This is a genomic window from Roseivivax lentus (assembly GCF_900156805.1).
In the GTDB taxonomy this organism is placed as follows: Bacteria; Pseudomonadota; Alphaproteobacteria; order Rhodobacterales; family Rhodobacteraceae; genus Roseivivax; species Roseivivax lentus.
In genome coordinates, this window is record NZ_FTOQ01000017.1 from 1 (window position 1) to 55,367 (window position 55,367).

Annotated in this window: 55 protein-coding genes and 1 tRNA gene (1 of these 56 running past the window's edge); 26 read left to right on the forward strand and 30 right to left on the reverse strand. The window is 65.3% G+C overall.

The features are described 5' to 3' along the window. Nucleotides 1-202: 202 nt before the first annotated feature. The 5 genes from BW990_RS17910 to BW990_RS17930 all read right to left on the reverse strand — a co-directional run bounded on the left by BW990_RS17910 (nucleotide 203) and on the right by BW990_RS17930 (nucleotide 5,544). Nucleotides 203-958: an ABC transporter ATP-binding protein gene (locus BW990_RS17910; protein WP_076450260.1), complete on the reverse strand. Its 756-nt coding sequence runs from the start codon at nucleotides 956-958 to the stop codon at nucleotides 203-205. An 84-nt stretch (nucleotides 959-1,042) separates the two neighbouring features. After that, complete coding sequence (locus tag BW990_RS17915) at nucleotides 1,043-1,798, reverse strand: ABC transporter ATP-binding protein (RefSeq protein WP_076450263.1); 756 nt, start codon at nucleotides 1,796-1,798, stop codon at nucleotides 1,043-1,045. Nucleotides 1,799-1,807: 9 nt separating this feature from the next. After that, on the reverse strand, nucleotides 1,808-3,010 hold the full coding sequence (locus tag BW990_RS17920; RefSeq protein ID WP_076450266.1) for a branched-chain amino acid ABC transporter permease: 1,203 nt from the start codon (nucleotides 3,008-3,010) through the stop codon (nucleotides 1,808-1,810). 4 nt (nucleotides 3,011-3,014) lie between these two features. Then, nucleotides 3,015-4,046 carry a branched-chain amino acid ABC transporter permease gene (locus BW990_RS17925; protein WP_076450268.1) on the reverse strand — a complete coding sequence of 344 codons (1,032 nt, stop codon included), beginning with the start codon at nucleotides 4,044-4,046 and terminating at the stop codon, nucleotides 3,015-3,017. Between the two features lie 133 nt (nucleotides 4,047-4,179). Then, complete coding sequence (locus BW990_RS17930) at nucleotides 4,180-5,544, reverse strand: substrate-binding protein (protein WP_076450271.1); 1,365 nt, start codon at nucleotides 5,542-5,544, stop codon at nucleotides 4,180-4,182. A 219-nt stretch (nucleotides 5,545-5,763) separates the two neighbouring features. Here BW990_RS17930 and BW990_RS17935 point away from each other — a divergent pair, with 219 nt between their 5' ends. From BW990_RS17935 to BW990_RS17955, 5 genes are all read left to right on the forward strand, one after another. Next, nucleotides 5,764-7,116: a helix-turn-helix domain-containing protein gene (locus BW990_RS17935; protein ID WP_076450273.1), complete on the forward strand. Its 1,353-nt coding sequence runs from the start codon at nucleotides 5,764-5,766 to the stop codon at nucleotides 7,114-7,116. A 90-nt stretch (nucleotides 7,117-7,206) separates the two neighbouring features. Next, a complete protein-coding gene (locus BW990_RS17940) occupies nucleotides 7,207-7,578 on the forward strand; it encodes a response regulator transcription factor (protein WP_076450275.1) in 372 nt (123 codons plus the stop codon). Further along, on the forward strand, nucleotides 7,575-7,856 hold the full coding sequence (locus tag BW990_RS17945; protein ID WP_076450278.1) for a hypothetical protein: 282 nt from the start codon (nucleotides 7,575-7,577) through the stop codon (nucleotides 7,854-7,856). Before BW990_RS17940 ends, BW990_RS17945 begins: the two co-directional genes overlap by 4 nt. After that, on the forward strand, nucleotides 7,853-10,579 hold the full coding sequence (locus BW990_RS17950; RefSeq protein WP_076450280.1) for a sensor histidine kinase: 2,727 nt from the start codon (nucleotides 7,853-7,855) through the stop codon (nucleotides 10,577-10,579). The genes BW990_RS17945 and BW990_RS17950 overlap by 4 nt, the downstream gene beginning before the upstream one ends. A 67-nt stretch (nucleotides 10,580-10,646) precedes the next feature. After that, nucleotides 10,647-11,819, forward strand: a complete 1,173-nt coding sequence (locus tag BW990_RS17955) for a FliM/FliN family flagellar motor switch protein (protein ID WP_076450281.1) — start codon at nucleotides 10,647-10,649, stop codon at nucleotides 11,817-11,819. A gap of 136 nt (nucleotides 11,820-11,955) precedes the next feature. Here BW990_RS17955 and BW990_RS17960 read toward each other — a convergent pair whose 3' ends face one another. The 3 genes from BW990_RS17960 to BW990_RS17970 are packed head-to-tail and all read right to left on the reverse strand — an operon-like array spanning nucleotide 11,956 to nucleotide 13,259. Continuing rightward, nucleotides 11,956-12,390, reverse strand: coding sequence for a protein tyrosine phosphatase family protein (locus BW990_RS17960; RefSeq protein WP_076450282.1), 435 nt, complete (start codon nucleotides 12,388-12,390; stop codon nucleotides 11,956-11,958). Nucleotides 12,391-12,399: 9 nt separating this feature from the next. Further along, nucleotides 12,400-12,834, reverse strand: a complete 435-nt coding sequence (locus BW990_RS17965) for a DUF6691 family protein (RefSeq protein WP_076450283.1) — start codon at nucleotides 12,832-12,834, stop codon at nucleotides 12,400-12,402. Further along, nucleotides 12,834-13,259: a YeeE/YedE family protein gene (locus tag BW990_RS17970; protein ID WP_076450284.1), complete on the reverse strand. Its 426-nt coding sequence runs from the start codon at nucleotides 13,257-13,259 to the stop codon at nucleotides 12,834-12,836. The genes BW990_RS17965 and BW990_RS17970 overlap by 1 nt, the downstream gene beginning before the upstream one ends. Before the next feature lie 230 nt (nucleotides 13,260-13,489). On the opposite strand from BW990_RS17970, the gene BW990_RS17975 reads away from it, so the two are divergent. Continuing rightward, nucleotides 13,490-15,493: an enoyl-CoA hydratase-related protein gene (locus BW990_RS17975; RefSeq protein WP_076450285.1), complete on the forward strand. Its 2,004-nt coding sequence runs from the start codon at nucleotides 13,490-13,492 to the stop codon at nucleotides 15,491-15,493. A 121-nt stretch (nucleotides 15,494-15,614) separates the two neighbouring features. After that, the gene (locus tag BW990_RS17980; protein WP_076450287.1) at nucleotides 15,615-17,516 is read left to right on the forward strand and encodes an acyl-CoA synthetase; all 1,902 of its coding nucleotides are present in this window, start codon (nucleotides 15,615-15,617) and stop codon (nucleotides 17,514-17,516) included. A 443-nt stretch (nucleotides 17,517-17,959) separates the two neighbouring features. Here the strand turns inward: BW990_RS17980 and BW990_RS17985 are convergent, their stop codons facing one another. From BW990_RS17985 to pcaD, 5 genes are read right to left on the reverse strand one after another with little or no spacing between them, the layout of a single operon-like run. Next, nucleotides 17,960-19,039, reverse strand: a complete 1,080-nt coding sequence (locus tag BW990_RS17985; protein WP_076450290.1) for an alcohol dehydrogenase catalytic domain-containing protein — start codon at nucleotides 19,037-19,039, stop codon at nucleotides 17,960-17,962. Then, entirely contained in the window at nucleotides 19,036-20,250 is a 1,215-nt protein-coding gene (locus tag BW990_RS17990; protein WP_076450292.1) for an MFS transporter, read from the reverse strand. Before BW990_RS17990 ends, BW990_RS17985 begins: the two co-directional genes overlap by 4 nt. Before the next feature lie 3 nt (nucleotides 20,251-20,253). Then, nucleotides 20,254-21,579, reverse strand: coding sequence for a lyase family protein (locus BW990_RS17995; protein ID WP_076450295.1), 1,326 nt, complete (start codon nucleotides 21,577-21,579; stop codon nucleotides 20,254-20,256). Further along, entirely contained in the window at nucleotides 21,576-22,286 is a 711-nt protein-coding gene (locus BW990_RS18000) for an alpha/beta fold hydrolase (RefSeq protein ID WP_076450298.1), read from the reverse strand. Before BW990_RS18000 ends, BW990_RS17995 begins: the two co-directional genes overlap by 4 nt. Nucleotides 22,287-22,299: 13 nt before the next feature. After that, nucleotides 22,300-23,091, reverse strand: coding sequence for a 3-oxoadipate enol-lactonase (pcaD, locus tag BW990_RS18005; protein ID WP_076450301.1), 792 nt, complete (start codon nucleotides 23,089-23,091; stop codon nucleotides 22,300-22,302). A 161-nt stretch (nucleotides 23,092-23,252) separates the two neighbouring features. Here pcaD and BW990_RS18010 point away from each other — a divergent pair, with 161 nt between their 5' ends. Then, the gene (locus BW990_RS18010) at nucleotides 23,253-24,434 is read left to right on the forward strand and encodes an alpha-hydroxy acid oxidase (protein WP_076450304.1); all 1,182 of its coding nucleotides are present in this window, start codon (nucleotides 23,253-23,255) and stop codon (nucleotides 24,432-24,434) included. On the opposite strand, the gene BW990_RS18015 is transcribed toward BW990_RS18010, so the two are convergent. Further along, nucleotides 24,397-25,578: an MFS transporter gene (locus BW990_RS18015; RefSeq protein ID WP_076450306.1), complete on the reverse strand. Its 1,182-nt coding sequence runs from the start codon at nucleotides 25,576-25,578 to the stop codon at nucleotides 24,397-24,399. The genes BW990_RS18010 and BW990_RS18015 overlap by 38 nt on opposite strands. Nucleotides 25,579-25,750: 172 nt before the next feature. Here BW990_RS18015 and BW990_RS18020 point away from each other — a divergent pair, with 172 nt between their 5' ends. The 3 genes from BW990_RS18020 (at nucleotide 25,751) to BW990_RS18030 (ending at nucleotide 27,622) form a co-directional block, all read left to right on the forward strand. Further along, complete coding sequence (locus BW990_RS18020; RefSeq protein ID WP_076450308.1) at nucleotides 25,751-26,419, forward strand: 50S ribosomal protein L25/general stress protein Ctc; 669 nt, start codon at nucleotides 25,751-25,753, stop codon at nucleotides 26,417-26,419. A 121-nt stretch (nucleotides 26,420-26,540) separates the two neighbouring features. Continuing rightward, nucleotides 26,541-27,233 carry an aminoacyl-tRNA hydrolase gene (pth, locus tag BW990_RS18025; RefSeq protein ID WP_076450311.1) on the forward strand — a complete coding sequence of 231 codons (693 nt, stop codon included), beginning with the start codon at nucleotides 26,541-26,543 and terminating at the stop codon, nucleotides 27,231-27,233. Between the two features lie 11 nt (nucleotides 27,234-27,244). Continuing rightward, entirely contained in the window at nucleotides 27,245-27,622 is a 378-nt protein-coding gene (locus BW990_RS18030; protein ID WP_076450314.1) for a DUF2237 family protein, read from the forward strand. A gap of 17 nt (nucleotides 27,623-27,639) precedes the next feature. Here the strand turns inward: BW990_RS18030 and BW990_RS18035 are convergent, their stop codons facing one another. From BW990_RS18035 to trpA, 6 genes are all read right to left on the reverse strand, one after another. After that, nucleotides 27,640-28,191 (reverse strand): helix-turn-helix transcriptional regulator, encoded by a 552-nt coding sequence (locus BW990_RS18035; RefSeq protein ID WP_076450317.1) that lies wholly within the window; start codon nucleotides 28,189-28,191, stop codon nucleotides 27,640-27,642. Nucleotides 28,192-28,215: 24 nt separating this feature from the next. Beyond that, nucleotides 28,216-28,677, reverse strand: a complete 462-nt coding sequence (locus tag BW990_RS21955) for a hypothetical protein (RefSeq protein ID WP_159441685.1) — start codon at nucleotides 28,675-28,677, stop codon at nucleotides 28,216-28,218. Between the two features lie 57 nt (nucleotides 28,678-28,734). Next, on the reverse strand, nucleotides 28,735-29,271 hold the full coding sequence (locus tag BW990_RS21960; RefSeq protein WP_076450323.1) for a hypothetical protein: 537 nt from the start codon (nucleotides 29,269-29,271) through the stop codon (nucleotides 28,735-28,737). 135 nt (nucleotides 29,272-29,406) lie between these two features. Next, the gene (gene trpB, locus BW990_RS18050) at nucleotides 29,407-30,627 is read right to left on the reverse strand and encodes a tryptophan synthase subunit beta (protein ID WP_076450326.1); all 1,221 of its coding nucleotides are present in this window, start codon (nucleotides 30,625-30,627) and stop codon (nucleotides 29,407-29,409) included. Nucleotides 30,628-30,713: 86 nt separating this feature from the next. Continuing rightward, the gene (locus tag BW990_RS18055; RefSeq protein ID WP_143526273.1) at nucleotides 30,714-32,027 is read right to left on the reverse strand and encodes an NAD(P)/FAD-dependent oxidoreductase; all 1,314 of its coding nucleotides are present in this window, start codon (nucleotides 32,025-32,027) and stop codon (nucleotides 30,714-30,716) included. 167 nt (nucleotides 32,028-32,194) lie between these two features. Then, nucleotides 32,195-32,986, reverse strand: coding sequence for a tryptophan synthase subunit alpha (gene trpA, locus BW990_RS18060; RefSeq protein ID WP_076450331.1), 792 nt, complete (start codon nucleotides 32,984-32,986; stop codon nucleotides 32,195-32,197). A 102-nt stretch (nucleotides 32,987-33,088) separates the two neighbouring features. Here trpA and BW990_RS18065 point away from each other — a divergent pair, with 102 nt between their 5' ends. The 4 genes from BW990_RS18065 (at nucleotide 33,089) to ychF (ending at nucleotide 37,583) form a co-directional block, all read left to right on the forward strand. Beyond that, nucleotides 33,089-33,991, forward strand: coding sequence for an NAD-dependent epimerase/dehydratase family protein (locus BW990_RS18065; protein WP_076450332.1), 903 nt, complete (start codon nucleotides 33,089-33,091; stop codon nucleotides 33,989-33,991). 82 nt (nucleotides 33,992-34,073) lie between these two features. After that, on the forward strand, nucleotides 34,074-35,006 hold the full coding sequence (gene ppk2 / locus BW990_RS18070) for a polyphosphate kinase 2 (protein WP_076450333.1): 933 nt from the start codon (nucleotides 34,074-34,076) through the stop codon (nucleotides 35,004-35,006). 48 nt (nucleotides 35,007-35,054) lie between these two features. Then, the gene (locus BW990_RS18075; RefSeq protein ID WP_076450334.1) at nucleotides 35,055-36,449 is read left to right on the forward strand and encodes an MATE family efflux transporter; all 1,395 of its coding nucleotides are present in this window, start codon (nucleotides 35,055-35,057) and stop codon (nucleotides 36,447-36,449) included. 36 nt (nucleotides 36,450-36,485) lie between these two features. Further along, nucleotides 36,486-37,583: a redox-regulated ATPase YchF gene (gene ychF, locus BW990_RS18080; protein ID WP_076450335.1), complete on the forward strand. Its 1,098-nt coding sequence runs from the start codon at nucleotides 36,486-36,488 to the stop codon at nucleotides 37,581-37,583. A 33-nt stretch (nucleotides 37,584-37,616) separates the two neighbouring features. Here the strand turns inward: ychF and BW990_RS18085 are convergent, their stop codons facing one another. Beyond that, the gene (locus tag BW990_RS18085; RefSeq protein ID WP_076450336.1) at nucleotides 37,617-37,892 is read right to left on the reverse strand and encodes a hypothetical protein; all 276 of its coding nucleotides are present in this window, start codon (nucleotides 37,890-37,892) and stop codon (nucleotides 37,617-37,619) included. 115 nt (nucleotides 37,893-38,007) lie between these two features. On the opposite strand from BW990_RS18085, the gene BW990_RS18090 reads away from it, so the two are divergent. From BW990_RS18090 to BW990_RS18100, 3 genes are all read left to right on the forward strand, one after another. Continuing rightward, on the forward strand, nucleotides 38,008-39,639 hold the full coding sequence (locus tag BW990_RS18090; protein WP_076450337.1) for a tetratricopeptide repeat protein: 1,632 nt from the start codon (nucleotides 38,008-38,010) through the stop codon (nucleotides 39,637-39,639). A gap of 183 nt (nucleotides 39,640-39,822) precedes the next feature. Continuing rightward, nucleotides 39,823-39,912: transfer RNA gene (locus tag BW990_RS18095), tRNA-Ser, on the forward strand. 461 nt (nucleotides 39,913-40,373) lie between these two features. After that, complete coding sequence (locus BW990_RS18100) at nucleotides 40,374-41,318, forward strand: metallophosphoesterase (RefSeq protein WP_076450339.1); 945 nt, start codon at nucleotides 40,374-40,376, stop codon at nucleotides 41,316-41,318. Nucleotides 41,319-41,330: 12 nt separating this feature from the next. Here the strand turns inward: BW990_RS18100 and BW990_RS18105 are convergent, their stop codons facing one another. From BW990_RS18105 to BW990_RS18140, 9 genes are all read right to left on the reverse strand, one after another. Continuing rightward, nucleotides 41,331-41,711 carry a hypothetical protein gene (locus BW990_RS18105; RefSeq protein WP_076450340.1) on the reverse strand — a complete coding sequence of 127 codons (381 nt, stop codon included), beginning with the start codon at nucleotides 41,709-41,711 and terminating at the stop codon, nucleotides 41,331-41,333. Continuing rightward, nucleotides 41,711-43,036 (reverse strand): recombinase family protein, encoded by a 1,326-nt coding sequence (locus tag BW990_RS18110; protein WP_076450342.1) that lies wholly within the window; start codon nucleotides 43,034-43,036, stop codon nucleotides 41,711-41,713. Before BW990_RS18110 ends, BW990_RS18105 begins: the two co-directional genes overlap by 1 nt. Beyond that, nucleotides 43,033-43,533 (reverse strand): DUF2924 domain-containing protein, encoded by a 501-nt coding sequence (locus tag BW990_RS18115; RefSeq protein ID WP_076450343.1) that lies wholly within the window; start codon nucleotides 43,531-43,533, stop codon nucleotides 43,033-43,035. The genes BW990_RS18110 and BW990_RS18115 overlap by 4 nt, the downstream gene beginning before the upstream one ends. Then, entirely contained in the window at nucleotides 43,530-43,751 is a 222-nt protein-coding gene (locus BW990_RS21620) for a hypothetical protein (protein ID WP_143526275.1), read from the reverse strand. Before BW990_RS21620 ends, BW990_RS18115 begins: the two co-directional genes overlap by 4 nt. A 374-nt stretch (nucleotides 43,752-44,125) precedes the next feature. Then, nucleotides 44,126-44,953 carry an HNH endonuclease gene (locus BW990_RS21625; protein ID WP_143526276.1) on the reverse strand — a complete coding sequence of 276 codons (828 nt, stop codon included), beginning with the start codon at nucleotides 44,951-44,953 and terminating at the stop codon, nucleotides 44,126-44,128. A 3-nt stretch (nucleotides 44,954-44,956) separates the two neighbouring features. Continuing rightward, entirely contained in the window at nucleotides 44,957-46,678 is a 1,722-nt protein-coding gene (locus tag BW990_RS21130; protein WP_083950705.1) for an AAA family ATPase, read from the reverse strand. A 183-nt stretch (nucleotides 46,679-46,861) separates the two neighbouring features. Then, nucleotides 46,862-47,587: a hypothetical protein gene (locus tag BW990_RS18130; protein WP_076450349.1), complete on the reverse strand. Its 726-nt coding sequence runs from the start codon at nucleotides 47,585-47,587 to the stop codon at nucleotides 46,862-46,864. Nucleotides 47,588-47,624: 37 nt separating this feature from the next. Beyond that, nucleotides 47,625-48,992, reverse strand: coding sequence for an AbiJ-related protein (locus BW990_RS21630; protein ID WP_143526277.1), 1,368 nt, complete (start codon nucleotides 48,990-48,992; stop codon nucleotides 47,625-47,627). Nucleotides 48,993-48,996: 4 nt separating this feature from the next. Further along, entirely contained in the window at nucleotides 48,997-49,674 is a 678-nt protein-coding gene (locus BW990_RS18140; protein WP_076450350.1) for a LexA family transcriptional regulator, read from the reverse strand. A gap of 108 nt (nucleotides 49,675-49,782) precedes the next feature. Between BW990_RS18140 and BW990_RS18145 the strand changes: the two genes are divergently transcribed. The 8 genes from BW990_RS18145 to BW990_RS18180 form a co-directional block, all read left to right on the forward strand. Next, nucleotides 49,783-50,466: a hypothetical protein gene (locus tag BW990_RS18145; protein WP_076450391.1), complete on the forward strand. Its 684-nt coding sequence runs from the start codon at nucleotides 49,783-49,785 to the stop codon at nucleotides 50,464-50,466. A gap of 215 nt (nucleotides 50,467-50,681) precedes the next feature. Beyond that, complete coding sequence (locus BW990_RS18150; protein WP_029058679.1) at nucleotides 50,682-50,891, forward strand: helix-turn-helix transcriptional regulator; 210 nt, start codon at nucleotides 50,682-50,684, stop codon at nucleotides 50,889-50,891. Beyond that, entirely contained in the window at nucleotides 50,888-51,247 is a 360-nt protein-coding gene (locus tag BW990_RS18155; protein WP_234990298.1) for a hypothetical protein, read from the forward strand. The genes BW990_RS18150 and BW990_RS18155 overlap by 4 nt, the downstream gene beginning before the upstream one ends. A gap of 44 nt (nucleotides 51,248-51,291) precedes the next feature. Further along, nucleotides 51,292-51,780: a hypothetical protein gene (locus BW990_RS18160; RefSeq protein ID WP_076450395.1), complete on the forward strand. Its 489-nt coding sequence runs from the start codon at nucleotides 51,292-51,294 to the stop codon at nucleotides 51,778-51,780. 29 nt (nucleotides 51,781-51,809) lie between these two features. Continuing rightward, the gene (locus tag BW990_RS18165) at nucleotides 51,810-52,634 is read left to right on the forward strand and encodes an ATP-binding protein (protein ID WP_234990299.1); all 825 of its coding nucleotides are present in this window, start codon (nucleotides 51,810-51,812) and stop codon (nucleotides 52,632-52,634) included. A gap of 39 nt (nucleotides 52,635-52,673) precedes the next feature. Then, on the forward strand, nucleotides 52,674-53,267 hold the full coding sequence (locus tag BW990_RS18170) for a hypothetical protein (protein ID WP_076450353.1): 594 nt from the start codon (nucleotides 52,674-52,676) through the stop codon (nucleotides 53,265-53,267). After that, nucleotides 53,255-54,949 (forward strand): DEAD/DEAH box helicase, encoded by a 1,695-nt coding sequence (locus BW990_RS18175; RefSeq protein WP_234990300.1) that lies wholly within the window; start codon nucleotides 53,255-53,257, stop codon nucleotides 54,947-54,949. The genes BW990_RS18170 and BW990_RS18175 overlap by 13 nt, the downstream gene beginning before the upstream one ends. 224 nt (nucleotides 54,950-55,173) lie before the next feature. Next, nucleotides 55,174-55,367: the 5' portion of a DUF6511 domain-containing protein gene (locus BW990_RS18180; protein WP_076450356.1), read on the forward strand. Its footprint extends 7 nt past the window's final position; only the first 194 of its 201 coding nucleotides appear in the window; it begins with the start codon at nucleotides 55,174-55,176; its stop codon lies beyond the right edge, outside the window.

Below are 55,367 nucleotides of genomic sequence, written 5' to 3' on the forward strand. Positions count from 1 at the left end.
ATTTCGCCGCATCCACATGGGCATGCGAAACGAAATCCGCGCTCGGCGCAAAGGTCTCGTTCGGGTCGTGATGGCTCATGGTCTCGCTCCTCCTTCTCCGTGCCCACGAAACCGCGAGCCCCGTGCGTTTGTTCCTAAAGAAAAGGCCGGGAGCGCGAACCCCCGACCTTTCGGTGACCAGCGACCAGCCGTCGGGGACGGATCAGATCGCCAGGTATTCGTGCCGCAATTCCTCGTTCTCGAGCACTTCGGCGGCGCTGCCGTCGAAGACCACCGAACCCGTGTCGAGAATGATCGCGCGGTCGGCCAGCTGCAGCGCACGCACGGCGTTCTGCTCCACGAGGATTGTGGTCATGCCCTGCTCCTTGATGAGGCGCAGCGTCTTTTCGATCTCGTCCACGATGACCGGGGCAAGGCCCTCATAGGGCTCGTCGAGCAAGAGCACCTTGATGTCGCGCGCAAGCGCCCGGGCGATGGAGAGCATCTGCTGCTCGCCGCCCGACAGCGTCACGCCTTCCTGCTTGCGGCGCTCGCCGAGGCGCGGGAAGAGATCGTAGAGCCGCTCGATCGACCAGCCGATGGGGGGCTGGATCTGCGCCAGCTGCAGGTTCTCCTCGACCGTCAGGCCGGGAATGATGCGGCGATCCTCGGGCACGAGGCCGAGACCCGCCACCGCCGCCTCGTGCGAGGCCATCCGGTGCAGGGGCTGGTGATCGAGCCAGATCTCGCCCTTGAGAACCTGCGGATTGCCGAGCCGCGCGATGGAGCGCAGCGTCGTGGTCTTGCCGGCGCCGTTGCGGCCCAGAAGCGCGAGGATCTCGCCTTCATGGACGTTGAAGGAGATGCCTTGGACGATGTAGCTCTCGCCGTAATAGGAATGCATGTCCCAGACCGACAGAAAGGCGGGGGCCGTCTCGGCGTGGTTGGCGTTCTTGGAAAAATCGGGGCGCACGTTCATCTTCTCTTCCTCCTGTACCGGACCTGATCCGGAACCTCAGCGTTGGCGGCCCCGGCGCGGGGCCGGGGGCGCGATGTGCTTGGATCAGGCGGCTTCGCCCAGATAGGCTTCCTTGACCTTCGGATGCCCCTTGATGTTCTCGGGCGTGTCCTCGACCAGCGGCGTGCCCTGCGCGAGCACGGTGATCCGGTCGGCGAGCGAGAACACGACATGCATGTCGTGCTCGATGATGCACATGGTGATGTCGCGCTTTTCCTTGATCTCCTTCAGAAGGTCGATCGTGTTGTTGGTATCGGCGCGCGCCATGCCCGCGGTCGGCTCGTCCAGAAGCAGGAGTTTCGGGCGCTGGATCAGGCACATCGCCATCTCCAGCCGCCGCTTGTCGCCGCGCGACATCGACGCCGAATGCATGTCCTGCTTGTCGAGCATGTTGACCTCGTCGAGCATCTTCTCGGCCTCGGCCCGAAGTTCGCGCTCGTCCTCCAGCGACTCGATCGCGTGCATGCGGAACGACCCGTCGCGCTTGGCCAGAAGCGGGATCATCATGTTCTCCATGACGCTCAGATCGCCGAAGATCTCGGGCGTCTGGAAGACGCGGGAGATGCCCATCTGGTTGATCTCGTAGGGCTTGCGCCCCAGCACCGACTGGCCCGCGAACATCACCGATCCGGTATCCGGGATGAGCTTGCCGACCAGGCAGTTGAGCAGCGTGGACTTGCCCGCCCCGTTCGGCCCGATGATCGCGTGGACCGTGTTCTCGGCGACCGAGAGGTTCACATCGCCCAGGGCCTGCAGACCCCCGAAGCGCTTGTTGACGTTCTTGACTTCAAGAATTCCCATGGCGCGCTCCTATTCGGCGGGGGTTTGCTGGTTGGCGGTCTTGCCGTCCTTTTCCGCGGCCTTCTTGCCGCGGAACATCGCCGCGATCTTCTGGCCGCCCTGGACGAGGCCGCCGGGCAGGAAGATCACCACCGCCATGAACATCAGGCCCAGCGTCAGGTGCCAGCCCTTGCCCACGAAGGGGTAGAAGATCGTCACGAGGAAATCCTCCATCCCGTCCGGCAGGAAGGCGAACCATTCGTGCAGCACGGTCGAGTTGATCTTGGAGACGATGTTTTCCATATACTTGATGAAGCCTGCGCCGAGGACCGGACCAATCAGGGTGCCCGCGCCGCCGAGGATCGTCATCAGCACCACCTCGCCCGAGGCGGTCCAGAACATCCGTTCGGGGCCCACCTGGGTGTCCATCGCCACCATCAGGCCACCGGCGAGACCAGCATACATGCCCGAGATCACGAAGGCCGCCAGCGTGTAGGGCTTGGAGTTGAGGCCCGTGTAGTTCATCCGCTGCTGGTTCGACTTCACCGCGCGGAGCATCATGCCGAAGGGCGAGCGGAAGATGCGGATCGCGAGGTAGAAGGCCGCGATCATCACCACGGCGCAGACGTAATAGCCCACGTTCATGGTGAACTCCCAGCCGCCCAGCGTGATCACCGAGCTGTCGGACATCTCGAGGCCGAAGAAGTTGGCGCGGCCGATCTCGCCCTCCGCCACGTTGGACAGAAGCGGCGTGTCGCCCGGTTTGATCTGCAGGCCGGTCTCGCCGCCGGTGATCGGCGTAAGCACCGAATAGGCCAGCGCATAGGACATCTGCGCGAAGGCCAGCGTGAGGATCGAGAAGTAGATGCCAGAGCGGCGCAGCGAGATATAGCCCACCAGCACCGAGAAGAGCCCGGCGAAGACGATCGCCATGATGATGCCCGGCACGATGTTCAGCGAGACGAGCTTCATCATCCAGATCGCCGCGTAGGAGCCGACCCCGAGGAAGGCCGCGTGACCGAAGGACAGGTAGCCGGTCAGGCCGAACAGGATGTTGAAGCCGATGGCGAAGATCCCGAAGATCACGAAGCGCTGCATCAGGTCCGGATAGCCCGCGTTGAACTGCGCCATCGCGCTGTCGACCGGGAAGGGGTTGAGCAGGAAGGGAGCCAGCAGGGCCAGCACCGCGACGAGGATGAAGACCGAAAGGTCCTTACCTTTGATACCGAGCATGGTCTTACTCCTCCATGACGCCCTTGCGGCCCATCAGGCCACGCGGACGGGTCAGCAGAATGATGATCGCGACGAGGTAGATGACGATCTGATTGATGCCGGGCAGCAGCTGCACCACGGCGGGCATCGAGGCAAAGCTCTCGAGAATTCCCAGGAGGAACCCCGCGAAGACGGCGCCCGGCAGCGATCCCATGCCGCCCACGACGACCACGACGAAGCTCAGGACCAGGAAGTCCATGCCCATGTGGTAGTTCGGGGCCACGATGGGCGCGTACATCACCCCGGCGAGGCCCGCGACGCAGGCCGCGATGGCGAACATCAGCGTGAAGCGGCGGTCGATGTCGATGCCCAGAAGGCCCACGGTCTCGCGGTCGGCCATGCCGGCGCGGACGACCATCCCGAAGGTGGTGAACTGCAGGAAGGCGAAGACCGCGCCGATGATGAGCGCCGCGAAGGCGAAATAGACAAGGCGCCAGTAGGGATACATGATCGTCAGCGGATCGAAGCCCAGAAGCACGCCGAAATCGAAGCTGCCGGTGAAGGCCTCGGGGGCCGGGGTCTGGATCGGGTTGGCGCCGAAGAACGCCTTGATGATCTCCTGCAGCACGATGGCGAGGCCGAAGGTCACGAGGATCTGGTCCGCATGGGGGCGCTTGTAGAAATGCTTGATCAGGCCGCGCTCCATGGCGAAGCCGATGCCGACCATGATCGGAATGGAGAACAGGATCGACAGCGGCACCGCCCAGTCGATGATCGAGGCGCCGAGCTCGGGCCCGAAGATGTCATGCATGTAGGGCACGTCGATCTTCATCGGGTTGCCGAGGAAATCGGTCCGGGTCTCGTCGACGATCTCGTGGCTGAGGCTCAGGATGCGCGAGAAGATCACGGCGCAGAAGGCCCCCAGCATGAACAGCGCGCCGTGGGCGAAGTTCACGACGCCGAGCGTGCCGAAGATCAGGGTGAGCCCGAGCGCGATCAGCGCATAGGCCGATCCCTTGTCGAGCCCGTTCAGGACTTGGACGATTATCTGATCCATGGCTCAAAAGCCCCCCAGGTAAACTATCGAGAATCCGGACATTTCCGGTCCGGTCGGATGCGGTGCCGGGGGCGGGGAAGCGCCCCCGGCATCGGGGCCTCGCGCGGGAGGTGCGAGGCCCCGGGGTCGCCGATCAGGCGCCGTTGTTGCAGGTGCCGAGCGCACCGCCCGCGAATTGCGGGTGGTCGGGCGCGTAGGTGACCTGCTCGGTGGGCGTGACTTCGACGATTTCCACCAGGTCGAACTCGTTTTCCGGGTTCTCCTTGCCGCGCACAACGACGACGTCCTTGAAGCACTGGTGATCGTCGGCACGGTAGAGGGTCGGGCCGTTGCCCAGACCGTCGAACTCGAAGCCTTCCAGCGCCTCGACCACGGCACAGGGCGCGAAGGAGCCCGCGCGGGTGACCGCATCGGCGTAAAGCAGCGTCTGCACGTAGCAAGTATGGGCGGCCTGGGACGGCGGGAAGCCGTACTTTTCACCGAAGGACTGCACGAAGGCATTGGTGCCCGAGTAGCGCGCGCCGAGCTGGTTCTCGAGTTTCCAGTCCCAGTTCTGCGAGCCGAGGATGCCGGCGATATTCTGCCCGGCACCGCGGGCCATCAGCTCGGAGTAGAGCGGCACGACGACCTCGAACTTCTTGCCGTTGGCTTCCGCCTCGCGCAGGCCGAACTGAACGGCGTTGGTGAGCGAGTTCACCATGTTGCCGCCGTAATGGTTCAGAACCAGAACGTCCGCGCCCGAGTTCAAAACCGGCGCGATGTAGGCCGAGAAGTCGGTCTGGGTGAGCGGGGTCTTGACCGAGTTCACGGTCTCCCAGCCCAGAGCTTCGGTTGAGGAGGCCATGGCCTCTTCGGTGGTGTAGCCCCAGTTGTAGTCGGCCGTCAGGTGATAGGCCTTGCGGTCCGCGCCATACTGGTCGACGAGGATCGGCGCGAGGGCTGCCCCGGACATGTAGGAGTTGAAGAAGTGGCGGAAGCCATTGGCTTTGCGGTCCTTGCCGGTGGTGTCGTTGGAGTGGGTCAGACCCGCCATGAAGATGATGCCGGCTTCCTGGCAGAGCGCCTGCACGGCCACCGCGACGCCGGAGGACGAGCCGCCCGTGATCATCACCGCGCCGTCCTTCTCGATCATCGAACGGGCGGATGCGCGGGCTGCGTCGGACTTGGTCTGAGTGTCGCCGGTGACGTATTCGACCTTTTTGCCGAGGATGCCGGTGCCGTCCAGCGCCTTCGAAGAGAAGGTCTGCAGCATGCCGCCGTCGCCGCCGCCGTTCAGATGCTCGACCGCCAGCTCCAGTGCCCGGAGTTCGTCCGCGCCCTCTTCTGCATAGGCGTTAGTAAGCGGCACGTTGAAACCGAGCGTGACGGTGTCGCCGCTCGGTGCGTTGGTGAAACCTTCATGGCCTGCTGCGCTGAGATAGGTGGGCAGCGCGAGGCCTGCGCCTGCGGCGGCGCCGGTCTTGAGCACGCCGCGGCGTGTCAGGTTCTGTCTGGACATACAAATCCTCCCTTATTGAAATTGCGCCAGGCTTCCTCCGGCCTGTCACGCAAAGGCACATGTCGTGCAAATGCACTATGACGGCGGATGGGAAAACCTGGCAACAACGCGCTTTACACCCACACTTTTTTTGTCAATGAATGAACGGAATACAGGTGTATTCTGTAAATTTATTGATGCGGCGACGCAGAAAGCCGCTGTAGAAACAGGATTTTCTTCATGGCGCGCGATACGCTGACCGGCAGCCGCATCCGCGAACGGCGCATCATCCTCGGGCTGAAACAGGCCGAGCTCGCCAAGCGCGCCGACATCTCGCCATCCTACCTCAACCTGATCGAGCACAACCGGCGCAGAATCGGCGGCCGGCTATTGGTGGACATCGCGCGGATCCTCGAAGTGGAGCCTTCGGTGCTGACCGAGGGCGCCGAGGCCGCGCTGATCGGGGCGCTGCGGGAAGCGGCCTCCGGCCCGCTCGGCGCCGCGGCGGAGCAGGACCGCGTCGACGAATTCGCCGGGCGCTTTCCCGGATGGGCCGCGCTTCTGGCCCGCTCGCAGCGGCGCATCCAGTCGCTCGAGCGGGCGGTGGACACGCTGTCGGACCGGGTCACGCACGACCCGCAGCTTGCCGCCTCGCTGCACGAGATGCTGAGCCGGGTCACCGCGATCCGCTCGGCGGCCTCGATCCTCGCCGAGCCGGGCGACATCTCGCCGGAATGGCAGGGCCGGTTTCACCGGAACATCTACGAGGATAGCGGCCAGTTGGCCGAGACCTCGCGCGCCCTCGTGGCCTATCTCGAAGCGGCGGACGACAAGAGCGGCAGCGAGGCGACCGCGCCCGAAGAGGAGGTCGACGCCATCCTCGAGGAAGCGCAATACGTCTTCCCGGCGCTCGAGGCCGGAAGCGCGTCGGCCGAAATCGATCCGGCGGTGCCCGAAATGCTCGCCGAAAGCCTGGCCCAGGGCCGGTCCGAGGCGGCCAAGGCGCTGCTGACGGCGCAGCTGTCGCGCTATGCCACCGATGCGGCGGCCCTGCCGCTTGCCGCCCTGACCGAGGCGCTGGCCCGCTGCGGCCCCGATCCCGTGGCGCTTGCGGCCGAGACCGGGCACGGCGTCGCGCGGGTGATGCGGCGGCTGGCGATGCTCGATCCGGACGCGGTGGACAGGCCCGAGGCCCCGGCGGGGTTCGGCCTTGCGATCTGCGACGCATCGGGCGTTCTGACCTTCCGCAAGTCGCTGCCGGATTTCCCGATGCCGCGCTTCGGGGCGGGCTGCCCGCTCTGGCCGCTTTATGCGGCGCTGAACCGCCCCGGGGAGCCGATCTCGGTGCTGGTCCTGCATCCCGGCCAGCCGCCGCGCCCGCATCGCGCCTTCGCCATCGCCGAACCGCTGGGCCCGCCGCGGCTCGACCGGGCGCCGCTTTACGAGGCGACGATGCTGGTGACGCCGGTGGCCGAGGATCACGCGGAACGGGCGCTGCCCGTCGGCGTCAATTGCCGGATCTGCCCGCGCCGGAATTGCGACGGGCGGCGGGAGCCCTCGATCCTCGGCCGGGACCCGCGCGAGGAATTTTGACAGCCGCGCCGGGCGTGATCATAAGTTTCTGGTCAGCGCATGAAATTTGGGCGACAGTCCCGGTGTTAGGCGGAGGGGAGGCCACCTGGCATGACGAAGCGTCTGCTGTTGATCGAAGATGAACCCAATATCATCGAGGCGATCGGATTCATCCTGGCTCGCGACGGCTGGCACGTCAAAAGCCATACATCCGGCAAGGATGCCGCAGAGGTGGCCCGCCGCGAGCGGCCCGACGTGGTCATCCTCGACGTGATGCTGCCGGGCAAGTCCGGCTACGACATCCTGCGCGAGATCCGCGCCGATGACAGCCTCGCGGGCCTGCCGGTCCTGATGCTGACGGCGCGGGGCCAGTCGAAGGACCGCGAACTGGCCGAACAGGCCGGCGCCAACCGCTTCATGACCAAGCCCTTCTCGAACAGCGAGGTGCTGGACGCCGTGCGGGCGCTGGCCCCGGCGTCATGAGCGATCCCGAGGCACGCCCGGTCTCGCCGGTCTTCTTCGAGCGGCGGACCTATCGCCGCCGGCGCCTGCAGGACGCCGCCCGCATCCTGCCGCTGATCGGCGCTTTTGCCTGGCTGATCCCGCTTCTGTGGCCGCGCGGGGCGGAAGATGGCCCGCCGATGAGCCAGGCTCTAATCTACGTCTTCACCATCTGGGTGGTGCTGATCGTCGTCGGCGCGATCCTGTCCTACCGCTTGACGCTGGGCGAGGCCGCCGAGGCGGAGCGGAGCCAGGAATGATCTCCTTCAACGGGCTTGTGGCGATCTGCCTGGCCTATGTGGTCCTGCTCTTCGCCGTGGCCTTCTTCGCCGATGGCGCGGCGCGGCGGGGCCGGGGCGGCTGGCTGCGCTCGCCCATGGTCTATACGTTGTCGCTGTCGGTCTATTGCACCGCCTGGACCTTCTACGGCGCCGTCGGCTCGGCCGCGCGCAGCGGGCTCGAATACCTGACGATCTATCTCGGCCCCACGCTGGTGATGATCGGCTGGTGGTGGGTCCTGCGCAAGCTGGTGCGGATCGGGCGGTCCCAGCGGATCACCTCGGTGGCCGATCTCGTGTCGTCGCGCTATGGCAAGTCGAACCTTCTCGCGGTGGGGGTGACGCTTCTGTCGGTCACCGCGACGACGCCCTATATCGCGCTGCAGCTGCAATCGGTCACCGTCTCTCTGGAGGTCTTCAGCGGCAGCGGCACGGGCAGCGCCATCGGCGCGCTCGCCACGGACGCCGCGTCGGGCGACGGGAACGCCCCCGCGCAAAGCGCCAATTCCGCCTTCCTCGTGGCGCTGGGCCTCGCGCTCTTCACGGTGATCTTCGGCACCCGCAACCTCGATGCGAACGAACGCCATCACGGCGTCGTCATGGCCATCGCGGTCGAGGCCGTTGTGAAGCTCTTCGCGCTGATGGCGGTGGGCGTCTTCGTGGTCTGGGGCCTGTCGGGCGGCATCGCCGAGACGCTGGCGCGGATCGAAGCCTCGCCGCTGCGCAGCTGGGACATCAATGGCGGGCGGTGGGCGGGCCTGATCTTCCTGTCGGCCGCGGCTTTCATCTGCCTGCCGCGGATGTTCCAGGTGTTGGTGGTGGAATCGGCCGACGAGGACCATCTGCGCACCGCGAGCTGGGCCTTCCCGCTTTATCTGCTGCTGATGTCGGTCTTCGTGGTGCCGATCGCGGTGACCGGGCTCGACCTTCTGCCCGCGGGCGCCAACCCGGATCTCTTCGTGGTCACGCTGCCGCTCGCGCAGGGCCAGACGGAGCTTGCGGTCCTGTCGTTTCTCGGCGGGTTCTCCTCGGCGACCTCGATGGTGATCGTGGCCTCCATCGCGGTCTCGACCATGGTCTCCAACCATATCGTCATGCCGCTCTGGCTGCGGCTGACGGGCGGGCGCGCCTCGATGTCGGGCGATATCCGTCACGTGGTGCTGACGGCGCGGCGGGTCTCCATCGTGTCGGTGGTGCTGTTGGGCTATTTCTACTACGCGCTTTCGGGTGGCGGCACGGCGCTTGCCTCCATCGGTATCATCTCCTTCGTGGGGGCGGTGCAGGTGCTGCCCTCGGTGCTGGGCGGTATCTTCTGGCGCGGCGCGACCCGCTTGGGCGCGCTGGCGGGGCTCTTCACCGGGGCGACGCTCTGGGCCTATACGCTGTTCCTGCCCTCCTTCGGCCCGGTCATCTTCTCCGCCGAATTCATGAGCGCGGGGCCCTTCGGCATTGGCTGGCTGGCACCCCATGCGCTTTTCGGGCTCAGCGGCATGGACCCGTTCCTGCACGCGCTGCTGTGGTCCATGTCGCTCAACGCGATCGCCTTCTTCGTGGTCTCGGTCGCGAGTTTTCCGACCCCGCTGGAGCGGCTTCAGGGTGCGCAATTCGTCAATATCTTCCAGCATTCGGGCGGGCCGCGCAGCTGGTCGGCCGGGGTCGCGCAGACCGAGGATCTCCTGATCATGTCGCAGCGGATCCTCGGATCGGACCAGGCCATCGCGCTGTTCCGCCGCGAGGCGCGGCGGATGGGGCTGAAGGGCGATCTGCCGGAACCGGAACCGGGCTTTCTCGAGACGCTGGAGCGCGAGCTGGCGGGCTCGGTCGGCGCGGCCACGGCGCATGCGATGGTCGGACAGATCGTCGGCGGGACCTCCGTGTCGGTGCAGGACCTCATCGCGGTGGCCGACGAATCGGCGCAGCTGATGGAATATTCCGCCCGGCTCGAGGCGCAATCGGCCGAGCTGTCGCGCACCGCGCGGCAATTGCGCGAGGCGAACCAGAAGCTGACCCGCCTGTCGGTGCAGAAAGACGCCTTCCTCAGCCAGATCAGCCACGAGCTGCGCACGCCGATGTCCTCGATCCGGGCCTTTTCCGAGATCCTGCGCGATTCCGACAGCCTGTCCGATGCCGAGCAGTCGAAATTCGCCTCGATCATCCACGACGAGACGATCCGCCTGACGCGGCTGCTGGACGATATCCTCGATCTGTCGGTGATGGAGAATGGGCGCGTCAGCCTGAACCTGCGCGAAGGCACGCTGAGCGACGTGATCGAGCGCGCGGTCGCCGCGGCGGCGGCAGGCGAGGGGGACGGGCTGCGCATCCAGCGCAACCACGTCTCCGAGGTGGTGCGGCTGCATACCGATCTCGACCGGCTGGCGCAGGTCTTCATCAACCTCATCGCCAATGCCCGGAAATATTGCGAGGCCGAGAAGCCTGTCCTGCAGATCCGCGTGCGCGATCTGGGCGACGCTATCTGCGTCGATTTCGTCGATAACGGGCAGGGCGTGCCGGAGGAATCCCGCGACATGATCTTCGAGAAGTTCTCGCGCATGTCGGACCAGAAGGCGGGCGGTGCGGGCCTCGGCCTCGCGATCTGCCGCCAGATCATGGAGCGGCTGGGCGGCACCATCTCCTACTTGCCCGGCGAGACGGGCGGCGCCTTCCGCGTGCGGCTGCCGCGCGATGCCGCTCTGGCGGCGGAATGAGAATTCATCAAGAAAATGGTAACCTAACGCGCCCATAACCCCTGTAGACGGGTGAACGGGACCGAGAATGCACGACGCGCAGGATGCCGAAACAAACGATGTGCTTCGTCGCAAGGCGTCGATCGGACGGCGTGCGTTCGAGGCCCATGGCATGTCGCCGGAAAAGGCCCTGAACCGTGCGCTGGCCCGCGCGGCGGAGACGCATTGGAACCTCGCGCTGCTGGCGCGCGACGTGCAGCAGTCGCGCATCGATCAGGCAAGCTGCGAAGAGGCGCTGGGCGAGGGCGGCATGATCGTGTTGCTCGACGGTCCCGAGGGGCTGCCGGGCTTCGCGCGCATCGACGGCGCGCTCGTCGCGGGCCTGACCGAGGTGCAGACCTTCGGCACCATCTCGGCGATGGAGCCCGAGGATCGGCCCTTCACCGCCACCGATGCGGCGATGACCGCGCCGCTGCTCGATCAGGGACTGGAGAATTTCGCGCGGCTGATGGCCGCCCATCCGCTGCACCGCCAGATCGCGGAATTCCGCTTCGGCGCCCGGGTCGAGACGGCGCGGATCGCGGGCACGCTGATGGATTCGGCCTTCTACACGCTGTTCCGCCTGCAGGTCGATCTGGGGGGCGGTTGCCGGTCCGGGCAGATGATGCTGGCCTTCCCCGAACGCGACACGGCACCCGCCGAAGACGATGCGGAGGCCGACCCGGCCATGCCGCGGCACAGCCAGCTGATGATGACGCTGCCGGTGCATCTCGACGTGGTGCTGTGCCGGCTCACGCTGTCGCTTCGCGACGTGGAGGCGTTGCAGGAGGGCAGCCGCCTGGCCCTGCCGCGCGATGCGCTGACCCGGACGAAACTCTGCGCGGCGGGCGGCCTGTCCATCGCCGAGGGCACATTGGGCCAGATGAACGGCCAACGCGCCCTGCGTCTCGGCGGGGATGCACTGCAGGGCCGGGAGGCGAAGTCCCGGATGGAAAGCCTGGCCGCGACGGCGATGGCGGGAAGCGGGCAGGCCGGTGCCCCGTCCGAGCCCATGGCGCCGCTCGATTTCCAGCAGATGGTCGATGCGGCGGAGCCGTCGCCGTCCGGCCAGGATTCCGCGCCGCCGGGGATCACGCCGCCGCTGGTGGACCTGCCGGATATTCCCGAACTCGACGATCTGCCGGAGCTGCCGCCGCTCGATCTCGACAATTTGCCGCCGATGGAGCTGCCCGACTTGCCGGGGATGGCGCCGCAGGAGTGAAGGGCGGCCATGGGTAAGGGCGTCCGTTCGCGCCGATATGAGCCGCTCTAGGGGCAATCGTCATGCGCGCCCGATCCTGGTTGCGCATGGAAGGCGCGATAGCTGAAGCGTGTGAAGGACGGATCGGCCGGGCCGCTCAGTCGGTCGACTGCGCGGTGATCGCCTCCAGCGTCGGCCGAAGCCCGGCAAGGTCGTAGCCCGCCTGGGCCGCGGCAGACAGGATCTCGTCGACCGGGTCATGACCGGCCCGCGACAAGGCCCAGACCACCGAACACCGCGTCCCCGAGGCGCAATAGGCCAGAACCTTCCCCGGCGCCCCATCGATCAGTTCCGCCTGCGCCGCGACGTTGTCGGGCGTCATGGTCTGGTGCGTGAGCGGCAGCACCTGGAAATCGAGCCCCGCCGCCTCGGCGGCGGCGCCGATGGCCGACGCCTGGTGGCTCGGCGGCACTTCCCCGTCGGGACGATTGCAGATGAGCCGGGTGAAGCCCGCCGCCTTGATGTCGGCGATGTCCTCGGCGTCGATCTGCGGCGAGACGAAATAGCGGTCGGTGATTTGGCGCGGTTCCATGTCGCTGGCCTACTCCGCGGGAACCGCACTGTCCAGACGGCGCCGCACGAACGGGGCCGCAGCCATCCCCGCGAGCATCGCCGCGAGAAAGACCCAGACGCCCGGCCCGCCATAGCTCAGCGAGGCGACGACCGGTCCGGGGCACAGCCCCACGAGGCCCCAACCCATACCGAAAAGCACCGAGCCCACGACGAGGTTGCGCCCGAGACGCGCCTCGGGCGGGGCCGGGAAACTGCCGCCCGCCACCGGTGCCTGCCGCCGCGCGGCGACCTGCCATGCCATGGCCATCGGCACGATCGCACCGCCCATCACGAAGGCCAGCGTCGGATCCCAGTTGCCGAAGACATCGAGCCAGCCCTGCACCTTCGCGGTGTCGGTCATCCCCGAAAGATAGAGCCCGGCCCCGAAGAGCCCGCCCGCGATCAAGGCGAAGATCATCCGCATCACATCACCCCCAGACCGTGCCGCAGGAGCGCGATGGTCAGCCCGCCCGCGAGAATGTAGAAGCAGGTGGCCACGATGCCCCGCAGCGACAGCCGCGAGATGCCGCAGACCCCGTGGCCCGACGTGCAGCCATTGGCGATGCGCGTGCCGACCCCCACCAGAAGCCCGCCCGCGATGAGCAGGATAACGTTCTGCGTGAGATTGTTCTCGACCGCGCCGAACAGCAGCGCGAGGATCAGCGGCACCCCCGCCGTGCCCGCCAGAAAGGCGATCCGTTCGCCCGCATTGCTGCGGCCCGACCCGTCGACGAGCCCGCCGATCAGGCCCGATGCGCCCATGATCCGCCCGTTCGCCAAGAGGAACACCGCCCCTCCGAGGCCGATGAGCCCGCCGCCCAAAAGTCCCATGATCCAGTCCGTCGGCATGCCTTGTCCTTCCATCCACCTGCGCCCGTCCGCGCCGCTGATTCAACACATATAAAAAAATGAATATATTGCAAGAGGGACTCGCTCTGCCGGGCGCGTTGGCTCGCTTCGGGGGGACGCTTGCCCGGCTGTGGATAATTTCGTCTAATGCTGCAAAATCCGGCGGATGTCCGGAGCGGGCAGGCTGACCCGGCCGTGCGGCTGGGCTTTTTCGGATAAAGGGCAGACGGATGCCGGACCTCGTTCATCGCCACGTCGCCGGCGGGATCGCGGTCCTCGAGATCGCGAATCCGCCCGCCAATCTCATCTCTGCGCCGGTGCGGTCGGCCCTGTCGGCGGCGCTCGCCGAGACGCTGGAAGACCCCGGGATCGACGTCCTTCTGATCGTGGCGGCGGGACGCGATTTCTGCACCGGGCTCGATCTGCCGCAACCGCGCGGGTTCGCGGCCCGGGGGGAGCGCGAGGCGCCGACCCTTTCGGCCCTCTGCGCCGAGATCGAAGCCGCGACGAAGCCCGTGGTCGCCGCGATCCAGGGGCAGGTGTTTTCGAGCGGCGCCGAACTCGCACTGGCGGCGCATTACCGCCTTGCCGGCGCAGGGGCGCAGATCGCCTTTCCCGAAGTGCGGGTGGGCCTGTCGCCGCGTGGCGGCAGCACCCAGCGGCTGCCGCGGCTTCTGGGCGCCGATCCGGCGCTCGACCTTCTGCTCGGCGGCCGCCCGGTGACGGTGCGGCGTCCGCCGGCGCGCGCGCTTTTCGACGCGGTCGTCGCGGAGGACCTGCGCGGCGCGGCGCTGCGGTTCTGCGCCCCCCTGCAGGAGGCGGGATCGGGGCCGAGGCCATCCGCCGCGGCCCAGGCCGGTCTGCGCGATCCGGTGGGCTACCAGGCGGCGATCGCGCGCCGGCGTGCGCAATTGGCGGGCCATCCCGAAGCCGCGCGCCACGCCATCCTCGATTGCGTCGAGGCAGCGCAACTTCTGCCCTTCGAGGCCGGGCTCGCCCGCGAGGCCGACGCCTGCCTCGAACTCGCGGGCAGCGATCAGGCGCTGGCGATGCGGCAGATATTCCTGGCCGAACGGCGGCTTCTGGCGGGCGCGGCGCAGGATGCCGCCCACCTTCCGGAGGAGGTCCGGATCGCGGTGCTGGGCGGCGGGCCGCTCGCGACCGAGATCGTCATCTGCGCGTTGAAACACGGGATCGCGGTCAATTGGGGCACGCGCGATCCGTCGCGGCTGCGCGCGGGCATGAATGAGGTGACCGCCGCGCTGACCGCGCAGAAGGCGCGCGGGGCCGTCACGGAAGCCGATCTGCGCGTCATGCTCGACCGGCTGAAGCTCGGCGAAAGCCACAAGATGGCCGAGGGCATCCATGCCGCGATCATCGCCGCGCGCGGGCAGGGGGCCGTGCCGCTGCCGCCCGGCGCGCCGCGGTTCAAGGCCTTTCCGGACCCCGTGGCGCAGGTGGATCTGCGCTTCGCACCGCCGGTGACGCATGCCAATTTCGCCGAGGTGCTGGTGGGGCCCGGCGCCGATCCCGAGGCGGTGCAGTTCGCGCGGGCGCTGGTGCGGCGCATGGGCAAGCTGCCGCTGGTCGTCGCCACGCGGGGCGATGCGGTCACCGACCGGATGATGATGACGCTGCAGGCCGCGGCGGATGCGCTGGTCGATCTGGGCGAGGACCCCTTTGCAATCGATGCGGCGGTGCGGGGCCTCGACTGGCCGCGTGCGCCCTTCGAGATGCGCGATATCGCCGGGCTCGCCGATGGGGCGGGGCGTCCGCGGCCGGAAGGCGCGCGCAACTGGTCCGCGCTGGTCCTGCAGACCGGGCGCCAGGGTCTGGCGACGGGACGCGGCTTCTACCTGCACCGCGAGGAGGGCCGGGTGCCCGATCCCGCTGTGCGCAAGCTCATCGACGACATGCGCCCCCCCGCGCCGCAGCCGCGCGACTTGGATGCGCTTGCCGAGTGCCTCATGACGGCGCTGGCCAATGCGGGCGCGCGGCTCTTGGCCGACCGGGCGGTGGCGCGGTCCGACGACATCGACCTCGCGATGCATCTGGGCCTCGGCTTTCCGCGCTGGCGGGGCGGCCCGATGATGGCCGCGGATCGCGCCGGGCTGTTCCACGTCAAACGCATCCTCGACAGCGTGGATCACCCCGACCGGCGGCTTTGGGAGCCGCATCCGATCTGGGCGGATCTGGTCAAGAACGGCAGACGGTTCGCGGACCTCGGCGCCTGATCGGCGCGCAGGGCCTTCGGACGTTGCGTCAGAGCCGTTTTGCCGTGGCGTCCCCGCTCTTGTACGCTGGCGCAAACGGCAACACAGTGCCGTTCGGGAACACAAGGGAGGGAGACCCACCATGAGCTTTGCATCCAAAGCGGACCGCGATGCGATCGAGAACGAGATGCCGTGGGCGGACCGCGATCTGCCCAAGACGCTCTATGGTCTGTTGTCGAAAACGGCCGGCAAATTCCCGGATCGTCCAGCGGTCAGCTACCAGATCTTCTCGGGCCCGACCGACAAGGCCGAGACCGTCAGCTGGAAGGAACTGCGCGCCAAGACCGCGCAGGCCGCGAACCTCTTCCGCTCGCTCGGCGTGGGTGAGAAGGACGTGGTGGCCTATGTGCTGCCCAATGCCAACGAGACGATCTACACCCTGCTGGGCGGCGCCGTCGCGGGCATCGCCAACCCGATCAACCCGCTGCTGGAGCCCGAGCAGATCGGCGCCATCCTGCGCGAGACCGGCGCCAAGGTGGTCGTCACGCTGAAGCCCTTCCCGAAGACCGATGTCGCCCAGAAGGTGGCCGAGGCGGTGCGCCACGCGCCCGCGGTGCACACCATCCTTGAGGTCGACCTCAATCGCTACCTCACGCCGCCCAAGTCCTGGATCGTGCCCCTCATCCGGCCCAAGATCGAAGGCAACCCCCATGCCAATATCCGCAGCTTCACCAAGGAAATGGCCAAGCAGCCGACCGAACTGACCTTCGAGGACAGCAAGGACGACCGCGTCGCGGCCTATTTCCACACCGGTGGCACCACGGGCATGCCGAAAGTGGCGCAGCACCTCTATTCGGGCATGATCTACAACGGCTGGCTCGGGCATCGGCTGTTGTTCACCGAGGAAGACAACATCATCTGCCCGCTGCCGCTGTTCCACGTCTTCGCCTGCCACGTGATCCTGATGGCCGCGCTCGCCTCGGGGGCGCATGTGGTCTTCCCGACGCCGCAGGGCTATCGCGGCGAGGGCGTCTTCGACAATTTCTGGAAGCTGGTGGAGCGCTGGAAGATCACCTTCGTCATCACCGTGCCGACCGCCGTCTCGGCGCTGATGCAGCGCAAGGTCGATGCCGATGTGTCTTCGGTCAAGACCGCCTTCTCGGGCTCCGCACCGATGCCGATGGAGCTTTTCAAGCGCTTCGAGGCGGCCTCGGGCGTCACGGTGGTGGAAGGCTACGGGCTGACCGAGGCCACCTGCCTCGTCTCCTGCAACCCGCCCGACGGCGAGAAGAAGGTGGGCTCGATCGGCATTCCCTTCCCCTATACCGAGGTGAAGATCGTCAAGCAGACCGACCAGGGCCCGCAGGAATGCGCGGTCGACGAGATCGGCGAGATCTGCATCTCGAACCCCGGCGTCTACGAAGGCGCGACCTATACCGAGGCGGAAAAGAACCGCGACCTCTTCCACGAAGGCCGCTTCCTGCGCACCGGCGATCTGGGCCGGATCGACGCGGATGGCTATCTGTGGATCACCGGCCGCGCGAAGGACCTCATCATCCGCGGTGGGCATAATATCGACCCCGCCGAGATCGAGGAGGCGCTGCTGACCCATCCCGCCGTCGCCTTCGCTGGTGCCATCGGCCAGCCCGACGCGCATTCGGGCGAGATGCCATGCGCCTATGTGGAGCTGGTGGCCGGCGGTGAGGTCACGCCGGAGGAGCTGATCGAGCATTGCAAGATCCACGTCCATGAGCGCGCGGCCCAGCCCAAGCACATGGACATCCTCGACGAGCTGCCGAAGACCGCCGTGGGCAAGGTGTTCAAGCCCGACCTGCGCAAGATGGCGATCACGCGGGTCTATAACGACGCGCTCGAAAAGGCCGATTGCCCGGCGCGGGTCACCTCGGTGATCGACGACAAGAAACGCGGGCTGGTGGCGCAGGTCGCCGGCAACGGCGCCCCCGAGGGCGACATCAACGCGGTGCTGTCGGCCTTCGTGCGGCCCTGGGAATATGCCGAGGAGAAGGCGGTCGCGGCGGAATAAGGTCTGCTGGACAACTGAACAAGCTCAGGCGCCGATCCCTAGCGGATCGGCGTTTGTCGTTCCTGGCAGGCATTGGTGGGTACGCAGCCACCTTCAGTTTTGACGGGTGATATGATCGCCAAGCCGGAACGGTACCGAAAGTGCCTGGCCAGCGGTCATGCCGGAGGCATGCGTCCCGCATGACCCGGCCCCGCCGGAGCGGCGCTGTGTTGACCCGCGCGCGGCTTGGTCAGCGCAATGATTTTGCATGATATAGCGTCTGTCGCGGGCGTTGCGGCGCCAGCCCGCCGGACTGGCGCTGGCCGGGCGCTGTTGAAGCTGGCCATCATCCTCGGGCTCGACCCGAGGATCTCTCCAAACTCTCGCTTGGTTTGGGTAAAGGTCCTTGGACCAGGCCCGAGGATGACGGCTTTCCGTCCGCCGCGTGGCGTCACCCAACGGCCTTAAAAGACGATCACGTTCCGCCGCGCCGTCCCGGATTTCGTATCCGCCACCGCGTCATTGATCTGATCGAGCGACCAGCGCCCCGAAATCAATTCATCCAGCTTCAGACGCCCCTGCGCCCAGAGGTCGGCCATCCACGGGATATCCCGGGCGATCACCACGTCGCCCATCTTGGAGCCGATCATCGCCTGGCCGGTATATGCCGCGATCACCGGCTCGTAAGAGGCGGTCTGACCGGAATGCGGCATGCCCACCATGACCATGCGCCCGCCCCAGCCCAGGTAGCGCGGCGCGGTTTCGTAGGCGGCGATGGCGCCCACCGTCACCACGCAGAGATCGGCCCCGCGCCCCAGCGCGCGCAGCGCGGCCTTCCATGGCTTGGCATCGCTGGCCAGCACGCCGTCCGTGGCGCCGAATGCCTTCGCGGTTTCCAGCTTGCCGGCGCTCATGTCGACCGCCACGATGCGCCGCGCGCCCGCGATCCGCGCGCCCTGGATCGCGTTCAGCCCGACGCCGCCCGCACCGATCACCACCACGTCCTCGCCCGGGCGCAGGCGGCCCGCATGGATCACGCTGCCCACACCGGTGATCACGCCGCACCCCAGAAGTGCCGCGACCTCGCCGGGCATCGTGTCGGGCACCGCCACGCATTGGTTGCGCCCGATCACAACGCCGGTGGCGAAGGCGCCGCAATCCATCTCGGCCATGACCGGGCTGCCGTCCGGGCGGGCCAGCGGTGTGGGATGCCGCGCGGGCGTCTGGCAGAGCGTCGGACGCCCACCCGCGCAGGTCGCGCAGGTGCCGCAGGCGCGGATCAGCGTCATCACCACGCGCTGGCCGACCTCCAGATCGGTGACGCCGTCGCCCAGGGCCGTGACCCGGCCCGCCGCCTCGTGGCCCAGCACCAGCGGTGGGGTGCCGCCATAGCCGCCCTCGGCATAGGCGATGTCCGAATGGCAGATCGCGACGGCCTCCACGGCGACCTCGATCTCGCCCGCGCGCGGGGCGGCAAGCGTCAGCGTCTCGATCTCGAAGGGCGCGCCGAAGGCGGTCAGGACGGCGGCTCTGATCTCGGTCATGCGGCTTTCTCCTCGATGCGGCCGACGCCGCGCGGGCCGAACATCAGCGCCAGCGCAAAGGCGAGGATGCCGACGGACAATGCGAAGGGCGCGCCTGCAAAGCCCGGGCCTTCGCCGCGCGTGAAGAAGAAGAACGTCCCGGTCATCAGCGGCGGCGACAGGATCGCGGCCAGCGCCCCGCAGGCGCTGAAGAGGCCCTGCAGCGCGCCCTGTTCGTTATCGGGCACCTGCCGCGCCAGAAGCCCTTGGATCGCGGGCGAGGTGACGGCGGCGAAGCCCGCCAGCGGCACGAGGATCAGAACGATCGTGCCCGAGGTCAGCACCGAAAGAAGGGTGAAGACGAGGGCGTTCATGCAGAGCCCGTAGATCACCGTGCCGCGCTCGCCCAGGATGCGCAGGAAGACCCGGATCAGCCCGGCCTGCATGATCGCCGCGGTGATCCCGAAAAGCCCCAGCGACAGCCCGATGGTGCGCGCGTCCCAGTCGAAGCGGGCCACGCCGTAATAGGACCAGATCGACGGGTAGACGAAGAACGCGACCTGCAGCAGGAAGAAGACCAGCAGGGTGCGCGCGGCGCCGGGGATGCGCCCCATGGCGCGGAAAGCGCCGAGGGGATCGAGCCTGCGGGGGTCGATGGCGCGGCGGTTGGCATCGGTGACCGTCTCGGGCAGGGCGAGGTAACCGATGACGAGGTTGAGCGCGGCGAGGGCCGCTGCAGCGAAGAACGGCGCGCGGGTGCCGAACTCGCCCAGAAAGCCGCCCAGGATCGGCCCGATCACGAAGCCCATGCCGAAGCCCGCGCCGATCAATCCGAAATTCGCGGCCTTCTCGTGCGGCGGGGAGAGATCCGCCATCGCCGCAGAGGCCGCCGATTGCGTGGCCGCCGTCATGCCCGCCACGATGCGCCCCGCCAGCAGAAGCCAGATCGTGCCCGCGACGCCCATCACGATGTAATCGAGCGACATGATGAAAAGCGCGCCCAGCAGGACGGGACGGCGGCCGTAACGGTCCGAGAGCGAGCCCAGAAGCGGCGCGCAGAGGAACTGCATCAGCGCGAAGGACGTGGCGAGAAGCCCGCCCCAGAGGGCGGCATTGGAGATGTCGCTGCCCGTCACCTCGCGCATGAGGTCGGGCATGACGGGCATGATCAGCCCGACGCCCATCGCGTCGATCACCACGGTGGAGACGAGGAAGGCCTTGGCGGTGCGCATCGCTCAGCCCGCGTCCCGGACGGCGCGGACGAAGGCGCGGGCCGCGTCGGGCGCGGTGCCGGTCAGCCGCTCGGGCGTGAAGGCGGCGGGGTCGATCTCGGGATAGGCGCGGGCGGCGGCGGCGATCAGGTCCGTGCCGCTCTGCGCGCTCTGCTCGGCGAGCGCCTTCACCGCGGCCTGCGCCTCGGGCCGGGGCATCTGGCGGGCCAGTGCGAAAGACAGCGCCTCGGCGGCCAGCGCCCCCTTCGCGGCGGCGAGCGTCGCGCGCATCGCGGCGGGATCGGGGGTCATGCCTTCGACGAGGGGGCCCGCGCGTTCCAGCGCCGCGGCCCCTGCGAGGCAGAGCTGCGGCAGCGTCATCCATTCGGTGAACCACGCGGCCCCATCGCGCTGGTGACGGTGCGTGGCTGAGATTTGCAGGCTATGAGACAGGCTTGCGGCGTGATATTGAAGCATAACGAGAACCGATGGCGCCACCGGGTTCTGCTTCTGCGGCATTGTCGACGACGCGCCGGTGCCGCCGAGCCGCACCTCTTGGACTTCCGACGCGGACAGCGCGATCAGGTCCTCGCCCAGCTTGCCGAGCGCGCCCGTCAGCCGTGCGATCCATTGCCCGAGCCTGAGGAGTGCACCGCGATCCGTGTGCCAGGACCGGCCCGGATCGGCGAGGTTCAGCGCCTGCGCCAAGGACGCGCGCAGGGCGGCCGGGTCGGGACCCAGCGCCGAGGCGGTGCCGGCAGCCCCTGACAGCGACACGGTGAGCCCGCTCCGGAGCGCGTCCATCTCGGATCGCAGCGTCAGAAGCGGCCAGCCCCAGCCCGCGACGACGGCGCCGAAGGTGGTGGGCGTCGCGTGCTGGCCATAGGTGCGCGCGGCCATGGGCAGGTCCGCATGGGCCTCGGCCAGCTGCGCCAGCGCGCGCAGGATGCGGGTCAGCCCGGTTTCGTAATGGCTCAGAACCCGGCGCAGCCGCAGCATCAGCGCGGTGTCCATGATGTCCTGCGAGGTCGCGCCGTGATGGATGTATTGCGCATGTTCGGGCGCTTGCATCAGCGTGCGGAAGGCCGCGACGAGGGCCGGGACCGGCACGCCGTTCTCGCCCGTGGCCTCGGCCAGTCCCGCCGGGTCGATCTGCAATTCGAGCGATGCGCGGTGGATGGCTTTCGCGCTGATCTCGGGGATGAGGCCCGCGGCACCCTGCACCTGGGCCAGTGCGCCTTCGACGATCAGCATCGCGCGGACTTCCGCCGTGTCCGAAAAGAGCCGCGCCACGTCGCCGGTGGGCACCAGCTTGCCGTAAAGCGCGCTGTCGAAGAGGCTCGCGCTCATGTCGCGGCGATCCTCGACAGATGCGCGGCCAGACCGGCGGGGTCGGAAAAGAACGGCGAATGCGAGGTCGCCATGCGGGTCACATCCTCGGGCGGGAAATCGGCGGCCATCTCGGCCTGAAACTCGGGCGGGATCGCGCTGTCCTCTTCGCAAAGGATATAGGCGCGGGGCACTGCCGCGTAGGTCGCGCCGAGCGTGACCTTGGTGTCCTGCGGCAGCACCGCCTGCGGGCAGACATTTTCGAGGGCGAACGCAACCTGTTCGTCGCTGCAATCGTGGTAGAACACCTCGCGCGCATGTTCGGGCAGGACGGAGAAGGTCACCCCGTCCTCGGCCTTCTGCACGGCCTTCAGGATCGGCTGGCGCGGGGCGCGCAGGCGCATCTCGATCAGGGAATGGTCGTCCCAGGGCACGTAGGCGCAGAGATAGACCAGCTTCTCGATATGGGTCGGGTTGAGATCGGCGGCGCGGCTGATCGGGTAGCCGCCCATGGAATGACCCACCACGATGGAGGGCCGGTCGAGGGCGGCATGGATCGCGGCGGCGTAATCGTCGAGCGTGACATCGCCGGCCGGGGTCGGATCGTAGCCATGGGATGGCAGGTCGATGGCCTTCGCGCTGTGCCCCAACGCCTCGAGTTCGGGGATCAGGTCGCGCCAGCACCACGCGCCGTGGCACGAGCCATGGACCAGAAGGAAATGCGCCATCGCTCCGGTCTCCTCAGTCGTTCGCGGTCACGGTGGTCAGGAAGTCCGACAGGATCCGGGCGAATTCCGCGGGTTCCTCGACGCAGGGCAGGTGGCCTGCGCCGCGGATCAGGTGGAATTCCGATCCCGCGATCAGGTCCACCGTCTCGCGCACGAGATCGGGCGGGGTCGAGCCGTCTTCCGACCCGGCGATGCCGAGGGCGGGCAGTTCAAGTGCTGCGGTCGTGGTGTAGAAATCGCTGCCCGAGATGGCCGCGCCACAGCCGGTCCAGCCTTCCATCGGTTGGCGCACGAACATGTTGCGCCAGGCGTGGAAGGCGTCGGTGCCGCGGAAGGCGTCGGAGAACCAGCGCTGCATCGTGGCATCCGCCAGCGCCTCGAGCCCGCCCGCCTCGGCTGCGGCGATGCGTTCGTCCCACATCTCGCGGGTGCCGATCTTGGCGCCGGTGTTCGACAGGACCAGCGCGCGGACCAGATCGCCGCGCTTGGCCGCGAGGCCTTGCCCGATCAGCCCGCCGATGGAAAGCCCCACGAAGATCACGCGGGAGAGGCCCAGATGCTCGATCAGCATCTCGACGTCGCGCACCAGCGTGCCCATGCCGTAGGGGGACTTGGTGAGCTGCGAGAGGCCGTGCCCGCGCTTGTCGTAGCGGATGAAGCGGAAGCCCGCGGGCAGAAGCGGCAGGATATCGTCCCAGAGCCGCAGATCGGTTCCGAGCGAGTTCGAGAACACCACCGGCACGCCGTCCGGGTCGCCATCCTCGCGGTAATTCAGCTTGATTCCGTCCAGTGCGGCAACGTGCATGATCCGGCTCCTCCCTCTGTGCTGCTTCTTCCTAGCGGCCTTCCCGGCGGATGCAAACGGCCATGGTCCGGCACATCTGCGACACTCGGGCAAGTGCGCCCACATTGCGGCGCGGGATCGCGCTTGCTAACGATCGTGCAGCAACGCGAGGAGACGTGCACATGCCCATCATCACCGAAATCGAGGACCTGCACCGGATCTATCGCCGCCGTGTGCCCAAGATGTTCTACGATTACACGGAATCGGGCAGCTGGTCGGAGCAGACCTTCCGCGAGAACAAGTCCGATTTCGACCGGATCTACTTCCGCCAGCGCATCGCCAAGGACATGGCGGACCGCAGCACGGCGACGAAGATGATCGGGCAGGACGTGTCGATGCCCGTGGCGCTGGCGCCCGTGGGCTTCACCGGTATGCAGCACTGGGACGGCGAGATCAAAGCCGCCCGCGCCGCCGAGAAGTTCGGCGTGCCCTATTCGCTGTCGACCATGTCGATCTGTCCCATCGAGGACGTGGCCGCCAACACCTCGAAGCCGTTCTGGATGCAGGTCTACACTCTCAAGGACGACGATTTCATGCAGCGGCTCTTCGACCGGGCCAAGGCCGCCAAGTGTTCGGCGGCGATCATCACGGTCGACCTGCAGCTCCTCGGCCAGCGGCACAAGGACGTCAAGAACGGCCTCTCGGCCCCGCCGAAGCTGACGCCCGCCTCCATCGCCAACATGATGACCAAGGTGCGCTGGGGCCTCGGGATGCTGTCCACCAAGCGGCGCTTCTTCGGCAATATCGTGGGGCACGCGAAGGGCGTGACGGATCCGTCCTCGCTGACGACCTGGACCGCGCAGGCCTTCGATCAGTCGCTCGATTGGGAGCGGATCAGGCAGTTCCGCAAGATGTGGGACGGCCCGCTCATCATCAAGGGCATCATGGATCCGCGCGATGCGAAGGAGGCGCTGAACGTCGGCGCCGATGCCATCGTCGTGTCGAACCATGGCGGCCGGCAGCTCGATGGCGCGCTGTCCTCGATCCGGGCGCTGGAGCCGATCATGGATGCGGTGGGCGACAAGATCGAGGTGCATCTCGATTCGGGTATCCGTTCGGGCCAGGATGTGCTGAAGGCGATCGCGATGGGCGCCAAGGCCACCTATATCGGCCGCGCCTATGTCTACGGGCTGGGCGCGATGGGGCAGGAGGGCGTGACGAAGTCGCTCGAGGTCATCCACCAAGAGCTCAGCACGACGATGGGCCTCTGCGGGCATCGCAACATCGAGGAGGTCGACCGCGACATCCTGATGGTGCCGAAGGGCTTCAGCGACGGATGGGATCGGGCGCCGCACGGCGCATGAGCGGCAAAAGCGCCGTCGGGATCGCCAGGAGCAGCAGCGCCAGTGCCGTGAACGAGGCCGCGAGGCCGAACGCCTCGGCCAAAAGCCCCATCATCGGCGGGCCGGCGAAGAACCCGGTATAGCCCACGACCGACAGGCGCGAGACCATCAGCGCGCGGTCGCGGGCGCGGATGCGCTTGCCCGCCCAGGCAAAGACCGTGGGCACGATCAGCGACAGGCCGAGCCCCATGATGGTGAACCCGACATAGGCGAGGCCCAGCTGCGGCGCATGGGCCGCCAGCGCCGCACCCGCCGCGGCGATGAGCGCGGCGGCCCGGATGAGAACCGATTCCCGCAGGTAACGCGTCGCGACCTGCCCGAAGAGCCGCCCGATCCCCATCGTGAGCCCCAGAAGCGCCGGACCGATGGCGCCCGCCGCCGCACCCGCATCGTGGCTGCGTTCGAGATGCAGCGCGGACCAGCCTTCGGTGCCCTGCTCGGCGAGGAAGGCAAGGCAGATGATCGCGCCGCCCGACATGACCAGCGGCCACGAAAGGGCCGGGGCGTCGGTCTGGCGCGCGGATGTCCCCGGCTCGTCGCCCGCGGGTTCGGCCGGGGCGGGCACGCGCAGCACGTAAAGGGCGGCAAGGGCGCTCAGGACCGCGACGGCGCCGAAGATGGCGAGGGGCGACGCGCCCCATTCCCGCGCGAGCCCGGCGGCAATGGCGGCGGCGGCATAGATCAGCGAATAGGTCGCGTGATTGAGGTTCATGAGGCCGCGCCCGCTCGCAGCCTCCAGCGCGCTGACCCGCGCATTCATCGCCACGTCCAGAAGGCCGTAGCCCGCGCAGGCCGCGACCATGGCCAGCGTGAAGGTGGCGGGGCTGCCCGCAAGCCCCGGCAGGACCGCGCCGCAGGCCGCAAGCCCGGTGATCCACCCCAGCGCCCGCGCGCCGAGGCGCCGTTCCAGCAGGGGGGCCAGCCACATCGCCGCCACCGCGCCCAACGTGGCGACCAGAAGCGCGAGGCCGAGGCCCGCATCGCTCAGCCCCGCGGCGCGCTTGACCTCCGGCACCGAAGCCGCGAAGGCACCCCAGAAGAGACCCAGCGCCATGAAGGACATGACGGGCCCACGGCTCAGGCGGATATCGGCGGCGAATCCCATGGCCCCCGCTTCGCACGGCGCGCGCCTCCGGGCCAGAGATCACGCGCGGGCCGGGATGCGGCGGATTCCCCGTTTCCACACTTGTCAAACCGCCGCATCCGCTATATCGCGCGGGCTTCACGCGGGGATACAGCCTTGGAGGATCCCCGCCCGTATAATGGAGAGCTTAGATATGGCTGGAGAGATTCCTGATCTTCACGCCCTGGAACGGACGGGGACAGGCAAGGGCGCCGCTCGTCAGGCACGCCGTGATGGCATGGTTCCGGGCATCGTTTTCGGTGGTGACGTCGACCCGCTGCCGATCAACATCCCGTTCAACGCGCTGATCAAGCGCCTCAAGGCCGGTCGCTTCAAGGCGACCCTGTTCAACCTCAAGGTTGACGGCCATGACGACGTGCGGGTGATCTGCCGCGACGTGCAGCGCGACGTGGTCAAGGACCTGCCGACGCATTTCGACCTGATGCGCCTGCGCCGCACCTCGAAGATCGCGATCTTCATCCCGGTCGAGTTCACCGGCGAAGAAGAATGCCCCGGCCTGAAGGCGGGCGGCGTGCTGACCGTGATCCGCCCCGAGATCGAGCTGGTCGTGACCGCCGGCGACATCCCCGAGAAGGTGGTCGTCGACCTGTCCAAGCTCGAGATTGGCGATTCGGTGTCGGCCTCCGACGTCGAGATGCCCGCCGGCACCAAGCCCACGATCGACCGCGACTTCGCAATCTGCTCGATCTCGGCGCCGTCCGGCCTCGCCGCCGCGGACGAGGACGAAGAAGCGCCCGAAACCGAGGTCATCGAGCAGAACGCCGAGACCGTCGAGGGCGAGACGGAGCAGGGCGAGGAGTAATCCCGCCAGCCTGCATGGATCGAACGGCCGCGCCCCCGGGGCGCGGCCGTTTTCGTTTGTGCGGTTTGCAGCGCGCCGCCCGGTGGCCTATCTGTGGCGCGACACGAAGGAGAGGCACGCGATGAAACTGCTGGTCGGCCTTGGCAATCCCGGTCGCGACTATGCCGGGAACCGCCACAATATCGGCTTCATGGCGCTCGACCGCATCGCCGAGGATCACGGGCTCACGCCCTGGAAGTCGAAATTCCAGGGCCTGATCGCCGAGGGGCGTCTCGGGGCGGACAAGGTGCTGCTGCTGAAGCCCGGCACCTACATGAACCGCTCCGGCCAAGCCGTTGGCGAAGCGGCGCGTTTCTACAAGATCGAGCCCGAGGACATAATCGTGTTCCACGACGAGCTGGACCTCGCGCCGGGGCGGCTCAAAGTGAAACAGGGCGGCGGGCATGCGGGCCATAACGGCCTGCGGTCCATTCACGCGCATATCGGCGAGAATTATGGCCGCGTGCGGCTCGGCATCGGGCATCCGGGCCGCAAGGAGCTGGTTTCGGGCTACGTGCTGCACGATTTCGCCAAGGCGGATCAGGACTGGCTCGACGATCTGCTCCGCGGCATCTCGGACGGCGCGCCGATGCTTGCAGATGGCGACAATGCGGGGTTCATGAACAAGGTCGCCCTGCGCACCGCGCCGCCGCGCAGTTCAACATCGCCCGCCAAGACGACGGCAACCAAGGAAAAATCCGAACCCGAGCCCACGCCGCAGGCGGAAAGCGAGCCGCGCTCGCCGCTGCAGCGCCTGGTCGACCGGTTCAAGTAAGGGAGCGACCCGTGGAAAAAGATGCCTCCGTCAACGTGCTGGGCGCGCCTCTGGCGCTCTGTTCCAGCGACCCGCTGACCGGGTTCTTCCGGGACGGCGCCTGCAATACCTGCGCCGAGGATCGCGGCAGCCACACGGTCTGCGCCGTGCTGACCGCGGAATTTCTGGCCTATTCCAAGTATGTGGGGAACGATCTTTCCACGCCGCGGCCGGAGTTCAACTTCCCGGGCCTGAAGCCGGGCGACCGCTGGTGCCTCTGCGCCGGTCGCTTCATGCAGGCGCATGAAGAGGGCTGCGCACCTAGGGTTTCGCTGGCCTCGACCCATCAAAGAGCGCTTGAGGTGGTGCCGATGGAGGTGCTTGAGGTTTACAAAATCGAACAGGATTGATCGGTTTGGGCTGATAATTACAGCATCTGATTCTCTTTTTCGATCAATTCCGGAGATTTCTGCAATGCTGCGATCCCCGGCAGCCCGTCGCCCATCAATTCGTCGATGAACAGCGACATGAGCTGGCCGCGGCCCGACACCTCGGCCTTGCGATAGATCGCATTCGTCTGCGCCTTGATCGTCCCTTCCGAGGCCCCCCGGATCGCGGCCATCTCGGCGGTGGATAGCCCCTTGATCGAGAACAGCGCCACGTCGCGTTCGGCGGGCGTCAGGCGCCATTGCTCGAAGCGCTCCTCGAGGACTTTGTGAAATGCCCCCGAGGCGAGGCGCAGATTGGCCTCCGCCTGCGCCTGCGCCTTCTGGCTGCGATAGAGCAGAAGCGCGGTCACGCACACCCCCGCAAGAAGCCCGAGTGCGGCTGCGACCTCGATCAGTTCGTAAAGCGCCCAGGAGATCGGTTGCCGGCTGAATCCGAAGACCGAGCTCAGCAATTCCCACTGGAAGAATAGCGCCGTGACCAGTTGGAAGCCCAGCAGGAGGGCGAGCCCGATGCGGGTGCGCAGCCGCATCGTCAGTCCCGCGACGGAAGACGATCAGTCATCGTCATCATCGTCGTCGTCATCGCCGCCGCCACCGCCACCGCTGCCGCTGTTCCCGCCGCTGCCGCTGTTGTCGTCGTCATCGTCGTCATCGTCGTCATCGTCGTCGTCGCGATCGTCGTCCCGGTCGTCGTCGTCATCATCGTCGTCGTCGCGGTCGTCCCTGTCCTCCCGGTCGTCGTCGTCCCGATCGTCGTCATCGCGGTCGTCATCGTCGCGATCCACGTAGTCGCGCAGGATCACGCCGTTGGAGGGGTTCAGGATGATTTCCCGCCGTCCCGCAGGGCCTTGCGCGACGATGCGCAGGCGTCCGAGCCAGGTCTGCGTGATCCGGAAATTGCGGTAGCCCTGCCGCTGAAGCTGCTCGATCACCTGGTCGCGCGCCGTCTGCGCCTGGCCCGGACCGGCGCAGGCAAGCGCCGCGGCCGCCGTCAGAAGAAAGCTGCGGCGGTGCATCAGGGTGCCTCCGGATCCCGGCGCCGAAACGCCGGGATCGTCTTTGGACGCTGTGCGTCAATCGTCGTCATCATCATCCTCATCGTCGTCGCGATCATCGTCGCGATCATTGTCGTCGTCCCGGTCGTCGTCGCGGTCGTCGTCACGATCATCATCATCGTCACGATCATCGTCGCGGTCGTCATCCCGGTCATCATCGTCGTCCCGGTCATCGTCCCGGTCGTCGTCATCCTCGTCGTCGTCGTCGTCCCGATCGTCATCATACGAATCGTCGTCGTCATCGTCATCCCCGTCGACGAAATCCTCGTCTCGGATGTCGATGCTGACGCCCTGCGAGATCTGCTCGCCCGCCGCGCTTTCCACCTCCTGCTTGAGGATCTGGCCCGTGGCGCTGTCATAGACGACCTCGAGCTTGGTGTCGCCGCGCAAGGCTTCGGCCTTGATCTGGGTCGGACCGGTCTTGATCTCGATGGCGGTGAAGCCCTGCGACTGCAGATCGGCGATGATCTGGTCGGTCGCGGATTGCGCCTGGGCGTAAGCGCCGCCGAGGGCGAGCGCGCCCACGGTGCCGAGCAGAATGGAACGAATGGTCATGGCAAGTCTCCTTTGTCGAATGCAAGGCCAGCGCGGCCTTGCCTCGATCAAAGAGCGGATCTCGCCGATCAGGCCATTCAACCGGGGTTTAGGGCAAGCGCCGTAAACCCGCGATAGAGGCCCATAAACCCAAGTTTATGCAATATCGCGTCCGAGAGCCTTGGCGACGGTGAAGATGTCCTTGTCGCCCCGGCCGCACATGTTCATGCAGATGATATGGTCCGCGGGCAGGTCCGGCGCGATCTTCATCACGTGGGCCAATGCGTGGGAGGGCTCGAGCGCGGGGATGATGCCCTCGCTCTCGCAGCAAAGCTGGAACGCCTCGAGCGCCTCGACATCGGTTATCGAGACGTATTTCGCCCGCCCGATATCGTGCAGCCAGGAATGCTCGGGCCCGATGCCCGGATAATCGAGGCCCGCCGAGATCGAGAACCCCTCGAGGATCTGGCCGTCCTCATCCTGCAGCAGATAGGTGCGGTTGCCATGCAGCACGCCGGGGCGGCCGCCGGTCAGCGAGGCGCAATGCTCCATCTTCTCGTTCACGCCCTTGCCGCCGGCTTCGACGCCGATGATGTTCACGGACGGATCGTCGAGGAAGGGATAGAACAGCCCCATGGCGTTCGATCCGCCGCCGATGGCCGCGATGATCGTGTCGGGCAGGCGGCCCTCGGCCTCGTGCATCTGTTCGCGCGTCTCCTTGCCGATGATCGACTGGAAGTCGCGGACCATGGCCGGGTAGGGGTGCGGGCCCGCCACGGTGCCGATGCAGTAGAAGGTGTCGCGCACATTGGTCACCCAGTCGCGTAGCGCGTCGTTCATCGCGTCCTTGAGCGTGCCGCGGCCCGACGTCACCGGCACCACCTCGGCGCCCAGAAGCTTCATGCGGAAGACGTTGGGTTGCTGGCGTTCGACGTCATGCGCGCCCATGTAGACCACGCATTTCAAGCCGAATTTGGCGCAGACCGTCGCGGTCGCGACGCCGTGCTGGCCCGCGCCCGTCTCGGCGATGATGCGGGTCTTGCCCATGCGGCGGGCGAGGATGATCTGGCCCAGCACGTTATTGATCTTGTGCGCGCCGGTATGGTTCAGCTCGTCGCGCTTCATGTAGACCTTGGCGCCGCCCAGCCGCTCGGTCAGGCGCTCGGCGAAATAGAGCGGCGAGGGCCGGCCCACGTAATGCTTCCAGAGGAAATGCATCTCGTCCCAGAAGCTCTGGTCGGTCTTGGCGTGCTCGTACTGCGCCTCCAGTTCGAGGATCAGCGGCATCAGCGTCTCGGAGACGAAACGGCCACCGAAATCGCCGAAACGGCCCTTCTCGTCGGGGCCGGTCATGAAAGAGTTGACGAGTTCGTTCATAGCTTGGCGCTCCCAGGTCACTTGCGCCCGTACCTAAGCAAGAGCGCCCCGCGTGACCAGAGGAAAACTGTCGCGGGCCGGGCGCCTCAATGCAGCTTCAGCTTCGGCCGCAGCACCTTGTTCACCCGCCCCGCGGCGATCATGAACGCGCCGGTGACGTAGCCGTGCACCGCCAGAAGATGCATGCGGTAAAGCGAGTTGTAGGCAAAGCGCGCGATGCGGCCCTGCAGCGCCATCGACCCGCCCATCAGGTTGCCCATGAGCGAGCCGATCGTCTCGAACCGCGACAGGTTCACCAGCGCGCCGTGGTCCTTGTAGACGAAGTCGCGCGGCTTTTGCCCCGACAGGATGCGGTTGATGTTGTCGAAGACGCAGGACGCCATCTGGTGCGCCGATTGCGCACGAGGCGGGATCGGACGGTCCTGCCCGGGCAGCGTGCAATTGGCGCAATCGCCGATGGCGAAGATGCGGTCGTCCTTGGTGGTCTGCAGGGTGGGGCGGACCATGATGCGGTCGATCCCGTCCAGCTCCAGATCGCTCATCTGCGAGACGCCGTGATCGCCGCGCACGCCCGCCGCCCAGAGGATCATGTCGGCCTCGATGGGCTCGGCATCTTTGACGTGCACGCGGTTCTTCTCGATCTCGGAGACCATCGCCCCGGTGCGCACGTCGATCCCAAGGGCGCGCAGCTCGGTCGTGGCGGCCTGCGACAGGTCCTCACGCAGGGCGGGCAGGATGCGCGGGCCCGCCTCCAGAAGCGAGACCTCGAGCGCGTCCTCGTCGAACACCTCGAGCCCGTAGGTGCGCAGACCCTTGGCGGCGTTGAACAATTCCGCCGAAAGCTCGACCCCCGTGGCGCCGCCGCCGACGATGCAGATCCGCAGCTTCGCATCCGCCTCGCCGCGCTGGCGCCGTTCGTTGACCCGGAGGCAGGCATTCAGGAGCCGCTTGCGGAACGCATCGGCCTGGGGGCGGTTTTCCAGGAACATCGCGTTTTCCCGCACGCCCGGGATGCCGAAATCGTTCGAGACCCCGCCGATGGCCAGCACGAGGTAATCGTAGCGGATCTCGTGGCGATCGATGACGATCTCGCCCTCCTCGTCGAACAGCGGCGCGGTGACGATCTTCTGGCGCTCGCGGTCGATGCGTTCGAGCGTACCGTTGAAATAGCGATAGCCCCATCGCGCCGCATGGCCGCCATAGCCGACCTCGTCGAGGTTCGGGTCGAGGGAACCCGCCGCCACCTCGTGCAGAAGCGGTTTCCAGACATGGGTGCGGTCGCGGTCCACGAGGATGATGTCGTGTTTCGCGCGACCGTATTTCGCCCCAAGCCGCCGCACGAGTTCGAGCCCGCCTGCGCCGCCGCCGACGACGACGATCTGGGTTTTCGGCTCCGCCATGGCCATCTCCGCGTTTTCGTTCCGGTTGCCTTCAATGTCGCCCGGAAGTGGCGCAGGACAAGGGGTCCTGTGCCGCGAAGCCCGATTGCGGCCGTCCGCGCGGCCCGTCTGCCCCGTTTTCGTGCGCCCCGCGCGGGCAGGGGCCGGGCACCGGTGCGGTCTGCGGGTCAGGCCCGGTGGGCGCCGTCCGCGAGCGTTTTCACGAAGTCGAGCACCTCGGAGACCGCCTTGCCCTTGGCCATCTCGCTCACGATGGCCGAGCCCACGACGCAGCCATCGGCGATCGCCGCGATGCTTTCGGAGGCGGCGGGGGTCTTGATGCCGAAGCCCACGATCACCGGCAGATCGGTCTGCGACTTGATCCGGGCCACTTCGGGGGCCACGTCCTCGGCCTGCGCCTCGGCGGCGCCGGTGATGCCGGTGATCGAGACGTAATAGACGAAGCCCGACGTGTTCTCGAGCACCTTGGGCAGGCGCTTGTCGTCGGTGGTGGGCGTGGCGAGGCGGATGAAGTTCAGCCCGGCCTTCTGGGCGGGGATGCACAGCTCGTCGTCTTCCTCGGGCGGCAGGTCGACGATGATGAGCCCGTCGATCCCGGCTTCCTTGGCCTGCGAAAGAAATCGGTCCACGCCGCGCGAATAGATCGGGTTGTAATAGCCCATCATCACGATCGGCGTCTCGTCATCGTCGGCGCGGAAGTCGCGCACCATTTGCAGCGTCTTGTCGAGGGTCATGTGCCCCGCAAGCGCGCGCTGCCCGGCCTCCTGAATGGTCGGGCCGTCGGCCATGGGGTCGGTGAAGGGCAGGCCCAGTTCGATGATGTCGACACCGGCGGCGGGAAGTCCCTTGACCAGGTCGAGCGAGGTTGGCACGTCTGGATCGCCCGCCATCACGTAGGATACGAAGGCCTTCTTGCCCTCGGCGCGGAGCTTGGCGAACTTGGCGTCGATCCTGGTCATGTTACTCTTTCCCTCTGGCCCGGGGCGTTGAGTGCCGGAAGGGCCGGGGAAAATCAATGGCCCATCGACACCGGCCCCGGTGTCGCGGCGAAGGAGGCGAGCATGCGTATTGTATTCACCGGTGGCAGCGGCAAGGCCGGGCGGCACGTGCTGCCCTATCTGCGCGATCAGGGACATCGCATCCTGAACCTCGACCGGGTGCCGCTGGGCGCGGACGGGATCCATGACCTGAAGGTCGACCTGACCGACAGCGGGCAGGTCTGGAACGCGATGACGCAGCTTTTCGATCTGTCCGATCTCGACGGGGCGGGCGTCGAGCCGCTCGATGCCGTCGTGCATTTCGCCGCCGTGCCGCGGATCGGCCTCGTGCCCGACAACGTGACCTTCGCCGAGAATGCCACCGCGACCTACAATGTCATCGAGGCGGCGGTGAAGCTCGGCGTGCCGAAGATCATCTTCGCCTCCTCCGAGACGACCTACGGCATCTGTTTCGCCCAGGGCGAGGTGCTGCCCGACTACCTGCCCATCGACGAAGATCACCCCACCGTGCCGCATGACAGCTACGCCATGTCGAAGGTCTGCAACGAGGCCACCGCGCGGTCCTTCCAGGCGCGCTCAGGCCCCGACATCTACGGACTCAGGATCAACAACGTCATCGAGCCGCATGAATACGCCGAGAATTTCCCCGCCTATGTCGCCGACCCGGATCTGCGCCGCCGCAACATCTTCGCCTATATCGACGCGCGCGATCTCGGGCTGATGGTCGAGCGCTGCCTGCAGACGGACGGGCTGGGCTACGAGGTGTTCAACGTGGCCAATCCCGAACCCTCCGTCGATCTGGGCACCGCCGCCATCGCCGAACGTTTCTATCCCGGCGTGCCCTTCAAGGCCGAGATGGGCGCGTATGAGACCTTCTATTCCATCGAAAAGGCTCGCCGCCTGCTGGGTTTCGCGCCGCCCGAGCGCTGGCGCGAAGCGCTGGGCATGGGGGCGCGCCCCGAATGAGCGCGGGTTGACCTGTATCAAGGCGCGGAGCGGACGGTTTCCCTAGCGTCCTGTCGATCCCCGATACGACAGGAGACGCGACATGGCGCCCAAGGATGTTCCCGCCCCGCCCCCGCCCGTGACCGACGAGACGGCGCCCGCGCCGATGGCGCCCGAGACCGCGCCCGTGGCCTTCGAGCAGGGCGGATACCCCTACGACACACGGCTCTCTCGTCGCAGTTACGAGCGGGAAAAGGCGCGGCTTCAGGCCGAGCTTCTGAAGGTGCAGCTCTGGGCGCAGGAGACCGGCCAGAAATTCGTTCTTCTTTTCGAAGGGCGCGATGCCGCCGGAAAGGGCGGCACGATCAAGCGCTTCACCGAGCATCTCAATCCCCGCTCCGCGCGGGTCGTCGCGCTCAACAAGCCCACCGACGAGGAGCGGGGGCAATGGTATTTCCAGCGCTATATCGAGCACCTGCCGACCCGCGGCGAGATCGTGCTTTACGACCGGTCGTGGTACAACCGCGCAGGCGTCGAGCGGGTGATGGGCTTCTGCCAGCCGCATGAATACCTCGAATTCATGCGCCAGACGCCCGAACTGGAACGGATGCTCGTGCGCTCCGGCATCCGGCTTTACAAATACTGGTTCTCCGTCACCCGCGCCGAGCAGCGCCAGCGTTTCGCCAGCCGCGAGACCGATCCGCTGAAGCAGTGGAAGCTGTCGCCCATCGACAAGGCGAGCCTCGGGCGCTGGGACGACTACACCGAGGCCAAGGAGGCGATGTTCTTCTACACCGACACCGCCGATGCGCCCTGGACCATCGTGAAATCCGACGACAAGAAGCGCGCGCGGCTGAATTGCATGCGGCATTTCCTCGCCTCGCTCGATTATCCCGGCAAGGATCCGCGTATCGTGCGGGCGCCCGACCCGTTGATCGTGGGCCGTGCGGCGCATGTGATCCAGCACGATCTGCACATCCTGGGCGCATCGCTGCATCCCGCCGTCGAAGCGCCCGCGGTGCCGTCCGGCGCCTGACGCGGCATAATTCTTGCGTGGCTTTCGGGGTGGGCGTAAGGCCCGCCCATGGCACTCCTGCATCTGTCCTTTGCCCAGCATCTGCGCGCCGCGACGATCCTTGGCCTGCCGCTTGTCGGCGGGCATCTGGCGCAGTTTGCCATCGGGCTGACGGACGCGATCATGATCGGCTGGTACGGGGTCACAGAGCTGGCCGCGCTCACGCTTGCGGTCACCGTCTTCATGACCTTCTTCATGTTCGGCACGGGCTTTGCCTTCGCGGTCATGCCGATGGTGGCGAGCCATGCGGCGCAGGGCGAGGACGTGCAGGTGCGCCGGGTCACGCGGATGGGCCTCTGGCTGTCGGCGATGTTCTTCGTGGCCACGCTGCCGGTCTTCTGGTTCTCCGGACCGATCCTGCGCGCGCTCGGGCAGGAGGCGGCGCTGGCCGCGGAAGCCCAGGCCTATCTGCGCATCGCAGGCTTCGGGCTTCTGCCAGCGCTGGGCGTGATGGTGCTGAAAAGCTACCTCGCGGGGATGGCGCATACCCGGGCGGTGTTCTGGATCACCGTGCTGGCGGCGGTTCTGAACGTGCCGTTCAACTGGGTGCTGATCTTCGGGCGCGCGGGCTTTCCCGAACTGGGGATCGAGGGCGCGGCCATCGCCTCGGTGCTGACCCACGGGGTCGCGGCGCTGGGCGCGGCGATCTATGCCCGCCGCAAGCTGCCGCGGCACGAGCTCTTCACCCGGTTCTGGCGGCCCGATCCGGAAAGCCTCGCCTCGGTCTTCCGGCTGGGCTGGCCCATCGGGCTGACCAACCTGTCCGAAATCGGCCTCTTTGCGACCTCCTCGATCCTGATGGGCTGGCTTGGCGCCGTGGCGCTGGCCGCGCATGGCATCGCGATCCAGCTCGCCACGGCGGTCTTCATGATCCAGGTGGGCCTGTCGAATGCCGCCACGATCCGGGCGGGCAACGCCCATGGGCGCCGGGACGCGCCACACCTGGCGCGCGGGGCGCAGGCGGCGCTGGCGCTTTCGGGGGCGGTCTCGCTTCTGGGGATGGCGGTGTTCATCCTGGCGCCCGAGCCGCTGATCGGGCTGTTCCTCGATCCCGCGGACCCCGCGCGGGCGCAGATCATCGCCATCGGCACCGGGCTCATGGTCATGGCCGCGCTCTTCCAGGTGGTGGACGGGGTGCAGGTCGTCGCGCTCGGGCTGCTGCGCGGGGTGCAGGATACCCGGGTGCCGATGGGCATGGCGGCCTTCGCCTATTGGGTCGTGGGGTTGCCCACGGCGCTGTTCTTCGGCTTCACGCTGGGCTGGTCCGGGATCGGCGTGTGGCTCGGGCTTGTGCTGGGGCTCGGCGTTGCCGCGGCGCTCTTGCTGATGCGGTTCTGGCGGCGCGCGCTGCCCGCCTTCGCCGCCACCGGCCAGAGCCTTGCGCCCGAGCGCGCGGGCCAATAGAAGCGCGCCGTCACGGCATCAGGAAAGGGCAGGGACATGGGCTTTCGCATGGGGATCGTCGGCTTGCCGAACGTGGGCAAATCCACCCTCTTCAACGCGCTGACGCGGACCGCCTCCGCGCAGGCGGCGAATTTCCCGTTCTGCACGATCGAACCCAATGTCGGCGAGGTCGCGGTGCCCGATCCGCGCCTGGAGACGCTGGCCGAGATCGGCAAATCGAAGCAGATCATCCCGACCCGCATGACCTTCGTCGACATCGCGGGGCTGGTGAAGGGCGCCTCCAAGGGCGAGGGGCTCGGCAACCAGTTCCTCGCGAATATCCGCGAGGTGGACGCCATCGCCCATGTGCTGCGCTGTTTCGAGGATGGCGATGTGGTGCATGTGGATGGCCGCGTCGATCCCGTCTCGGATGCCGAGACGATCGAGACCGAGCTGATCATCGCCGACATGGAAAGCCTCGAGAAGCGGCTGCAGAACATCACCCGCAAGGTGCGCGGCGGCGACAAGGAGGCCGTGCAGCAGGAACGCCTGATGAAGCGCGCGCTCGAGGCGCTGAACGAAGGCAAGCCCGCCCGCGTAGTCGAGGTGGCCGAGGATGACCTCAAGCAATGGCGCATGCTGCAGCTGCTGACCGCCAAGCCGGTGCTCTATGTCTGCAACGTCGCCGAAGAGGACGCGGCGACCGGCAACGCCCATTCCGAGGCCGTGGCCAGCATGGCCGCCGCGCAGGGCAACGCGCATGTGGTGATCTCCGCCCGCATCGAAGAGGAAATCTCGCAGCTCGATGCCGAGGAAGCGGCGATGTTCCTAGAGGAGATGGGCCTCGAGGAAGCGGGCCTCGACCGGCTGATCAAGGCGGGCTACCAGCTTCTGCAGCTCGAGACCTATTTCACCGTCGGTCCCAAGGAGGCCCGTGCCTGGACCATCCCGATCGGCACGCCTGCGCCGAAAGCGGCCGGCGTGATCCACGGCGATTTCGAGAAGGGTTTCATCCGCGCCGAAACCATCGCCTACGACGATTTCGTCAGCCTCGGTGGCGAGCAGCCCGCCAAGGATGCGGGCAAGATGCGCGCCGAGGGCAAGAGCTACATCGTCAAGGACGGCGATGTGCTGCATTTCCTCTTCAACACCTGAGGCAGGGGCTGGGGGTCGCGCCCGCCCGCGCCGCTACCACAGCGTCGGCTGCGCGATGCGGCCCGCCTGACCGCTGTCGCGATGATTGGCCGCGCTGCGCGGCGCGATGCCCATATCCTCGAGCCGCTCGCGCGGCATGGTCTCGAGGCGTGCGGCATCGCGGGCGATCCGGCGGGCTTCGCGCAGATCGCGGAAGAACTGCGTGAACGGGTTGTTCAGGATGCGGCGAGGCAGGGTGAGGATGCGGTCCATGTCGGTGTCTCCGATGGTGAGCGTTGCGATGCCTCCATCCTCGACACCGCCCGTCATCGCAGCGCAAAATTCCGGCTGCGGTGGTGCGCCATGCGTGCAATAATTCCGTTAAATCGTCGTCTTTAAGCGTAAAATGGCGCGCTTGCGTGCCTTTCCCCAGTCGGACCCATCCATGCCCCGCGTCGTCCTGCATCTTTCCGGGTCCTTCCGCGCCGAACGGGAGGGGATACCGCTCGAGGGGCTGTCGCGGCGGGCGCAGGGGCTCCTGGCCTATCTCGGCTGCCAGCCCGCCATGCGGGCCGAGCGAAGCGCGCTGGCCGATCTTCTGTGGTCCGATCGCGGCGAAAGCCAGGCGCGCGCATCGCTGCGCCAGGAATTGTCCGTCCTGCGCAAGGCGCTGGGCGATGCGGTGGAGGCCAACCGCCAGGCGGTGTGGCTCGTGCCCGACCACGTCGAGATCCGTCATGGCCCGGGCGTCTTCCTGCAGGGTTTCGATCTGCAATCCGAAGGTTTCGAGGACTGGCTGCGGGCGCAGCGGCAGATGAGGGCCGCGCCCTTGCCCGCGCATGCGCCGGTCGCCGCCGCGCCGCAAGGCACGCGCCCGACGCTGGCGGTGCTGCCCTTCAGCGAGATCGGCGCCCCCGAGACCGACATGTTCGCCGAGGGCATCGTCGAGGAAATCACCGGCGCGCTCAGCCGCAGCCGGGATTTCAACGTGATCGCCCGGCAATCGACCTTCGCACTGCGGGATGCGCCCCTGTCGGTGCCGGATATCGCGGAACGCTTGGGCGCGGATTACCTGCTCGAAGGCTCCGTGCGGCGCTCGGGCGACCGGGTGCGGATTTCGGTGCAGCTCGTGTCGGGCGGGGACGGGCATACCCGCTGGGCGGAGCGTTTCGATGACCGGCTCGACGATCTCTTCGATCTGCAGGACCGGATCGCCGCCCATGTGGCGGGGCAGTTGTCGCCCAATCTCCGCGCCGCCGAGATCCTGCGAGCGCGGCGGCAGCCGCCCGAGGTGCGCAGTTCCTACGATCTCGTGCTGACCTCGATGCCGCATTTCTGGGTGCACGACCCCGAAGAGAACCGGCGCGCGCTGGCCCTGCTCGACCGGGCGGTCGAAAAGGACCCCGAATCCGGCCATGCGCATGCGATGAAGGCGTGGTGCCATGCCCATGAATGCTGCTACCTCTGGACGCTGAAGCCCGATACGGCGCGCGCCGCCGCCCGTGCGGCCTTCGACCGGGCCTTGCCGCGCGCCGGGGACAATTCGGCCACGATGACCGCGTTGAGCGCCGTTGCCGCTTTGGCATTGAGGGACTTTTCCAGCTCCGAGGATCTCGCGGTCCGGGCGGTGGAGCTCGATCCCAACAACGCCTGGGCGTTTCTGCGCCTCGGCTGGGTCGAAGTCTATCTCGGGCGGCACGAGAGCAGCCTTGGCTATTTCGACCGTGCGCAGGAGCTCAGCCCGCTCGATCCGTTCCTCTTCAACATCGATTTCGGACGCTCCGCCGCGGTCCGGGCCATGGGCCGCTACGACGAGGCGGTCGCGCTGATCGAAAGGGGGCTGCGCGCCGCCCCGAAAGCGCATTGGGCCTACCGGATGCTCTTCGGCACGTTGTGGCTGAAGGGCGATCGCGACCGGGCCATAGAGGCGGGCCGCAAATGGCTGGCCGCCCATCCCGGCCTGTCGACCGAGACCCTGCTCGAGGGCCTGCCGTCCTGGCATCACGACCCCGATTACCTGAAGGTCCTGACCGACTTCGCCAAGATCATCCCGCCCGAGCCGTCAGGCGGCACCTGACCGGAATGCGGTTCTTCGCCCGGCTGGCGGCGGGTTTTGACCCGGGGCCGGAGTGGAATTGCTCGCCTCCTCTCGTTGCTTGGCCTCGCGACACGGGTCGTTTTGGGACCGTTCCAAAACGCATCGGAAATGGGGGGCTTTTTTGCCTTGTTTGTCAGATGCCGGACCTCTAAACGGGTCAGCGGAGACGTGGCCGAGTGGTCGAAGGCGCTCCCCTGCTAAGGGAGTAGGCGGGAAACCGTCTCGAGGGTTCGAATCCCTTCGTCTCCGCCATTATCACCATTGCGAACCAGTGACACCGCCCTGACGGGCGCGGATTTTTCCGTGTTATCAAAGGGGTTTGCGTGGATCGACCGAACCTCATAGACGCGCTGCCAGGCCGACGCTGGGCTCAGAATGGCCCTCAGTCTCAGTTTGGGCGAACCTCGTCCGTTCCGGTCCGGTCCTCTTTTCTTACGATTTTTCAACGACCTGCCTTTGAAATCCGCCAAAATCCAAACGCGCGTTCCGAACGATGTCGATGGAAACATAGACGGAACACGCGGTAGGCGCGTTGCTCGGGATGCCAGCGTAAAATGGCGGATTGCTTGGGTAGGTTCGCATCCCATTCACTCACCGAAACCCCTGATGACAAACCATTTTGGCACCGCTAGCGTTCAAGAACCTCGGATTGGTTCAGATCGATGCGGAGGCTGAGCCAAACCAAATACCGAGAACAATCCCAGGATGACCGCATGAACCCATTTGACATCATTCCAGACACCCACGGCCAATCCGCCAAACTTGACGCTGCCCTCGCTGTGCTGGGGTGGAGGCGGAGTGCTCTCGGATGGACCCATCCCGATCCGGATCGACAGATCGTTTTTCTGGGAGACTTCATTGACCGTGGGCCGGATAATCGGGCTGTTCTCAAGACCGTCCGCGAACTTGTCGATGCAGGCAAGGCCAAGGCGATCATGGGCAATCATGAGCTCAACGCTCTCCACTTCCACACGATGCACCCCGATGATGGTCAGCCGCTTCGTGCGCATTCGCCGAAAAACATCCGGCAGCACCGAACGTTCCTGGACCAGTTCCCGCCCGGCGATCCGCAGACGCGCGACGTTCTGGACTGGATGCGAAGCCTGCCTCTGTTTCTTGAGGAGGACGGGTTTCGTGCCGTGCACGCCTGCTGGATCGACGCCTCATTGGATCGGCTCAAGACGCTGACCGGGAATGGCGTGCTGACCGAGGAACAGCTGATCCGAGCTGCCGATCGCGACGAAGCCGACGAGATGTTTATCTTGGCCGAGCAGATTACGAAGGGGCCAGAGCATCGGCTACCGGAAGGCTGGTCGTTCACGGACAAGGACGGGACGGAGCGAGATCATGTGCGCCTGCAATGGTGGAACGCGGCCGCTCGCACCTGGCGCGACATAGCGATCTCTGTGCCGTCAATTGAGGGCCTGCCTGACGAAAACCTGCCGGAGACGCTTTCGGCACAGACCTATCCAGCCACTGCGCGACCGGTGTTCTTCGGGCATTACTGGTTGAGTGGCGACCCGGTCCTACAGGCACAGAATGCGCTTTGCCTCGACTATTCTGCGGGCAAGGAAGGCCCACTGGTCTCTTATGATATGTCCGACCTGGCCGGACCGCTTTCGAAGGACAAGATCCGGGTACATCCGGCGATCAGCTAAAACGGGTGGCCATCAGTCGAACACCCTTTCCGGCTGCTCGACCCATGGCAGCTCCGCCACGCCGCAGAGGTCGAAGATCGACAACACCGTGGGCTCGCGCCGCAGCACCAGCCGTTCCAGCACCGATGGCGATAGCCATGCCAGCCGGATCACGCGGCTGACATAGCGGTCGGAGATACCTTCCTCTCTGGCGAGATCGGCGATGGTGTTGACGTCGCCGCGCTCAAGCCTGCGCCGCCAGTCCCACGCCCGGCCGATGGCGCGCAGCAGGCGGGCGTCCTGGCCGCGATCCATGGCCACCTCTATCTCCTTGGGCGGCAGGATGCGCGGACGGCCGCCGCGATTGCGCAGGGTGAGCGGAATGTGGACGCGGAGGGTTTCCGGCTCTGCCATCACGCCACCTCCGGCTTGGCCGGTGCCATCAACGCGGCAATCGCACCCAAGCCCTCATGTCGGAGATCGACCGCCAGACCGGCGTCGCTGGCGGTGACCCGCGCCACCAAGAGCCGGACCACGCGCGCCTGTTCTGCCGGGATCAGCGCCTTCCACATGTCGTCGAATTGGGTCAGCGAGGCGCTGATGTCCGCCTCGCCAAGGTCTGGCCGGTCCTTGCGCAGGGTCCGCGACACCCGCGCGGCAACCTCCGGCGTGCGCAGCAGGCGACGGATTTCGCCGACCACGGCATCCTCGACCATGCCACCCGGCAACCGCTGCGGCCCGCGAAGCTCTGCCTTGGGGCGTTTCTTGATCACGTCCATCGAGACATAGTAGCGATAGCGGCGCGTGCCTTTCTTGGTGTGATGCGGAGTCATTGCCACGCCGGTCTCGGTGAAGATCAGCCCGCGCAGCAGCGCCGGTGACGGCTCCTGAGCCACGGCCTTCCTAAGATACCTGTTGTTCGCGATCACCTCATGCACCTCGTCCCAGAGCGTCTCGTCGATGATCGCGTCGTGCTCGCCGGGATAGGCGCTGCCCTTGTGCACGGCGAGGCCGCGATAGACCTTGTTGTGCAAAGTCTTGAGGAGTGAGGTCTTGTCGTAGGGTCTGCCGGTCTTGGTCAGGATCGCACGCGCATCTAACTCGCGGACCACCTGCGCCGTGGAACTGGACCGGGCGTAGAGCGTGAAGATCGTCCGCACCGCCTCGGCCTCGTCCGGGTCCACGATCAGCTTGCGGTCTTTCACGTTGTAACCCAGCGGCACCGGCCCACCCATCCAGATGCCCTTCTTGCGCGACGCAGCGACCTTGTCGCGGATCCGCTCGCCGATGACTTCGCGCTCAAACTGGGCAAAGCTGAGCAGGATGTTCAGCGTCAGCCGCCCCATGGATGTGGTGGTGTTAAAGGACTGCGTGACCGACACAAAGGTGACGCTGTGCTTATCAAAGATCTCCACCAGCTTGGAGAAATCCATCAGGGCGCGGCTGAGGCGGTCGATCTTGTAGACCACGACGATGTCGATCAGCCCGTCCTCGATGTCGGCGATCAGATCCTTCAGCGCGGGCCGCTCCAGCGTGCCGCCAGAGAAACCGCCGTCATCGTAGCGATCACGCAAGCAGACCCAACCCTCGGCCTTCTGGCTGGCGATATAGGCCTCGCAGGCCTCCCGCTGCGCGTCGAGGCTGTTGAACTCCATGTCGAGCCCTTCCTCGCTCGATTTGCGGGTGTAGATGGCGCAGCGCAGGCGGCGGGGTGGTTGCGGCTGTGTCTGGCGCGTCATTTGCTGATCCTCGGGCGTGGGGTGAAGCCGAAGAACTTCCAGCCGTTCCAATTCGCGCCGGTGATGGCCCGCGCCGCGCCAGAAAGCGATTTGTACCGACGACCTTGCCACTCGAAGCCCTTCGTCAACACCGTGACAGTGTGCTCGACGCCGTTCCACTCACGGACCAGCTTGGTGCCCGGCAAAGGACGTCGTGGGTCGGTCATCACCTGACCGGGCTCGCCGGAAGCCACCTCCGCCGCCAGCGCATCCAGCGTTCGCCGTGTGTCACGGCCAATGCCACCAAGGGCCAGTTCCTGGATGCGGTAGCCCAGCCGCAACTCAAGGTTCTGGCGGCTGGTGTTCGGCGCGGGCGCATCAAAGATCGCCGCCCATTTCTCGCGCAGGTCCGGCACGGTCATGGCCTTCAGCGCGACCAGGTCCGCCAAGACAGCGTGGTTCGGCGCAGCACCAATGCCTATTCTCTTTTCCACTGATTTCGTTGTTGTTTTCCTCATTCGTCCTCTCCAACTCGGGTTCGCAACTGGTGACGACGACGGCGAACAAGGGCGAGGATGTCCAGCGAACTGTCTCCTTCGTCCGAAGAATTCTCATTTATTTTCGGTGGGTTGGTGCGATCCACGGCTGCAGCGAGGATCCGGGCGAGTTCTGCCAAACGCTCATCGGTGGTGAGCATTTCGGGCGAAGGGGCAAAATTGACGTCGGTATTGGGCATGGTGGGCGAACCTCAGGTGTTGTTTTGCCCTGTGGTGGCCGCGATGCGAAAGGGATTTCAAGTTAAAACAATGGGCTGTCGTAGCGCGGCGAAATCAAGAGAAGCCAAGCGTTCGTGTGATTTGGGTAGGATTGATGGACGGGCCACGGGCTTCCGTCGCACCAAGGATCAACGTCGAAGATTCGCAGCAGGCGGATTTTGCTAAATCGGAGAGCGGCGAGGCTTTATACTGGTATTCTACCAGCATGGAACTCAGTTTTCACAGCGCCGCGAGTGTAAAGTTGCGCATCCGGAAACGGACTTGGTCAGGCGCATAAAAAGGCAGGCGGCGATGCGGCTGCGCAATACAAAGAATACCTAAATTTCAGCTGAGGTTACGCCACAGGGGGAAGGACGGCGGCGATCGCTTCATCAAACAAATATTGAATTGCGCCCGGATTGCGCTGAATGCCACGAAAGAGAGCTGCTTGCCAGCTATTCTGACCCTTTGCCGCACATGCCACCCGAAGTTCTTGATCGAGCTGAGTCGTTATACTGGCGATGCTCGGTTCGGAATCACGAATTTTGATTTGTGTTGGGAGCGATGACCATTCGGTTGCCATCGATAATTGAAACTGCGTCCCCAAGACATTCTTCAAGTGGAACTCCACAATTTCGTCGCGTGGCACTTCAAGGCCTGGAAGACCAAGTGGAATAAACCTAGCTGCCTTGAATGGCGGTACGATCTCTACGTACCAAATTTCCTGTCCGGCCCAGTCGTCAAAGTAGGGATGAATGAAGCGCCGAGGCTCACCACCATGAACAGTAGTTCCCTTTCCACCGGAGTTGCAGTGGCTGCATGCGGGGACGAGGTTTGCCCGCATGATCGAAAACTCTGGATAGACTGTGCGAGGTAGGTAGTGGTCGAGATCACCAGTTACTGGCGACCCGCAAATCGGACACGACTTCAGTCCCTCTTTCCTTCGCATGCGCCGAAGCTCACCGGAACCCTTGCGAGTGTCGTAAAGGGAGTATTGGCGGTCGCCTACACCGGGGCCGAAGTCGCTCGGAGCAACCGCAAAAGGACTTCCGGCATTTGCTTGGTATGCCTTATACGCGGCGATCCAAGCGGCTTGGTGGGGCTCCCACTCAGGCTTCTTGGCTAGTCTATTGATTTCCGCCTCATCATCTTCGGCGGGGACAGGAAAAGGCAGGTGCTGCATGTCTCAGGCTTCTGGTTCGCCATTCTCTGGCCCGTCAGCCTGTGGTTCTGCCAGCCGACGAGCGATGAAGGAAAGGCTTTCCGAATTCAGTTGGTCCCCAAATCGTTCGATGACACCTTCAATCCCAAGTTCACGCCCAGTCTGGTCGGCCCAATCGGTCAAGGTTTTCTGAAAGCTATGGGACATGGACGTATCTCCAAATACAAACTGAGAAATGCTGTCGATGGTAGCGCCGAATGTCTGCATGCGAGGCTGGTCGATGCGGATCTGACGGTTCTCCAAGGTCAGGACATTGACGCAGTTTCGAGGCGTTTCGCGCACCACATATGCTGAGTGCGTCGCAATTATTGCAATTGATCCTGTCGACTGCAGTAGATTATCGAGAATTTCCATGAGGTTAGAGATGAAGTTTGGGTGAAGATGTGTTTCGGGCTCGTCCAGCAGAAGCAAGCTGCCCTGTTCAATCGCTGACGCTGCCTGAGCTGCAAACCTCATCATTGCGTACTCACCGCTGCTGAGGCGACGCACTTGGCCATGTTCATTCAGAATTACCGCGGACCGATCCCAGTCTATTTGGTGGATCAGACGGATTGAGTTTTGTTCGTTCAGTGCCCTGCGAATAGGAAAATAGTCTTGCCCCCCGACGTTGATGGCATGAGGCAACCTGTCTTCTGCAGCCTGGGCAAGAATTGGCAGGTGAAGGCCCCTCCACAGACCAATGGAGCTAAGAGCCTCCTTAATAACATCCATTCGAGATTTGTCGCGCAAGGGTCCGAAGACGTTCAGCTCGTCAGTCTTTCGACATGCAACTAGGGCTGCAAGAAGAGAATCGTTCTGATCGTCAATTGGAGAATTCACCGCATAGTACTCATAATCGATACCGCGCCACGCGCCAATTGATCGAGGGAAAGGGTCCGTCGGAACCGAAGAGAATACGATTACCCTAGAGGGGTTCAGGCCGGGCATAAACCGTCGGCGCCCAATCTCGGCTTCCAGAGAATTGTGAAGTCCATCGACAATTGCCCTAAGAAGTTGTGTCTTCCCAACACCATTTCGACCTATAAGAACAGCGGTTCTGTTTCGAAATACTGCATCGGGGTGGAAGTGGAATGGCAGCGTATAGGGGTTGTCCGCACTGAGCATCCGGGCCGAAAAGACGAAATCTGCAGCCAATTCGGCCACCGGAGGTGGCGGGTCGGGCCTAAAGTGGCGACCACCTCGTCTGAGAGCATCATAGGCACCACCGAGCCGAAGAGCTCCAAAATGGAAATCTTCGGTACTTATCAGTTCGAGGAGCTCAAGATTGTTTCCCTCCGTCCGGGCGACCGTGGCATCGTGCATCACCCGCAGTGCGCTTATTCCAACGTCGAATCCAAGCGCTTCAATAACATCATGGTACATTTCGACATCAGGTAATAGCGTAGCGAAAGGCTGTTCAACGGCGTCTACTTGGAGGACGTTGCCGTACTGTTCAAAGAGCTCAGCGAAAACAGCCGAACTGCGGTGCCTTCCCTGGAACATCACCCGCATATGAAAGTCTAAGGTACCTCCTGCCACGGGACGAACGTATAGTTTGGCAAAGAAGTTGCGGCCAAAGTCATTCCAGCCCGGGTTGTCGTTGTCGGGTATAATCGCAATAACTGGCGTGGGGAAATCTTCCAGATCCGCAATGGATCGCGCAAAGAACACGTCGACGGGCGCGTCAGCCGGGATTGGTTCGGGCATTTACTATTCTACTCCTCCACGGCGTCTTTTAGAAAAGGCTAGATTAGCCATGTTGAGGCGCCGCACAAAGCGCGAAGGTGAACCCCACAACATGTGCTGACCTCCCGCTTCCTTTACTTTCAGCTCCAACGTCCGGGCTGCCTTCGGACGTTTGGCCCGAGTTTCATAACGAAGCAATGGCTGTCATTGCCTTGGCACCCCGTTCACCATACAATCGGTCTCCAACCGCAGTGCCGCCGGCCATAACGGCGTTTTGGTGAAAACGCTTTGCTCGGTGCTCCGGAAGCCCTTGGCGCGGTCCATGTGCAGCAACCCGGTCCAGCAGAGAGGCCGAAGCACTTGGATATGGAGGCTGCTCAGCACATTGTCGAAACCACCGGTTGGATCCGGCTCGCCGAACAGCACCTGACGGAGGTCAGCGCCGGTCGCGCCGTCCTCGGTCTCGACGTTCAGCACGTTCAGGAACACGTCCCAATTACCCAAGATCGGCTCGTCATCGAAGCGCGAGAAGCGGGCGTGATTGACCTCGAAAAGGTAGAACGGCGTGACGATGCCGAAGATACCACCGGCATGGCCAACCAGTCCCTGGCCTGCCTTGGTCAGTTTGAACTGGCCCTTGTAGTGCCGCCCAATCTTTAGCGCGATCAAGACGTCGTGCAGATCCATCAGTGGGCCGAAGTCGATCTCGTTCAGCACCTTGTTGACGGCGAAGAGGTCTTCCTCGGTGTGGTCGGGCCAGTCGAACTCACGCGCCGCCCAGTGCACGAACACCCGCTTGAAGGCCTTCGACGGCGTCAGCCCAATTCCACCATGTTCGGCCATGTAGGCGAAGGTCTTTTCCAGTGCCCGCACCATCGGTGAGTGCGCCAGCGCGGGGTTGGTATCGTCTATCTTGTGGAATTCGATCAAATCATCCTTCCTGCTGACTTGTCATGTACCATATCGCCTAATTCACACCATGAGCATCGAACAGTTGTCTGAAGAACGAAGCTATCAACCTTTCCACTGCTTCATGGCCCGCCTCGTTGGCTAGTGAAAACTCCGCGCCTCCAAAACGGAAGACTTCGTATCCTCGGAGCCGCAGCGCGCGATCGGCCTCGACCATCCGAGCATACCGGCGCGGGTCGGCCCGGTCGCCGTCGGCATAATGATGCTTTCCATCGATTTCGATGACTACCCGTTGCCTGCCGGGCAAGAGCATCAAAAAATCCATTCGTTGTCGAAATAAAGCTTGTTTGTCGGATAGTCTCCTAACGATTTCGGGATCGTAGTGGAGGTAGACTTGTGGGATGAGCGCAGGTAGTCGCTCACCAAGTTTTTCTGAGAAGAGCCGGAAATACGCAGCGAACAAGTGTTTTTCGGGGCCATCGTCAAGGGAGGCAATGAGCCGTTTTCCTAGTGCAGTGCGTGCCTCTACCAAATTGGATAGGCTTTCGCGCTGCATCCACCAGCGCACAAGATCAAGCCATGTGAGTCCGTTTCCAATAGGTAAGTCAAATATTAGGCAGCTTGCTGCGTGGTCGAGGACGATGATCTCGTTATCAATGGCGTCAGAAAACCCCAGTCGTGGTTTGGGGCCTATCGAAGCGAAAATCAGGTTCTTCGGTCGGCCTTCGACGCCTCGCCGCACTTGGCGAACAGTATAGGTTGCACGACCGGAAATCTCTCCGGTCCGAGCAACCTCGTATCCATCAATTAGTAATATTTCGGACAGTGCGATTGCCAGCGTGCCTTGGGCATCCGCATCGCGTATTCTGGGGTCAAGGGTCGATTCAACGAGACGTGCAAAACGCCGTGTTGGGCAGGCCGTTGCGCCTACAAACTCAAAGACATCCCGCGCGTTCCAAGTTGGTTCGGAGCCGGTCGCATGGATCCGGAGTTCGTCGACCTTACTTGGGCCAAAGAAGTCCGCAGCGCCGCTGAGATCGAAAAGCGCGCAAATTATGTCAGGTCGAACTCCCTCTCCATGCATCCGTGTAGCGAGTAGATCAGCGATCCGATCGCGTGTGATTGCTGTGATTGCCGGCTGACCTTCGTCTTGCAGTCGGAAGACCGCATCTTGGAGCGGGATGTCCTTCGTTTGCTCTGCAAATTCCAGCACCAGTTGAAGAGCTTTTTGTTGCGGAAGGCTGGCAAGCGTATTGCGGGCGACCGTCCTTTTGCTGTCACCGTCGACCAAAGCAACAGAGCGGTTAGTGAAGAAGGTATCGATATCCACTCCCCTCATTGCGTCCCTGAAACGGCAACCTGCGGCCTCCAGTATCTCCTCCAGAAGATTATTGTCCTGCATGTTTGCGTCGGCGCCTGAAGCCATTCGTTCAAATCTCCCGCGCGAACCAGCGGATGCGGCCGATGATGTGGATTTCCTCGGCGCTGCGCTCATAGGGGCTGTAGAAGCCGTTGTCCGAGATCACCCGCACGGCGGGCGGATCGCTGTTGGGGACGTGCTCAAGCCGCTTGGCCACCAGCCCCATGCCATCGTCCAGCACGAAGATCCCGGGCGGGTTCGGCGCGCGGCGGGTCATGTCGACCAAGACGGTGTCGCCGTCCAGCAGGGTCGGCGCCATGCTGTCGCCCTCCACATGCATGATCCGCAGCTGCGACGGGCTGGCCTTGAGGCTTCCCTTTATCCAGGATCGGCGGAAGTGGTAGGCGCGGCCGGGCGTGTCGTGATCCTCGGTCACCACCGCGCCGCCGCCCATCGATGGGCGCGGGCTGGCATGTGCTATCGCCACGAAGGTTTCATCCGGGTTCTCGATGAAGGGCGGCTCGCCTTCGACCTCGCCAATGCCGTGGATTAGCCATTCCCGCTCGACCTTCAGAACGCGGGCGACCTCCGCCAGCTTGTCGATGCCGGGCCGCGCTGAGCGGCCGCGCAGGATGTCGTAGACGAAGGATCGGTTGACCCCGGCCATCTCTGCGACATGAGCAGGGCTGAGCCCGAGTTGGTGGGCGCGGGCGCGAAGGCGGTCTGAGAGCGTGTGATGCTCGGTCATGTTTTCCCCAGAGGGCTGTGGATCAAATAGGATAAAACAGGATTGATCGGAGGGCGTCAAGGATTTAGAACAAACCCTAAACACTCAATGGCAGGAATCGGGGGTCAGATGGAGATCGAGAAGGCGTATTTTACTCTGCCGGAGATCCTCGATCGCTGGTCCATCTCCGAGGCCGACCTGATCTATCTGGCGGAGAACGACAAGCTGCGGCTTTCGGTGCGTGTCTTCGGTGTGCCCTTGGAGCTGGGGGATTACGAGGAAACCCAAGAGGGCGAGCACTTTCGGGTTCCAACCGAGCAGAGCTATTATAGCGGTTTACTCGAACTTCATGCGCGGGACGTCTTTCAGATGTTTCGAGCTGCCGAGTTGACAGTGAGCGACTTCCGTACGCCCGGGTCGGACTATGCTTCAATCTGGGGTGATCGCGATGGCGTGGCTCTGAGCATTGAGGATTTGCTGCTAAGGCGGGAGGAACGTGACCGTTTCGAAGCCGAGACCGGGTTCTCTGGCGCAGAGACCGGCCCGCAGCTGCCTGTCTTCAGCGCGTCGTCCGACTATCACGAGGTGCACTGCGGCGGGCACCAGTTCCGTCTGGGCCCGATCCAGGCGCAGGTTGCCCGTGCGCTGCATGAGGCTGCGCGCCGGGGTGAAGCATGGCAGAGCGGCAAGGCGATCCTGTCGGCGGCGGGCTCGAAGAGCCTGAAGATGTCCGACGTGTTCAAATCCCAGAAGCAGTGGCGGTCGCTGATCGAATCGAATGGCCGCGGCAACTACCGTCTGAACTGCGGCTGATTCCGACCCGTCCCGTTCCGGCACGCGTGTCCCTCCGGCTCCACAGTGGGATGCGCAAGGGGATGAGAGTGGGATGACAATCCCCCGCCTCATTGTTCGCCGCTGAGTTGCAAGGCTTAAACTGATCCCCCTCCGCATCCCACTTCGATCCTGACGACATCCCACAGCAGGATTTCGCATCTTCCTCCCAACGCAGCGAGCGACAGGAGACGAAGATGCAGCTCAAACACCTCAATCAGAAAGAACTGGCCCGGCGCTGGAACATCTCACATCGCACGCTGGAGCGGTGGCGGTGGGCCGGTGAAGGCCCCCAGTTCATGAAGCTGGGCGGCCGTGTGGTTTACCGCATGGAGGATATCACCGCCTTCGAGCAGGACCAGCTGCGCCACAGCACCGGTGCGGATGCACATGCGGGTGCCGCATGATGGTCCGCCTCGATGCATTCGCGGCCGACCGGGTGGTGCCGTTCTGCGCCGCGGCCGGTCTAGACGAGGTCGGGTTCTGCGCATGGGTCGCGCAGGCCGAACCCGGCGAGACAATGGTCTATCACCGCGGGTTTCTGGCGGTCGATGCAACTGCAGTTCTCTCGAAACTGCCTGCAGACCGTCAGCGCGCATTGCGCCAGGTCGCGGCAGCCGCCCTTCGCGCGGCCGAGCAGAATCTCGTCCATCTCGTCCAGGCGCGGATCGGCCCCGACCACTTCGCCTACATCGCCGTCGCCCGGCCCAAACCCCGATCCAGCGGTGCCGCCTTGTCGGTCCGCCTGCTCGAGGCCGCGTGATGCCCGCCTTCCAATCCTTTTTCACAGATCACGGAGATCCTTTCATGCCATTCCCCGAGAACACCCCCACGCTCGATGATCTGTCCTCCCTCAGCGCGACCGAGATCGCGACGCTGCCGGTCGAGTTGCTGGCAATCCTGCAGCGCGAGATCGACGAGCGTCTGAAGCGCGACAAGGCGGCCAAGACCCGCTTCGATGCCGGACTTGCCATCCGCTACGCCAACCGCGCCGCCGAGGTACGTCAGGCCGCAAGCAAAGACACCGGCACTGTCCGGTTCGACGATGGCGATTTCACCGTGGTGGCCGACCTTCCGAAACGGGTGGATTGGGATCAGGACCGACTGGCCGACATGGTCGCTCGGATCCGCGATGCTGGGGACGATCCCGCCGAATATGTGGATCTGGCCTACAAGGTGCCCGAACGCAAATACGCAGCTTGGCCTGAAGCGATCCGCGCCGGTTTCGAGCCCGCGCGCACCGTCCGGCCCGGCACGCTGAAAGTCGAGATCCTCGCGCAGGGGGCTGACCAGTGAGCCTCCCCATCATCAGCGCCGACCAGCGGTTGGCGGAGCCGCGCGGCATCAAAGGCTGCATCTTCGGCAAGAGCGGAATTGGCAAAACCTCCCTCCTTTGGACACTCGATGCCGAGCGCACGCTGTTCATGGATCTCGAAGCGGGCGATCTCGCCATCGAAGGCTGGTCCGGTGACAGCATCCGGCCGCGCACCTGGACGGAATGCCGGGATTTCGCGGTGTTCATCGGCGGGCCCAACCCGGCGCTGCGCGACGAGCAGCCCTATAGCCCGGCCCATTACAAGGCAGTCTGCGACCGCTTCGGCGATCCGGCAGCGCTCGACCGCTACGACACCATCTTCGTCGACTCGATCACTGTGGCGGGTCGGCTGTGCTTCGGGTGGTGCAAGGGCCAGCCCGAAGCGCTGTCGGAAAAGACCGGCAAGCCCGATGTGCGTGGCGCTTACGGGCTGCACGGCCGCGAGATGATCGGCTGGCTCACCCATCTGCAGCACACGCGGGCGAAGAACGTCTGGTTCGTCGGGATCCTCGACGAGAAGCTCGACGACTTCAATCGCAAGGTGTTTCAGCCGCAGATCGATGGTTCCAAGACCGGGCTCGAGCTGCCGGGTATCGTCGATGAGGTGATCACCATGGCGGAGCTGAAGGCCGACGGCGGCGATCCTTACCGCGCCTTTGTCTGCCAGACGATCAATTCCTGCGGCTTCCCGGCCAAGGATCGCTCCGGCCGCCTGGCCCAAGTCGAAGAGCCTCATCTCGGCCGCCTGATGGCGAAGATCCGGAAGCCTGCAGCCCCGGCACTCGACCGGTTGACCTACGCCCCGCCGCCTGCCGATCCGGCCGGTGCCGATTAATCCCAACCTCAACCCTGATCAGTAAAAAGGAGGTTCCCCATGGGTTCCTGGAACGATTTCAACGACGCGCAGAGCAACACAAACCTCATCCCCAAAGGCACGCTGGCCAAGGTGCGCCTGACGATCCGCCCCGGCGGCTTCGACGACGCCTCGCAGGGCTGGACCGGGGGCTATGCCACGCGCGGCTCGACAGGTGCTGTCTATCTCAACGGCGAGTTTACCGTGACGGAAGGCCAGTATGCCCGACGCAAGATCTTCACGCTGATTGGCCTCTACAGCCCCAAGGGTCCGGACTGGACCAACATGGGCCGCAGCCTGGTGCGCGGCATGCTGAACTCGGCGCGCGGAATTTCCGACAAGGATATGTCGACCGAGGCCCAGGCAGCCCGGCGTATCAGCGGCTTTGCTGATCTGGACGGCATCGAGTTCATCGCGCGCATCGACATCGGCACCGATGCCAGCGGCGACGACAAGAACGAGATACGCAGCGCGGTCACGCCCGATCATCGCGACTATGCGCAGGTCATGGGCGCGGCACCGTCGCTGGGCCAGCAGCCGCCAGCGATCAACACCGCACCCTCGTCGCAACCTGCCGCAGCACCTGTGCCGGGTCGCCCGGCATGGGCGCAGTAACGGGCTGCGCCATGCGCCTTCGTCCGCGCCAGAGCCTCTTCGTGGAGCGCAGCCTTGCTGCGCTCTGCGATCATGGCAACACGCTCAGCATCGCTTCGACCGGCTTCGGCAAGACGATCGCGCTCTCCGCCGTTGTGGCGCGTTCCATCGAGGGCAGCGACGCCAAGGCCTGCATCCTCGCCCATCGCGACGAGCTGACGTCGCAGAACCGCAGCAAGTTTGGTCGGGTCGCGCCCGAGATCACGACCTCGGTCGTCGATGCCGGGAGCAAGGACTGGGCCGGTCAGGCAACATTCGCCATGGTCCCGACGCTGACGCGTCCCGCCAATCTCAAAGCGATGCCCGCGCTTGATCTGCTGGTGATCGACGAAGCACATCATGCCGTCGCTGACAGCCATCGTCGGATCATCGACCACGCGCGTCACGCCAATCCCGACTGCCGGATTTTCGGCGTCACCGCCACGCCGAACCGGGGCGATCGCAAAGGTCTGCGCGAGATTTTCGACAATGTGGGCGACCAGGTCCGGCTGGGTGAACTGATCGCCTCGGGCCATTTGGTGCCGCCCCGCACCTTCATCATCGACGTCGGTGTGCAGAACGAACTGCGGTCTGTCCGCAAGACGATGTCGGATTTTGACATGAACGAGGTGGCGGGCATCATGGACCGTGCCCCGGTCACGGATGAGGTGATCCGTCACTGGAAGGAGAAGGCAGGGGATCGCCCGACCGTCGTCTTCTGCTCCACCGTTGCTCATGCCGAGAACGTCGCCGCAGTGTTCAACGACGCGGACATCGCTGCGGCTGTCATCCATGGCGATCTGGACGGGGCGACCCGGCGCAGGATCCTGGCCGCCTATGCCTCGGGCGAGATCCGGGTGATCGTCAACGTCGCCGTGCTCACGGAAGGCTGGGACCATCCGCCGACCTCCTGCGTCGTGCTGCTGAGGCCGAGTTCATACAAGTCCACCATGATACAGATGATTGGCCGTGGCCTGCGCACGGTCGATCCGGAGGAATACCCGGGCGTCATCAAGACCGACTGCATCGTGCTGGATTTCGGGACGTCGAGCCTGACGCACGGCACGCTGGAACAGGATGTCGACCTGGACGGCCGCGAACCGGTGCCTGGGCCAGCCCCCAGCAAGACTTGCCCGGAATGCGAGGCGGAGATCCCGCTCGCCGTCCCCGAATGCCCATTCTGCGGAGCGGACCTGTCGCGAGAGGGCTCGGCCCCGATCGACGGTTTCATCATGTCCGAGATTGACCTGCTGAAACGCTCCAGTTTCGCATGGGTCGACCTTTTCGGTGACGATGCGGCGCTGATGGCCAACGGGTTCAATGCCTGGGGCGGGATATTTTTCCTTGAGGGCCGCTGGCATGCTGTTGGCGGTGGCAAAGGTCACGCGTCCCGGCTGCTTGGTATGGGTGAACGCACGGTCTGCCTGGCGCAGGCCGACGACTGGCTCAACACCCATGAGACCGACGAGAGCGCCTTCAAATCGAAGAGCTGGTTGAAACAGGCCGCGACCGAGAAGCAGTTGCAATACCTGCCGACGGAATTTCGCTCCGACTATGGCCTCACCCGTTATCGCGCCTCGGCGCTGATGACCTTCAAGTTCAACAAGCGCGAAATCCGCCAACTGGTCGGCCGGGCTGCCCCATCCCTCGGGAGGGCAGCGTGAGCCATGTCGCGCAAATCCCATCCCCGCCCACAGCGGCTTCGGGTCGACCGAGCGTTGATCGCCTCTGGCATCCCCGCCCGCTGCTCTGTGCCGTCTGCATATCCCGCACGCAGGGTTTCGGCTGGTTCGATCCGCACCGGCCACGCGGCAAACGCACGTATCGCTGGTTCTGCTCAATGGGCTGCCAGGCGGCTTTCACACTCAAAGCTCGGAAAGGATTGAGCATGGTCGATTTTACAGAAGAGGAAACCATGGCGCTGCCCGCCGTGATGCGCGCGCTCGGCCCCGAGATGGAGCGGATCGGCTGGGACCGGCCGCTGGGCCAGCTGACCCAGAACGACATGCACCGTCTGATCGTGATCACCGTCGAGGCGTTCCGTGCCGAAATGGCCGAGATCGCTGCCCAGTCGGAGATCCC

Coding starts and splice junctions, on each gene's coding strand:
- BW990_RS18105 (WP_076450340.1), bottom strand. CDS start 41,711: ATGGCAGAGCCGGAAACCCTCCGCGTCCACATTCCGCTCACCCTGCGC.
- BW990_RS21630 (WP_143526277.1), bottom strand. CDS start 48,992: ATGGCTTCAGGCGCCGACGCAAACATGCAGGACAATAATCTTCTGGAG.
- BW990_RS18010 (WP_076450304.1), top strand. CDS start 23,253: ATGCCCATCATCACCGAAATCGAGGACCTGCACCGGATCTATCGCCGC.
- BW990_RS21620 (WP_143526275.1), bottom strand. CDS start 43,751: ATGCCCAATACCGACGTCAATTTTGCCCCTTCGCCCGAAATGCTCACC.
- BW990_RS18145 (WP_076450391.1), top strand. CDS start 49,783: ATGGAGATCGAGAAGGCGTATTTTACTCTGCCGGAGATCCTCGATCGC.
- BW990_RS17910 (WP_076450260.1), bottom strand. CDS start 958: ATGAACGTGCGCCCCGATTTTTCCAAGAACGCCAACCACGCCGAGACG.
- ychF (WP_076450335.1), top strand. CDS start 36,486: ATGGGCTTTCGCATGGGGATCGTCGGCTTGCCGAACGTGGGCAAATCC.
- BW990_RS18090 (WP_076450337.1), top strand. CDS start 38,008: ATGCCCCGCGTCGTCCTGCATCTTTCCGGGTCCTTCCGCGCCGAACGG.
- BW990_RS18000 (WP_076450298.1), bottom strand. CDS start 22,286: ATGGCGCATTTCCTTCTGGTCCATGGCTCGTGCCACGGCGCGTGGTGC.
- BW990_RS17925 (WP_076450268.1), bottom strand. CDS start 4,046: ATGGATCAGATAATCGTCCAAGTCCTGAACGGGCTCGACAAGGGATCG.
- BW990_RS17995 (WP_076450295.1), bottom strand. CDS start 21,579: ATGAGCGCGAGCCTCTTCGACAGCGCGCTTTACGGCAAGCTGGTGCCC.
- BW990_RS17990 (WP_076450292.1), bottom strand. CDS start 20,250: ATGCGCACCGCCAAGGCCTTCCTCGTCTCCACCGTGGTGATCGACGCG.
- BW990_RS18035 (WP_076450317.1), bottom strand. CDS start 28,191: ATGCGGCTGCGCACCCGCATCGGGCTCGCCCTCCTGCTGGGCTTCCAA.
- pcaD (WP_076450301.1), bottom strand. CDS start 23,091: ATGCACGTTGCCGCACTGGACGGAATCAAGCTGAATTACCGCGAGGAT.
- BW990_RS18140 (WP_076450350.1), bottom strand. CDS start 49,674: ATGACCGAGCATCACACGCTCTCAGACCGCCTTCGCGCCCGCGCCCAC.
- BW990_RS18110 (WP_076450342.1), bottom strand. CDS start 43,036: ATGACGCGCCAGACACAGCCGCAACCACCCCGCCGCCTGCGCTGCGCC.
- BW990_RS18015 (WP_076450306.1), bottom strand. CDS start 25,578: ATGGGATTCGCCGCCGATATCCGCCTGAGCCGTGGGCCCGTCATGTCC.
- BW990_RS18155 (WP_234990298.1), top strand. CDS start 50,888: ATGATGGTCCGCCTCGATGCATTCGCGGCCGACCGGGTGGTGCCGTTC.
- ppk2 (WP_076450333.1), top strand. CDS start 34,074: ATGGCGCCCAAGGATGTTCCCGCCCCGCCCCCGCCCGTGACCGACGAG.
- trpA (WP_076450331.1), bottom strand. CDS start 32,986: ATGACCAGGATCGACGCCAAGTTCGCCAAGCTCCGCGCCGAGGGCAAG.
- BW990_RS18150 (WP_029058679.1), top strand. CDS start 50,682: ATGCAGCTCAAACACCTCAATCAGAAAGAACTGGCCCGGCGCTGGAAC.
- BW990_RS17965 (WP_076450283.1), bottom strand. CDS start 12,834: ATGCGGATGATCTTCGCCTTGATCGCGGGCGGGCTCTTCGGGGCCGGG.
- BW990_RS17915 (WP_076450263.1), bottom strand. CDS start 1,798: ATGGGAATTCTTGAAGTCAAGAACGTCAACAAGCGCTTCGGGGGTCTG.
- BW990_RS18170 (WP_076450353.1), top strand. CDS start 52,674: ATGGGTTCCTGGAACGATTTCAACGACGCGCAGAGCAACACAAACCTC.
- BW990_RS18065 (WP_076450332.1), top strand. CDS start 33,089: ATGCGTATTGTATTCACCGGTGGCAGCGGCAAGGCCGGGCGGCACGTG.
- BW990_RS18075 (WP_076450334.1), top strand. CDS start 35,055: ATGGCACTCCTGCATCTGTCCTTTGCCCAGCATCTGCGCGCCGCGACG.
- BW990_RS18020 (WP_076450308.1), top strand. CDS start 25,751: ATGGCTGGAGAGATTCCTGATCTTCACGCCCTGGAACGGACGGGGACA.
- BW990_RS18100 (WP_076450339.1), top strand. CDS start 40,374: ATGAACCCATTTGACATCATTCCAGACACCCACGGCCAATCCGCCAAA.
- BW990_RS17930 (WP_076450271.1), bottom strand. CDS start 5,544: ATGTCCAGACAGAACCTGACACGCCGCGGCGTGCTCAAGACCGGCGCC.
- BW990_RS17940 (WP_076450275.1), top strand. CDS start 7,207: ATGACGAAGCGTCTGCTGTTGATCGAAGATGAACCCAATATCATCGAG.
- BW990_RS18160 (WP_076450395.1), top strand. CDS start 51,292: ATGCCATTCCCCGAGAACACCCCCACGCTCGATGATCTGTCCTCCCTC.
- BW990_RS17980 (WP_076450287.1), top strand. CDS start 15,615: ATGAGCTTTGCATCCAAAGCGGACCGCGATGCGATCGAGAACGAGATG.
- BW990_RS17970 (WP_076450284.1), bottom strand. CDS start 13,259: ATGCCGACGGACTGGATCATGGGACTTTTGGGCGGCGGGCTCATCGGC.
- BW990_RS17950 (WP_076450280.1), top strand. CDS start 7,853: ATGATCTCCTTCAACGGGCTTGTGGCGATCTGCCTGGCCTATGTGGTC.
- trpB (WP_076450326.1), bottom strand. CDS start 30,627: ATGAACGAACTCGTCAACTCTTTCATGACCGGCCCCGACGAGAAGGGC.
- BW990_RS17955 (WP_076450281.1), top strand. CDS start 10,647: ATGCACGACGCGCAGGATGCCGAAACAAACGATGTGCTTCGTCGCAAG.
- BW990_RS17975 (WP_076450285.1), top strand. CDS start 13,490: ATGCCGGACCTCGTTCATCGCCACGTCGCCGGCGGGATCGCGGTCCTC.
- BW990_RS17985 (WP_076450290.1), bottom strand. CDS start 19,039: ATGACCGAGATCAGAGCCGCCGTCCTGACCGCCTTCGGCGCGCCCTTC.
- BW990_RS18055 (WP_143526273.1), bottom strand. CDS start 32,027: ATGGCGGAGCCGAAAACCCAGATCGTCGTCGTCGGCGGCGGCGCAGGC.
- BW990_RS17960 (WP_076450282.1), bottom strand. CDS start 12,390: ATGGAACCGCGCCAAATCACCGACCGCTATTTCGTCTCGCCGCAGATC.
- BW990_RS21625 (WP_143526276.1), bottom strand. CDS start 44,953: ATGCAGCACCTGCCTTTTCCTGTCCCCGCCGAAGATGATGAGGCGGAA.
- BW990_RS17945 (WP_076450278.1), top strand. CDS start 7,575: ATGAGCGATCCCGAGGCACGCCCGGTCTCGCCGGTCTTCTTCGAGCGG.
- BW990_RS17935 (WP_076450273.1), top strand. CDS start 5,764: ATGGCGCGCGATACGCTGACCGGCAGCCGCATCCGCGAACGGCGCATC.
- BW990_RS18085 (WP_076450336.1), bottom strand. CDS start 37,892: ATGACGGGCGGTGTCGAGGATGGAGGCATCGCAACGCTCACCATCGGA.
- BW990_RS18115 (WP_076450343.1), bottom strand. CDS start 43,533: ATGAGGAAAACAACAACGAAATCAGTGGAAAAGAGAATAGGCATTGGT.
- pth (WP_076450311.1), top strand. CDS start 26,541: ATGAAACTGCTGGTCGGCCTTGGCAATCCCGGTCGCGACTATGCCGGG.
- BW990_RS21955 (WP_159441685.1), bottom strand. CDS start 28,677: ATGCACCGCCGCAGCTTTCTTCTGACGGCGGCCGCGGCGCTTGCCTGC.
- BW990_RS17920 (WP_076450266.1), bottom strand. CDS start 3,010: ATGCTCGGTATCAAAGGTAAGGACCTTTCGGTCTTCATCCTCGTCGCG.
- BW990_RS18175 (WP_234990300.1), top strand. CDS start 53,255: ATGGGCGCAGTAACGGGCTGCGCCATGCGCCTTCGTCCGCGCCAGAGC.
- BW990_RS21130 (WP_083950705.1), bottom strand. CDS start 46,678: ATGCCCGAACCAATCCCGGCTGACGCGCCCGTCGACGTGTTCTTTGCG.
- BW990_RS21960 (WP_076450323.1), bottom strand. CDS start 29,271: ATGACCATTCGTTCCATTCTGCTCGGCACCGTGGGCGCGCTCGCCCTC.